Origin of the sequence: Geodermatophilus siccatus, assembly GCF_900103785.1 — a bacterium.
GTDB classification, from domain to species: domain Bacteria; phylum Actinomycetota; class Actinomycetes; order Mycobacteriales; family Geodermatophilaceae; genus Geodermatophilus; species Geodermatophilus siccatus.
In genome coordinates, this window is record NZ_FNHE01000013.1 from 1 (window position 1) to 55,936 (window position 55,936).

Below are 55,936 nucleotides of genomic sequence, written 5' to 3' on the forward strand. Positions count from 1 at the left end.
CTGCCCCGGAGACGGGGTGGGAGAGTAGGACGCCGCCGGACAACTCCTCCATGAAGGGCCCTCACCACCACGGTGAGGGCCCTTCATGCATTCCCGGAACAGGCCGCCCCGCCGGCCCCCCGAGTGGCCGTGCCGCCCACGGCAGCGAGCTCCGGTCCCGTGGTGGCGGAACCGGAGCCCCCTGGGTGTCCGGCCTGCGTCAGGGGACGACGCGACGGATGCCGGCGAAGGCGAGTGCGCCCAGCAGCGCGGTGAGAGCGAGCGGCAGGCCGACGGTGAGGGTCATCAGCGACTGGTCGGCCAGCCAGCGGCCGAGGTCCGGCCAGGCGTCCATCCAGGTGATGAGCACGGCGGCTCCGCCGAGGACGGCGATGCTGCCGATGACGAGGCCCCAGACGCCGTTCGGGCCCCAGCGCTTGGACACCACGCCCATGCCCACGCCCGCCGCGATGAGGGCCAGCAGCGGAGCACCGGAGGCCGCGACCTGGGAGGCGAAGCCGTCGACGTCCAACGGTGGCGGCGTCCAGAACTGCAGACCCACTCCCCAACCCCCGGTCGCCGACTCGACGACGTCCAGGAGGGCCAGGACGACGCCGAACCCGAGGGCCATGCCGACGGCGACCAGGCAGGTGCCCAGGAAGTAGCTCCGCCGGCTGAGGCTGATGCCCATCGCGAACGGCATCAGCTGCGTCACCGCCTGGACGAACACGACGAGCACGGTGATGTAGAGGGCGGAGACGCCGCCGGTCACGCCGTTCTCCCCCTCGAGGGAGCGGATGTCGATGATCCGCCAGACGGCCCAGTTGATGGCGAAGCTGAGGGCCCCGACCGCCCAGGGCACCCCCAGGCTGACCATCGGGTGCACCAGCTGCAGACGGGCCGCGGCCAGGACACGGTTCACCACGAGACCTCCTCGAGGTCGGGACGGGCGGAGGAGCCGGGGCGGGTGCTCCCCAGGCTCATGGCCACGACCAGCTGCTGGAGCGTGACCGGCTCCCAGGACAGTCCGGCGTCGACGGCGCCGTCTCCGTCGGAACCGTCCGTCAGCCGGACGACGGATCGGCTCCGGCCGGCGAGGGACTCGGAGTGCAGCAGCTCGTGCTGCTGCGCGAAGGCGGCCACCCGGTCGCTGGGGCCCGTCACGGTGACCGCGCTGCCGCGCAGCGACTCGGCGTCCGCATCGAGCACGACCCGGCCGCGGTCGATGAGCAGCACCCGCTCGAGCAGGGGTGCGATCTCCTCGATCAGGTGGGTCGAGAGCACGACCGTGCGCGGGTGCTCGGCGTAGTCGGCGAGCAGCCGGTCGTAGAACAGCTGCCGCGCCACGGCGTCCAGACCCAGGTAGGGCTCGTCGAACAGCGTGACCGGTGCCCGGGAGGCCAGGCCGACGACGATGCCGACGGCGGAGGTCATGCCGCGGGAGAGCTTCCTGACCGGCCGCTTGACCGGCAGGTCGAAGTCGCGCAGCAGCTCGGCGGCGAGGTCGGCGTCCCAGTCGGGGTAGACCAGGGCCGCCGCGTCGAGGGCGTCGCGGACCCGGAAGTGGTCGGGGTAGCGCTGTCCCTCCTTGACGAAGCAGATCCGGGAGAGGACGCCGTCGTTCTCGTAGGGGGCGCCGCCGAGGACCTCGACCGAGCCGCTGGTCGGCAGGCGGTGGCCGGTGAGCAGCTGCATCAGCGTGGTCTTGCCGGCGCCGTTGCGGCCGAGCAGCCCGGTGATGCTGTCCCGCTCGATCACCGTGCTGACGCCGTCCAGGGCGGTGTGCCCACGGAAGCGCATGGTGACGTCGCGGACGGTGGCCGCCGCGGTGGTGGGCGGGGTCATCGCTGCTCCTCCCAGCTGCCGATCATGGCGGTGAGCTCGTGGACGGAGATGCCGAGCTTGCGGGCCTCGGCCATCAGCGGGCTGACGTACTGGTCGGCGAACTCGCTGCGCCGGCGCTTGAGCAGCTGTTCGCGGGCGCCGGTGGCGACGAACATCCCGACTCCTCGTCTCTTGTAGAGGACCCCGTCGGCCACCAGCTGGTTGAGCCCCTTCGCGGCGGTGGCGGGGTTGATGCGGTGGAAGGCACTGAGCTCGTTGGACGAGGGCGCCTGGCTCTCCTCGGCGAGTGAGCCGTCGACGATCGCGTTCTCGATCTGCGCCGCGACCTGCCGGAAGATCGGGCCCGCGTCCTCGTTCACGGCGCGGTCCCGGTGTGCCGACCAGGGGCCTCGCGGTCCCTGGGTTCATTACTCATGTAATGAACCGTAGAGGTGGTGCCCGGCCGTGGGCAAGCCCTCCGCGCGCAACGTCGCTGTCACACGGTGCCGCTAGCGTCCGGGCTCCGCCCACGTCCGGAGGTCTCCCGCGTGCACCTCTCCCCGCACGAACAGGAACGGCTGCTGCTCTCCTACGCCGCCGAGCTGGCCCGCCGACGGCGGGCGCGGGGGCTGCGGCTCAACCTCCCGGAGGCGACGGCGATCGTCACCGACCACGTCCTCGAGGGCGCCCGCGACGGCGTGCTGGTGGCCGAGCTGATGCAGTCCGGCCGCACGGTGCTCGCCCGGGACGACGTGATGGACGGCGTCCCGGAGCTGCTGGAGGAGGTGCAGGTGGAGGCGACCTTCCCGGACGGGACCAAGCTCGTGACCGTCCACCACCCCATCCCGTGATCCCCGGTGAGGTCCTCGCGGCCGAGGGGACGATCGAGACGCTGCCGGGCGTGCGGCGGATCGAGGCCGAGGTGACCAACACCGGCGACCGGCCGGTGCAGGTGGGGTCGCACTTCCACTTCGCGCAGGCCAACCGAGCACTGGAGTTCGACCGCGCATCCGCGCACGGTCACCGCCTCGACGTCGCGGCGGGCACCGCCGTCCGCTTCGAGCCGGGGATCACCCGCACCGTGACCCTGGTCCCGTTGGCCGGGGCGCGCGTCGTCCCCGGGCTCACCGCCGAAGGGGGCCTGTCCTAGTGGTCCGGCTGTCCCGCGAGCGCTACGCCCAGCTGTACGGCCCCACGACCGGCGACCGCGTCCGGCTGGCCGACACCGACCTGCTCGTCGAGGTGGAGGAGGACCGCTGCGGCGGCCCCGGCCGGGCCGGCGAGGAGGCGGTGTTCGGCGGCGGCAAGGTGATCCGCGAGTCGATGGGCCAGGGCCGGGCCACCCGTGCCGAGGGCGCGCCGGACCTGGTGGTCACCGGCGCCGTCGTCCTCGACCACTGGGGCGTCGTCAAGGCCGACGTCGGCGTCCGCGACGGCCGGATCGTGGCGCTGGGCAAGGCAGGCAACCCCGACACGATGGACGGCGTCCACCCCGATCTGGTCATCGGGCCGGGCACCGAGGTGCTCGCCGGCAACGGCCGGATCCTCACCGCCGGCGGCATCGACTGCCACGTGCACCTCATCTGCCCGCAGATCGTCCCGACGGCGCTCGGCTCGGGCGTGACGACGCTCATCGGCGGCGGCACCGGGCCCGCCGAGGGCTCGAAGGCCACGACCATCACCCCCGGCGACTGGTACCTGGCCCGGATGCTCGAGGCGATGGACCCGTGGCCGGTCAACGTCGCGCTGCTGGGCAAGGGCAACACCGTCTCGCACGAGTCGATGGAGGAGCAGCTCCGCGGCGGGGCGAGCGGCTTCAAACTGCACGAGGACTGGGGCTCCACGCCCGCGGCGATCGACGCCTGCCTCACCGTGGCCGGGCGCAACGGCGTCCCCGTGGCGCTGCACTCGGACACCCTGAACGAGGCCGGGTTCGTCGAGGACACCCTGGCCGCGATCGCCGGCCGGAGCATCCACGCGTACCACACCGAGGGTGCAGGGGGCGGGCACGCGCCCGACATCATCACCGTCGCCGGCCACCCGAACGTGCTGCCGAGCAGTACCAACCCGACCCGGCCGCACACGGTGAACACCCTCGACGAGCACCTCGACATGCTCATGGTCTGCCACCACCTGGACAGCTCCGTGCCCGAGGACCTGGCCTTCGCCGAGAGCCGCATCCGGCCGACGACGATCGCCGCCGAGGACCTGCTGCACGACCTCGGGGCCATCTCGATGATCGGCTCGGATGCGCAGGCGATGGGCCGCGTCGGAGAGGTGGTGCTGCGCACCTGGCAGACGGCGCACGTGATGAAGCGCAAGCGAGGGGCGTTGGCCGGGGACGGCGCGGCGGACAACCTGCGGGCGCGCCGCTACGTCGCCAAGTGCACGATCTGCCCGGCCGTGGCGCACGGGATCGACGGCGAGGTGGGCTCGGTCGAGCCCGGCAAGCTCGCCGACCTGGTGCTGTGGGACCCGCGGTTCTTCGGCGTCCGGCCGCACGCGGTGCTCAAGGGCGGCGTCATAGCCTGGGCGCAGATGGGCGACGCCAACGCCTCCATCCCGACCCCGCAGCCGCAGCTGCCGCGGCCGATGTTCGGGGCGTACGGCCGGGTGCCGGCGCGGACGTCGCTGCACTTCGTCGCACCGGCCGCCGTGGAGGCGGGGCTCGCGGACCGGCTCGCCGTCGACCGGCGGCTGGTCGCCGTCACCGACACCACGCGGCTGACCAAGGCCGACATGCCGGAGAACACCGCGCTGCCGGAGATCCGGGTGGACCCCGACACCTTCACCGTGCGGGTGGACGGCGAGGTGTGGGAGCCCGAGCCGGTGCGCGAGCTGCCGATGGCCCAGCGGTACTTCCTCTTCTGATGACGGCAGCGCTCCTGACCCTGGCCGACTCCCGGCTGCCGGCCGGCGGGCACACGCACTCCGGCGGCGTGGAACAGGCGATCGCGGCCGGGGTCGTGCACGACCCGGCGACGCTCACGGCGTTCCTGCGGCGTCGCCTGCACACGGCGGGCGCCGTGGCTGCCGGACTGGCGGCCGCGGCGACGGCACTGTCGTCCTCCGGACGACACCGCGGCCAGGTGCCGTTCCCGGTTGCGCTGAGCCCTGCCAGCTGCTCCTCGGGGGAGTCTCCGGCCCCCGCCTCGTCGGAGCTCGTCGCTGCGCTCCTGTCCCTGGATGCGGAGGCCGACGCGCGGACCCCGTCACCGGCACTGCGGGCGGCGTCCCGGCAGCAGGGGCGCGGGCTGGTCCGCGTGGGGCGGCGCGCCTGGCCCTCGCCGGTCTGGGACGCGCTGCCCGAACGGCCGCACTCCCCGCTCGCCCTGGGCGTCGCCGCCGCGGTGGCCGGGCTGACGCCGCGGGACGCCGCCGCGGCCGCCGCGTACCTGTCGGTCAGCGGTCCGGCGACCGCCGCCCAGCGGCTGCTGGCCATGGACCCGCTCGCCGTCGCCGCCCTCACCGCCCGCCTGGCCCCGGAGATCGACGAGGTCGCCACGGCGGACGGCGTCCCGGCGGCGGCGGACCCCCTGCTCGACCTGCTCGCCGAGGTGCACGCCGCACGGAAGGACCGGTTCTTCGCCTCATGAACCCGATCGGGAGTCCCCATGCCGCCTGACCACAACCTGGACGACTACGTCGACGCGCCCGCGCCGCACCGGCACTCCCCGGAGGGCAGGCCTGGACCCCTGCGGATCGGCCTCGGCGGACCCGTGGGATCCGGCAAGACGGCGCTGGCCGCGGCGCTGTGCCGCACGCTGGGGCCGGAGTACGACCTCGCCGTCGTGACCAACGACATCTACACGACCGAGGACGCCGACTTCCTGCGCCGCAACGCCGTCCTCCCCGACGACCGGATTGAGGCGGTGCAGACGGGGTGCTGCCCGCACACCGCGATCCGCGACGACATCACCGCCAACCTCGACGCCGTCGAGCTGCTCGAGGCCCGGCACCCGGGGCTGGAGCTGGTGCTCGTCGAGTCCGGCGGGGACAACCTGACGGCCAGCTTCAGCTACGGCCTGGTCGACGTGCAGGTGTTCGTGATCGACGTGGCCGGCGGCGACAAGGTGCCGCGCAAGGGCGGTCCCGGGGTCACCGCCGCCGACCTGCTGGTGGTCAACAAGACCGACCTCGCCCCGCTGGTCGGCGCCGACCTGGGGGTCATGCGACGGGACGCGGACGCGGTGCGCGGCGGCAGGCCGACGCTGCTCGTCTCGCTGCGCGAGGACCCGAGCGCGGCCGCGGTGGCCGACTGGGTGCGCGAGCAGATCAGGGCCCGCAGCGTGCAACCCGCGTGAGGACGCTCGTCGAGGTCGTCGCCTGCCGCGGCCCCGGCGGGCGCACCGTGCTGCCGGTGGTCCGCGCGGGCGGGCAGTACGCCGTCCGCCGGACCGGCCCGGGGACGGTGCACCTCGTCGCCACCGCCTTCGGCCCGCTCGGCGGGGACGACGTGACGGTCCGGCTGGTCGTGGAGGAGGGCGCCCGGCTGTGCGTGCGCTCGGTCGCCGCGGCGGTCGCGCTGCCCTCCCGCGGCGCCGCCCGGCCGTCGGTGCAGCGCATCCGGGCCACCGTGGCCGGGGAGCTCGACCTGGCGCCGGAGCCGACCGTCGTCGCCGCGCGCGCCCGGCACGTCGCGGAGCTGGAGGCGGAACTCGGGCCCGACGGCGTGCTCACCGCCGCGGAGCAGGTGCTGCTCGGACGGCGGGGCGAGGAGCCCGGCCGCTGGACCGGCACCACGCGGGTGGTCCGCGCCGGCCGGCCGCTGCTGCACACCACGGTCGACCTCGGGCCGGGCGCCCCGGCCTGGCTTCCGCCGGTGGCTCCGCGGGCGTACGCCTCCACCGTGCACACGGGCAGCGACGAGCGGCCGGTCGCCACGGGGGAGGACGCCGTCCGGCTGCCGCTGCCCGGCGGGTGGACGGCGACGGCGTGGGGCACCGAGCTGCACCGGGTCGCCGGTGCGGTGGCCGGCCTCACCGCCCCTGAGCGGGAGACCGCCTGAGGTGAGGTCGCGAGCCTCCCGACGGGCAGAGCCGCGCCCCCCGTCGCCCGCACCTGCGGGGGGCTGCGAGGGCGCGCCCCCTCCCCGGGTGCCTCGCAGGCCCGGGGACGCCGAGGAGCCGGGCTCCCTGCAGGAGGTCCTCTCTCAGCTGCGCTGCTCGCCCTCCTCGCGGGCGGCCTGGTCGAGCACCTGGGGGTCGTCCTGGACGCCGCCCGCGGGGTCGGCGTTGCCGAGGGCCGTCTCGGCGGGCAGCTGCTCGACGTGCTCGCGGGCGCGCTCGCGCAGGTCGTCGGTGGGTTCGGACACGGGTCCTCCTCGAGGGCGACTGGTCGGGCACCGGTGCCCTACCCGCCCCGTGCCACAGTGACCCCCCGCGCGACCCTGCGACCGGCGAGGAGCCCGATGAGCGATCCCACCCGCCTGCCCGACCTGGCCAGCCGCGCGCTGGGCGGAGCGGTCCTCGCGGCCAACGACGAGTCCTTCGCCGCCAAGGAGAACCTGGTGCTGCCGCACCCGGCGCAGGCGCTGCCCGGCTTCGGCCACCGCGGCAAGGAGTACGACGGCTGGGAGACCCGGCGCCGGCGCTCCCCGGGGTCGGACTGGGCGATCGTCCGCCTGGGCGTGCCGGGCATCGTGTCGGCGGTCGTGGTCGACACCGCGCACTTCACGGGCAACTTCCCGCCGCAGGCGTCGGTCGAGTGCGCAGCGGTCGAGGGCCACCCCACCGTCGCCGAGCTCGAGCGCGCCGACTGGCAGCCGCTCCTGCCGCTGTCGGACCTCGCCGGCGACACCGCCAACACCTTCCCGGTCGACTCGGCCCGGCGGGTCACCCACGTGCGGTTGACCATCACGCCCGACGGTGGCGTGGCCCGGCTGCGGGTGCACGGCACCGCCGTCCCCGACCCGCGCCTGCTGGACGCCGGCCCGGTCGACCTGGCCGCGCTGGAGAACGGCGCCCTGGTGACCGGGGTGAGCGACGCCTTCTACGGCCGCCCGGTGCAGCTCGTGTCGCCGGGGCTCGCCCGGTCGATGGGGGAGGGCTGGGAGACCCGCCGGCGGCGCGGGGAGGGCAACGACTGGGTGGAGCTGTCGCTGGCCTGCGAGGGCGTGGTCACCCTCGCCGAGCTGGACACCTCGTACTTCCTGGGCAACGCGCCCGGGTCTGCGTCCCTCACCGGCAGCGGCCCGGACGGCGAGGTCGTCGTCCTGCCGCGGACCCGGCTGCAGCCCGACACCCGGCACCGCTTGGTCCTCGACGGTGGCCCGGCGGTGGACCGGGTGCGGCTGGACGTCTTCCCGGACGGCGGCATGGCGCGGCTGCGGCTGTGGGGCCGGCCGACCGCTGCCGGGCGCGAGGCGCTGGGACGGCGCTGGTTCGACGCGCTGCCCGACGTCCAGGCGCTGGAGGTCCTGCAGGGGGCAGGGGTGGCGCCGGCCGAGGCCGGCCGGCTGGTCGGGGCCCGCCCACTGGGCGCGGACCTGACCCCGCCGGTGGCCCGGCTGGTGCAGGGTCGCGGGCGGTGAGCGAAGCGGTCCGGTGCACCAGGGGGCGCCGCTAGGGTTCGCCCGTGCCGCGCCGCCTCCTGCTGCTCGCCGTCGCGCCCGTGCTGGGGCTCGGCCTGACCGCCTGCGGCTCGTCGATCGGGAAGGACGAGCTGGAGACACAGGTCGCCAGCACCCTCGAGTCCCAGTTCGGCGTCGCCGCCGACGTCTCCTGCCCCGGCGACCTCGACGCCGAGGTGGACGCCACGACCGAGTGCTCGGCCACCGATCCGGACACCGGCGAGAAGATCGGGCTGCGGATCACCGTCACCTCGGTCGAGGGCGACACGGCGGACTTCGCCATCGAGCCGGTCGACTGACCGGCACCCTCGGCTGAGTCGGGGATGGCATACGCGTCCGAGCCGTGGTCGGAGCTCTACGTCGCCATGGCGGGAGCCGCCGCCGCGCTGCTCGGCCTGCTGTTCGTCGCCGTCTCCATCAACCTCGAGCAGGTGCTGCGGATCGCCTGGCTGCCGTTGCGGGCCGGGGAGACCCTCGGGGTGCTGGTGGTCCTGCTGACGACCGCGGTCTTCGTGCTCGTCCCGGGCCAGTCCCCGACGGCGCTCGGGCTGGAGCTGGCCGGCACCGGCCTGGTGCTGATCGGCTGGGACGGGGCGCTGCGGGTCCGACGCGGGCGGCCCGCGGGCGCGCAGGCACGCAGCATCGTCGTCCCCGCGGTGATCGTGGCCTGCACCGGTGCGCCCCTGGTGACGGCGGGCGCGACGCTGGTCGCGGGCGCCGGCGGCGGGCTGTACTGGACGGTGCCCGCGCTGGTGGCCGGTTTCGTGGGCGCCGTGTTCAACGCGTGGGTGCTGCTGGTCGAGATCCTGCGCTGACACGTGACCGGGACACCGGCGGGCAACCCGGTCGAGGGCTGGCTGCGCTGCGGCCCGGTCGCCGCGCGGCACACCGTCGTCGCGGGACGGTTCGTCGTCGAGGACGGCGTCCCCGTGCACCCGGGCCTCGACGATCAGCTCACCGTCCGCCGCCGGGTGTCCGCGCGCACGCAGGCCGCCGTCTGAGGAGGACGGGGTCCCTCCTCAGAGGGCGGTGGCGAGGGCCTCGAGGTCGTCGACCGTGGCGTCCAGGTGCGGCGAGACGCGCAGCACCGGCCCGGTCATCTCCTCCGGCGCCCGCTGCGGGCCGATGGCGGTGGTGACGATGCCGTGCTCGGTGAGCAGCCGGGCCCGCGTGGTGACGACGTCGACGCCGTCCGGTGGGCGCAGCGTCGTCGTGGCGGTCGGTTCGTCGAGGGGCTCGACCACCCGCCAGCCGGCGGCACCCTCGAGCACCTCGCGGGCGGCCCGGCCCAGCGCGGCCAGGCGCTCGTGCACCCGGACCGGCCCCCCGGCCAGGTGCTCGCCCACGGCCAGGACCAGCCCGACCCGGCCGGCGACGTGCGCCTCCCCGGACTCGAAGGCCCGCAGCGGCGGGACGTCGTCCGGCGGGGTCAGCAGCGGGGTGAGCTCGGTGGTGACCGCCGGCCGCACGCACAGCAGGCCCACCCCGCGCGGCCCGGCCAGCCACTTGCGCGAGGTCGAGTAGACGACGTCGGCGCCCAGGTCGGTGACGACGTGCCCCAGCGACTGCGCCGCGTCGAGCACCAGCGGCACCCCGGCCTCGCGGCACAGCGCGGCGACCTCGGCGGCCGGCTGGACGACACCGCGGTGGCTGGCGACGTGGGTCAGGTGCACCACCCGCGGCGGGTCGCCCGCCAGCAGCCGGGCCACGCCGTCCAGGTCGGCCCGCCCGAGGTCGTCGACCGGCAGGTGCTCGACGGACAGCCCCGCCGCCCGCAGTTGCGCCGCGTTGGGCGCGTACTCGCCGGGCAGGCACGCCACCCGCGCCCCGGCCGGCAACCGCCACCCGGCGAGCAGCGTGGCCAGCGCGGCCTGCGCGGACTCGACGAAGACGACGTCCGCGGCGGCCATCCCGACCAGCCCGCCGATCACCGACCGGCCCTGCTGCAGCAGGTCCTCGGCGGTCGCCTCGGCCACGTACCCGCCGAGCTCGGCCTCGTGGCGGGCGTGGTGGGCGGCGGCCTCCAGCACCCGGTGGCTCTGCCGGCTGCACGCCGCGCTGTCCAGGTGCCGGCCCGCCGGGCGGGGCCGGGCCGAGCGCCACGCGGCGCCGAGGTCCTCGTGGACGAGGGCGGGATGGAGCGTCGTCACGCCCCCACGCTAGAAGAAGGACCCTCCTGCTCCCCACTGCTCGCCGGCTCGCGGCGGGCCCCTGCAGGAGGGCCGTCAGGCCAGCACGCCGCGGGCGACCGAGACCCCGGAGTGCCGCGGGTCGCCGTCCAGCTTCTCCACCGAGACGTCGACGACCGGGAACTGGGTGAGGTCGACACCGGGGGGCACCTCGACGGTCACCTCGCCGCCGCCCTGGACCACCCCGAGGGAGTACATCCGCTCGACCTCCTCGTCGATCAGCCACACCTCGTAGAAGCCGTCGTCCGGGTCGGCGGCGGACAGGTCGACCTCGAGCACGCGGGTGCCGTCGTCGCGCTCCAGCACGCGGGCCTCGCCGGTGGCGTCGCCGTCGTCGAGCGGGTCCAGCGCGGCCGCGGCGACGGTCTGCCCGTCGTCGTCCCCCGTGCCGAGGGCGACCGCGCCCGCGCCGATGCCGACGCCGACGACCAGGGACGCCGCGACGGCGAGCAGCAGCCGCGAGCGCCGGGTGCGCAGCGGCACGACCGGCGCCGGGGTGGGGGTCGGCGCCGGCGGGACGACGGCGGGCGGCGGGCCGGCCGGGACCGCGGCCACCGCCTCGGGACGCGGCGCGGTGGTGACCCCGGTGGCGGCGGCGATCCCCGCCCACACACCCGGGGGCGGGGGGACGGCGGCACCGGGCGCGGCCAGCTGGGGGACGGCGAGCGCGTCGACCGCGCGGCGCAGCGAGGCGACCTCCTCCCGGCACTGCGCGCAGGAGTCGAGGTGGGTGGCGTCGTCGGCGGGCAGCGGCTCGTGCAGCGCCGCGAGCGCCAGCTGCTCAGGCGTGCAGTGCCGCACCGTCCACCTCCAACCGTGACCTCAGGCGTTCGAGGGTGCGCCGGATGTGGGACTTCACCGTGCCGAGCGGCAGCCCGGTGCGGTCGGCGATCTGGGTGTGGGTGAGGTCCTCGAAGAAGGCCAGCTCGATGATGCCCCGCTGCGGCTGGCCCAGTTGCTCCAGCTCGCCGAGGAGCAGCACCCGGTCGGCGACGGCGGTGTCGACCTGCGGGCCGGTGCCCTCCGTCGCGGAGCGGGCCTCGGTGACCGCGGCCTCGGCGGCGCGGCGCTGCCGGTCGCGCCGGGCCCACGTGTCGGCGATCTTGTGCCGGCAGATGCCGACCAGCCAGGCCGCCAGCGGGCCCTGCTCGGGGCGGTAGCCGCTGCGGCCGGTCCAGGCGGAGACGAAGACCTGCTGGGTGACGTCCTCGGCGTCCGGACCCGGACCGAAGGCCCGCACCGCCATGCCGTGGACCTGCCCGGCGAAGCGCTCGTAGGCCCAGGCCAGCGCCTGCTCGTCACCGGCGGCGAACCGGCGGCCGACCTCGGCGTCGTCGGGCCCGGGATCGGCGTCCCGCAGCGGTGCGACGTCCGGGGGCACCCGCCCGACCCTAGCCGTCCGGGGTGCCGGCAGCCCGGTCACGGCAGCGGCAGCTGCCCGGCCCGGCCCGGCCCGGCCCGCGGCGATCATGGGGTCCGGGTGGCGACACACCGTGTCCGGACGGCATGTCGCCACCGCAGCTTCACGATCAACGCGGCCTGCGGCCCGTGGGCGCTGGTCCGGTGCGGAGGGGCGAGGACCCCGAGGCCGACGCCGGTCTCAAGCGGGCCCGGAGAGCGAGACGCCGAAGTCGCCGTCGGGGTCGGTCCACCACCGCGTCATCCGCAGGCCCGCCGCCGCCAGCTCGGCCTCGACCCGCTCGCGGCGGAACTTCGCCGAGACCTCGGTGCGCAGCTCCTCACCGGCGGCGAACCGGACGTCGAGGTCGAGTGCCGGGACGTGCACCACCTGGTCGGTCAGGGAGCGCAGCCGCATCTCGATCCACTCGTGCTCGGCGTCCCACACGGCGACGTGCTGGAAGGCAGCGGGGTCGAAGTGGGCGCCCAGCTCGCGGTCCAGCACGCGCAGCACGTTGCGGTTGAACTCCGCGGTGACCCCCGCGGCGTCGTCGTAGGCCCGCACCAGCCGGGCCGGGTCCTTGACCAGGTCGGTGCCGAGCAGGAAGGAGTCCCCGGGCTGCAGCGTGCCGGCCAGGTCGTCGAGGAACGCCGCCCGCGCCTCCGGCTCCAGGTTGCCGATGGTCGAGCCGAGGAAGGCCACCAGCCGGCGTCCCGACCGCGGCAGCTCGCCCAGGTGCCGGGTGAAGTCGCCGACGACCGCCGCCACCTCCACGCCGGGGTACTCGGCGGTGATCGCCGCCCCGGCCGCCTGCAGCACCGACGGGTCGACGTCGCAGGGCACGAACCGGCGCAGCGTGCCGGCGTCGCGCAGCGCGTCCAGCAGCAGCCGGGTCTTCTCCGACGTCCCGCTGCCGAGCTCCACCAGGACGTCCGCGCCCGACGCGGCGGCGATCTCGGGCGCGTGCGCGGCGAGCACGGCCCGCTCGGCGCGGGTCGGGTAGTACTCCGGCAGCCGGGTGATCTCGTCGAACAGCTCGCTGCCCCGCTCGTCGTAGAACCACCGCGGCGGCAGGCTCTTCGGCGTGGCGGTCAGGCCGGCGCGGGCGTCGGCGCGCAGCTCGTCCGCGGCGTCCTCGGGGGCGAGGTGGTTGGTGAGCGGGATCGACACGGTGCTCCAGTGCTCGTCGGGAGGCGGGCAGGATGGGTCAGGACAGCGGCGTGGTGGTCAGGCCGTCGGGGGTGACCTCGACCAGCGACCGGTCGGGGACGTCGGTCCACCGCGGGTCGTCGTCCCACGGCTCGCTGGCCAGCGCGGTGCCGTCGGCGGTGACCAGCGCCGACAGCGTGTCGCCCCAGGTGGTGGCCAGCAGGCGGGTGCCGTCGGCGGCGAGCAGGTTCAGCCGGGCGCGGGGGTCCGCGGCACCCACCTCGCGCACCGTGTCGGCCAGGGCGTCGAGGCCCCGGTCGAACACCAGCGCGGCCAGCAGCGCGCTGTCGACGGTCGACTCGGCGTCCCGCACCGGCGGCAGCACCGCGCGGTCCACCCGGCCGTTGTGCGACAGCAGCCACCGCCCGTCGGTGAACGGCGCCGCCGCGCTCTCCTCCAGCGGCATCCCGACGGTGGCCGAGCGGACGGCGGCCACCACGCACCCGGAGGAGAGCACCGGCGCGACCGAGGCGAACGACGGGTCGCCCCACAGCGGCCGGGCCGAGCGCCAGCGGGCCGGCCGTGCCCGGCCGGGGGAGAAGAAGCCCACGCCCCAGCCGTCGGCGTTGACCGTGCCGTACCGCTGGCGGCGCGGCGCCCAGGCCTGCACGAGCAGCGAGGACGGCGGCTCGAGCACCAGCTCGGCCAGCGTCCGCGGCCGGCCGAGCCAGGCGAGGTGGCGGCACACCCTAGGCGTCCCAGGCCAGCCGGAATCCGCTGAAGACCTGCCGGCGGATCGGGTGGTCCCAGTTGCGGAAGCTGGGCCGCAGGATCGACGCGTCGACCGCCCACGACCCGCCGCGCAGCACCTTGTAGTCGCCACCGAAGAACGGTGCCGAGTAGTCGGCGTAGAGCATCGGCCGGAAGCCGGGCCACGGGGCGAAGTCCGAGGAGGTCCACTCCCAGACGTCGCCCACCATCTGCTCGGCGCCGCAGGCGGAGGCGGAGGCGGGGTAGGCGCCCACCGGGGCCGGGCGCAGCGCGTCGCCGCCGAGGTTGGCCAGGGCGGCCGACGGCTCGGCCGACCCCCACGGGAAGCGGCGGCGCCGCTGCGTGGCCGGGTCCCAGACGGCGGCCTTCTCCCACTCCACCTCGGTGGGCAGCCGCGCGCCCGCCGGGGCCGCTCCGGTCACCCCGGCCCAGGCCGCGTACGCCTCGGCCTCGAAGTACGTGACGTGCTGGACCGGTTCGTCGGGCGGGACGGTCTCGACGACGCCGAAGCGGGTGCGGGTGCCGTCGGCGCTCCAGAACTGCGGGCGCTCCAGCCCGGCCTCGACCCGGTGCGCCCAGCCCCGCTCGGACCACCAGCGCCGGTCGCCGTAGCCGCCGTCGGCGACGAAGGCGGCGTACTCGGCGTTGGTCACCGGGACCCGGCCGATGCGGAACGGCGGGACGTCGACCCGGTGCGCCGGCCGCTCGTTGTCCAGGGAGAACGGCTCGTCGGCGGCATCCACGCCCAGGACGAACTCCCCGCCGGGCACGGGCACCGACGTGCCGGCCACCCCCGGCCGGCCCGGCGGCAGCGACGTCCCGGCGCCCAGCAGCGGCGGGCCGGTGCGCAGGTTGAGCGCCTGCAGCATCGTCTCGTCGTGCTGCTGCTCGTGGCTGACGACCATCGCGAAGTCGAACGGGTCGCCGTCGTCGTCCCGGCCGAGGCGGCCCAGCCGGTCGAGCACCCGGCCGCGCACCTCGCCGCAGAACGACCGCGCCTCCACCGGGGGCAGCAGCGGCAGCCGGGAGCGGACGGCGCGCGGGTGGGTGAACGCGTCGTAGAGCGCCTCGACGTCGGGCGACAGCAGCCCCTGCCGGCGGGCGTCGCCGCGGCGCAGCAGCCAGAGGTCCTCCTGCTGGCCGACGTGCGCGAGGTCCCAGACGAGCGGGCTGAGCAGCGGGGTGTGCTGCCGCAGCAGCTCGGGCTCGTCGTGGTCGGTGAGCCGCAGCGTGCGCTGCCGGGCGGCCTCGAGGTCGCGGGCGAGGGTCTCGGTCAGGTCGGTCACCGGGGAGCTCCCGTGGCGGAGAGGAGGGCGGCGGTGGGGCCACCGGCCCGGGCGGTGCCGAGCAGGGCGTCGCCGGGGCAGCGGCCCCGGTCGACGAGGTCGGCGAGCGCCTCCACCTCCGGCCGCAGGGCGGCGGGGACGGCGGCGCAGGCGGCGGCGAGGCAGGCGCGGGCCGCGGCGTGCAGCGCGGGGTCGGCCAGGCCCGCGCGCGCGGCACGGTCCCAGGCGGTGGCGACCGGCAGGGTGGCCGCCGCGGCGTGCCCGGCCGCGACCGGGTCGTCGAGCAGCACCGTCGTCACCGCGGCCAGCGCCGGCCACCACGGCTCGGGCGCGGCGTCGAGGTAGCGGATCTCCAGGTAGCCGCGGGGGCGCACCGGCGGGAACAGCGTGGTCAGGTGGTAGTCGAGGTCGGCGGCGGAGGGCACCCGCCCGCCGAGGGGGACCTCGCCGGTGACCCACTCGGCGAAGCTGACCCGTTCGCCGACAGGCGCGGCCCCGCCGTCGGGGTCGCGCACCAGCATCACCGGCGCGGCCAGCGCGTACGCGGCCCACTCGCCCGCCGGGTCGGCGCCACCGAGCAACGGCCCGCAGCGGGCCTGGTCGAGGTCGCTCCAGACCCGCTGCCGGTGCGACACCCAGCCGGTCGGCCGGCCGGCGGCGAGCGGGGAACAGGCCGCGACGGCGACCAGGGTGGGCCCCAGCTGGTGGGCCAGGGCCACCCGCTCGCTCCAGCCCGCGCAGGGCCCGGCGTCCAGGTTGACCTGCAGCGCGGCGGTGCCGGCCATCATCGCCGTCCCCGCCTCGGCGCAGCCGACGGCGGCGAAGTGCTCCTCCATCGCGGCGTAGCGGGGGGCCGGGCAGACCCGGGCCGGGGGCCGCAGCGGGTCGGCGCCCACCGGGGCCACGGCCAGCCGCTCGGCGGCCAGGGCCGCGGCGAGCACGTCGCGGTCGGCCCGCAGCGCCGCCACCGCGGCGGCGACGTCCGTGCACGGCGGGCCGGACAGCTCCACCTGGCCGCCGGGCTCGAGGGTGACCCGGCTGCCGCCGGGGAGCGCGGGCAGCGCGTCGACCAGGTCGCGGATCCGCTGCCAGGGCACGCGCGACGCTGGCGCGTCGAGGTCGACCAGGTGCGCCTCGAGCTCCAGGCCGACCGGACCGACCGGGTCCGGGCGCAGCGCCGCGTCGGCGACGTGCGCGACGGCGGCCTCCAGGTCGAGGACGACCGTGCGTTGCTCGGTGACCGGGGCCACGGGCCCCACCCCCTCCAGGTCCGGACCGGTCGGTAACGACCGCGGGTCGGTGCGGGGGCGGCCCGTCGTGCGGCCGTCCTCGAGCTCCATCCTGCACGGGCCCACCGACGGAACGCACGACCCGGCAGCGCACAACCGGTGTCCGCGCCAGGATCGTGGGGTGGACGTCGACCGGGACCGGGATCCCGCTGGCCGCGCGCGCAACGCCCGGCCGCGCGACGCGCTGGGGCGCCCCCTGCCGCGGGGTGCCGTGGGGGAGGAGCGGGCGCCGGAGGGCGTGCTGCGGACGCCGGACCAGGCGCTCGCCGAGGCCCAGCAGCTGCTGGACGCCGGGCGGCCCTTCCACGCCCACGAGGTGCTCGAGGACGCGTGGAAGTCCGCGCCGGACCCGGAGCGGCAGCTGTGGCGCGGGCTGGCCCAGCTCGCCGTCGGGCTGACCCACGTGGCGCGGGGCAACGACCGCGGCGCCGAGCGGCTGCTGGAGCGCGGCGCGGGCAACGTCGCCGCCTACGCCGACGCCCCGCCGCACGGCATCGACGTCGCCGGCCTGGTCGCCTGGGGCCGGGCGCTGGCCGCCGCGCCGCCGTCGTCCCGCGACGCCGCCGCGCTCGCGCCCCGCCTGCGGACGGGGTGACCCTGCCCCCACCGCGTGCCGGGGCTCCCGCGGCCGGGTAGGGACCTGGGGTGACCAACGGACGACGGGCGGATGCCCTGCGGGCGGGAGCGGTGCTGCTGGCGGCGATCGCCCAGATCGTCGGCAGCCCCCTGGGCTCGGCGCTCGCCGGGCGCAGCGTGGGCGAGGTCAGCGACGCGACCCGCGCGCTGATCACCCCGGCCGGCTACGCCTTCTCGATCTGGGGACCGGTCTTCGCCCTGGCGCTGGCCTGGGCGGTCTACCAGGCCCTCCCCGGGCAGCGGGACCGCGCGGTGCACCGGGCGACCGGCTGGCCCCTGGCCGCGGCGTTCGCCGGGAACGCCGTCTGGGAGCTGCTGTTCCCGCAGGTGGGTGACCGCGTGCCGGTCCTCCCCGCGGTGCTCCTCCTCGCGATCGTCGCCGCCGCGGCGACGGCCTGGGCGCGGCTGCAGGCCATGCCGCTCACCGGGCTGGCCCGGCTGCTCCCGGCGGCGGTCACCGGGCTGCTCCTGGGCTGGGTGACGCTCGCCTCGGCGGTGCAGGTCGCCAGCGCCGGCGTCGCGCTCGGGGCGCCGGCCCAGGGTGCGGCGGCGCAGGTGTGGGCGGTCGTCGCGCTCGGGGCGGTCGCGGCCCTCGGGGCGGCGCTCGTGCTGGTCGCCCGGGTGGCGGCCGGGCCGTTCGCCCTCGCGGTCGCCTGGGGCCTGGTCGCGGTCGCCGTCGACGGCGGGCCGGGCGTGGTGACCGTCGCCGCCGTGGGCGCCGCGGTGGTCGTGGCCGCGGCCCTGGCGGTCCGGGTGGCCGGACCGCGGGAGCGCGGCGCGCTGCTCCTCGGCTGACGGAGACCGCCCTCTGCCCCCGCCGCCGGCCGACTCGCGGCAGGACCGCGCCGGTGCACGACGTGGCCCGGCAGCGGCTCGACCCCGCCGGGCGGGCCGCGCTGGAGGCCGACGTCGCCGACCTGTGGGGCAGCTCGACCCGGGGCGGCGGCCCGGGCATCGTGGTACCCAACACCCACCTGCAGACGACGGCCGTGCGGGCCGGGTGAGAGGGCGGGCCGGGATGGGAGGCTGGGCGTGAGGAGCTACGAGGCGGCGGCGCGGATCGACGCGAGCCCGGAGCAGGTGTGGACGCTGCTGGTCGACGTGGGCAGCTGGCGGGACTGGGACTCCGGCGTCGACCGGGTGGACGGCCGGGTCGCGCTCGGCGAGGAGCTGACGCTCTACGCCACGATGATCCGCGACCGCCCCTTCTCGGTGACGGTGACCGAGATCCGCCCGCGCGAGGTCATGCGCTGGCGCGGCGGGCTGCCGCTGGGGCTGGCGGTCATCGAGCGCACCTACCACCTCGACGCGCAGGAGGACGGCAGCACGGTGCTCACCGTCCGCGAGGACCACACCGGCCCGCTGGCCGCGCTGCTCGCCCGCTCGACGCCGGACCTGAACCCCTCCTTCCGCCAGTTCTGCGAGGGGCTCAAGGCCCGCGCCGAGGGGCGCACCTCCCGGCCCACCGGCTGACCGGCATCCGTGACCACTGTGACCGAAAGCACCCCCGCGGGTGGTTCGGTGTCACGATGGGGGACGCCATGAGCACCGAGACCGCTGCCACGCCCAGCACCGACGACACCGCCCTCGGCGAGCCGGCCACGCCGCCTCGCGGGCCGGTCACGTCGGCGTCGTACTCGATCACCGTGCGGCTCACCGCCGACGGCGACCCGGCCTCCATCGGCCGGATCGCGACCGCGGTCGGCTCCGCCGGCGGCGCGGTGACCGCGATCGACGTCGTCGACTCCCGCTCCGACGGGCTCACCGTCGACGTCACCTGCTCGGCCGCGGACGCCGCGCACTCCGAGGAGATGGTCGACGCGCTGCGGGCCGTCCCCGGGGTCACGGTCCGCAAGGTCAGCGACCGCACCTTCCTGCTGCACCTGGGCGGCAAGCTCGAGGTCGCGTCGCGGGTGCCGCTGAAGACCCGCGACGACCTGTCGATGGCCTACACCCCCGGCGTGGCACGGGTCTGCCTGGCGCTGGCCGACAGCCCCGACGACGTCCGCCGGCTGACCATCAAGGGCAACACCGTCGCCGTGGTCACCGACGGCTCCGCGGTCCTGGGGCTCGGTGACATCGGCCCGGGCGCCGCGATGCCGGTCATGGAGGGCAAGGCCGTCCTGTTCAAGCGGTTCGCCGACATCGACGCCTGGCCGATCTGCCTGGACACCCAGGACGTCGACGAGATCGTCCGCACCGTCGAGCTGATCGCCCCCGGCTTCGGCGGCATCAACCTCGAGGACATCGCCGCCCCGCGCTGCTTCGAGATCGAGGCCCGGCTGCGCGAGAAGCTCGACATCCCGGTGTTCCACGACGACCAGCACGGGACGGCGATCGTCGCGCTGGCCGCGCTGCGCAACGCCCTGCGCGTCGTCGACAAGCGGCTCGAGGACGTGAAGATCGTGGTCGCCGGCGGCGGGGCGGCCGGGACGGCGATCGTGCACCTGATGCTCAAGGCCGGCGCCCGGCACGTGCTGGTGTGGGACCGCGAGGGGATCCTCTCGCCGGACGACGAGCGGCTCTCGCCGGCCAAGCGGGACCTGGCCGAGCGCACCAACCCCGGGCGCGTGCGGGGCGAGCTGCCCGACGCGCTCGACGGCGCCGACGTGTTCATCGGCGTCAGCGCCGGCAACGTGCTGCCGGTCGAGGCGCTCGCGCGGATGGCGCCGCAGGCCGTCGTCTTCCCCATGGCCAACCCGACGCCCGAGGTCGACCCGGTGCGGGCCCGGCAGCACGCCGCCGTCGTCGCCTCGGGCCGCTCGGACCTGCCGAACCAGATCAACAACGTGCTGGCGTTCCCCGGCGTCTTCCGCGGGCTGCTCGACGCGCGGGCCCGGGAGATCAGCGACGGGATGCTGCTGGCCGCGGCGGAGGCGATCGCCGGTGTGGTCACCGACGACCAGCTCAACGCCAACTACATCATCCCGAGCGTCTTCGACCCCGCCGTCACGTCGGCCGTCGCCGCCGCGGTGGCCGACCAGGCACGGCACGAGCCCGGCGCCACCGCCCCGGTGAGCGAGGTGGAGACCCTCACCACGCAGTAGCGCCGGCGCTCGGCACCCGGCGCGATCACGGCGCCGTGACCGCCCGCCCGACCGCGGGCGCGGTCACGGCGCCGTGATCGTCGGCCGACCGTCAGTCCTCGTCGGCCGGTCGCGACTCCTCCGGCTCGAAGGTGTCGGCCTCGCCGCGGCCCATCCCCACGCCGGTGTCGGCCGGGACCGACGACCCGGCGTCCTGGTCCGGCGCCGAGGGACGGCTCTCGTCCACCGGTGGGCGGCCCTGCGCGCTCTCGGTCATGTCCGCGCCTCCTCGCGCATCACGCTGTCGTCTTCTGGACTCCGATCGCGGCCGGGTGCCGTACCCCCGCTGCGCGGAGCCGCTGCGTCCCTCCTCGGGGAGGCCTCCGGCCCCCACCGGTCGGTACCCCCCACTCGTCGGTACCACTCGATGGGGGACGGCGGGAGACGTCCTCCCGCGGCATAGTGGCCGGGTGCCCGAGTTGCCCGAGGTGGAGGCGCTGACCGCGTTCCTGCGTGAGCACGCGGTCGGCCGCGTGGTGACCCGCGTCGACCTGGCCGCCGTCCAGGCGATCAAGACCTTCGACCCGCCCCTGTCGGCTCTGGGCGGGCTGGAGCTCACCGGGGTCGCCCGGCACGGCAAGTTCCTCGACCTCGACGTCTCCGGCCTGCACCTCGTCGTCCACCTGGCGCGGGCGGGCTGGCTGCACTGGCGCACCGGGCTGCCCACGGCCCCGCCCAAGCCGGGCAAGGGGCCGCTGGCGCTGCGCGTGCACCTCGACTCGCAGGACGGGACCCCGCCCGACGGCTTCGACCTCACCGAGCAGGGCACCCGCAAGGGCCTGGCGGTCTACGTCGTCCGCTCGCCGGCCGAGGTGCCGGGCGTCGCGCGGCTCGGGCCCGACGCGCTGGAGGTCGACCGGGACGCCTTCGTGGCGCTCCTGGCCGGGCGCAGCGGGCAGCTCAAGGGCGCACTCACCGACCAGACGCTGATCGCCGGCATCGGCAACGCCTACTCCGACGAGATCCTGCACGCCGCGCGGCTCTCGCCGTTCAAGATGGCCGACAAGCTCACCGACGACGAGGCCCTGCGCCTCTACGACGCGATGCGGGCGACCCTCGCCGAGGCGCTCGAGCGCCAGGTCGGGCAGCGGGCGGCCACGATGAAGGGCGAGAAGCGCTCGGGGCTGCAGGTGCACGCCCGCACCGGCCTGCCCTGCCCGGTGTGCGGCGACACCGTCCGCGAGGTGAGCTTCGCCGACACCTCGCTGCAGTACTGCCCGACCTGCCAGACCGGCGGCAAGCCGCTGGCCGACCGGCGGATGTCCAAGCTGCTGCGCTGAAGGAGGCCCCCGCTGCAGGGGCGGAGGATGCACGCCGTGGCACGGTCCCTGCTCGTCACCCTCGACCTGTTCAGCGCGCTCATCGACTCGCGCACCGGTGGCTCGGCCGCGCTGGCGCGGATCACCGGCGGGCCGGGGGAGCGGCTCTACGACGTCTGGGACGCGGCCAACAAGGCCTCCCAGCGCGACCTCGCGACCTGGGTGCCCTTCGCCGAGCACTGCCGCCGCGCCCTGACCGCCGCCTACGCCGAGGTGGGGATCGCCCGGGACCCGGACGCCGACACCGGGCGGCTGCTCGACTCGGTCGGCGGCTGGCCGCTGTGGCCGGACGTCCCGGAGGGGGTGCCGGCACTCGCGGCCCGCGCCCGGGTCGGCGTCCTGTCCAACGTGGACGACGCGGTCTTCGCCCGCACGCGCGTCGCACCGCTGGTGGACGACGCCGACGTCCTCACCTCCGAGCGGCTGCGCGCCTACAAACCGGCGCCGGAGATCTACCTCCGGGCCCGGGAGCGCGCCGGTGGCCGGCTGGTGCACGTGGCGACGTCGGCGCGCGACGTCCGGGGCGCCCTGGCGGCCGGCATCGACGTGGTCCGGCTGCGTCGGCCCGGCCACCGCCTGGACCCCGAGGGTGCGACCCCGCAGGTCGAGGCGGCAGACCTCCCCGAGGTCGCCCGGCTGCTGGGCTAGTCGCCCGCCCGGCGGGCGGTCAGCCAGGACGCCGCTCGCGCCACGACCGAGCTGCCGGCCCCGCCGTCCCCGGTCTCGACCGGCTCGTCGGCGAGCGCGCCGACCTCCGACCACCAGTCGGTCAGCGCCGGCGGCGCCAGGACGTCGACCCGCTGGCCCGGCCGCGGCACGGCCACCCGCACCTCCGAGCGCTCCGCCGCGGCGCACAGCCGCTGCACGGGCTCGGCCCAGCGGTGGAACGCCAGGTTGAACGTCGCCCAGTGCACCGGCACCAGCAGTCCGCCACCGAGGTCGCCGTGCGCCCGGACGGCCTCCTCCGGCGTCATGTGGATGAGGGCCCAGGCGTCGTTGTAGGCGCCGATCGGCAGCAGCGTCAGGTCGAAGGGGCCGAGCAGCGCGCCGATCTGGGCGAACGCCGGGGTGTAGCCGGTGTCGCCGCCGAAGAAGACCCGGTGCCGCGGCCCGGCGACCACCCAGGACGCCCACAGCGTCGTGTCGCGGGTGAGGAACCGGCCGGAGAAGTGCCGCGCCTCGGTGCAGGTGAGCGTCAGGCCGGCGAGCCGCACCGCGCCGTCCCAGTCCAGCTCGACGACCCGATCCTCCGGCACGCCCCAGCCGCGCAGGTGCGCACCCAGCCCCAGCGGGACGACGAACGGCGCGGCCTGGGTGCGCAGCAGCCCGCGCACCGTGGGCAGGTCGAGGTGGTCGTAGTGGTCGTGCGAGACGAGGACGGCGTCGACCTGCGGCAGCTCCTCCAGCGGCAGGGGCGCCGGGTGCAGCCGGGTCGGCCCGACCAGCGGGGACGGCGACACCCGCTCGCCCCACACCGGGTCGACCAGCACCCGCCGGCCGTCGACCTCGAGCAGCGCGCTGGAGTGGCCGAACCAGGTCACCGCGAGCTCACCCGCCTGCGCGGGCAGCTCCGGGCGGGTCACCGGCACCGGGCGCGCCGGCAGGCCGGTGTCCCGCTCCTCGTGCATCTGCCGGAGCAGGCCGCGCTGTGCGCTGGCCGGCGGCCGCGCCGGCGTGCTCAGCCGGTTGTGGAAGCGGCCGTCGGCGAACTGCGGCGAGCCGGCGGCGGAGGCCTGGACCTCGCGCTGGCTGGCGCCCAGGGCGGTGGGCAGCCCCCAGGCGGCGCGGGCGACCCACGCGGCGGGTCCGGCGAGGGTGGCGGCGAGGGCCAGGGTGGTGCGGCGGGCGGCGGAGGACGGCACGACCGCCAGCATCCCAGCCGCGGAGGGGGAGGCGACGTCCGCCGCGAGGGTGACACGCCCCGGCCGACGGCGGTTGCCCGGGAGGGTGCGGCGTCCGAGCATGGCCCCGTGACCGACGACGCACGACCCGCCGAGCCGGACGAGGACGGCGGCGACCCGGCGTGCTGGCTGCGGCGGGTCTGCCCGGCGTGCGGGCGACTCGCCGACGTCGACCCGCCGGTCCGCTGCGCCGCCTGCGGGGAGCTGCTCCCCGCGGACTGAGGGAGCCGGGGCCATCTCTCAGGCGGCCTCGCGGTCCTGTCGCGGAGCCGAGACGACGAAGTCGCACAGCGCCCGGCGCAGCGCCACGCCCAGCCGGTCGGCGCGGACGTGCAGCTCGTCGCGCACCGACAGCGGCAGTCCCTGACCGGCCACGTGCGCGACGAGGGCGAGGTCCTCGTCGAGCACCCGCTGCCGGAAGGCGACCTCGCGCTCGACGTCGGCCGGGGCGGGCAGCGGGTGGCCGGGGCCGGCCGACAGCAGCAGCCGGGTGTACACCCGCGTGGAGTCGGCGTCCTCCGGCTGCAGCAGGAACTGGACCACCGTGACCGCGCCGGAGTCGAGGAACTCCTCGCGCAGCAGCAGCTGGAACGGTGCCCGCAGGACGCGGGTCGCCCGCCGGCGCTGCCGCAGCGGCCGTTCGCCGGTGGCCACGCCGGGGTCGGTCACCGCGTCGAACCACTGCTCGTGCGCGCTGCGGAGACCGCCGGGCTCCGGCTGGACGTCGTACGCGGGCACCTCCGGGTGGTCGGCCGCGCCGGAGGTCGCCGCGTGCAGAAACGGGGCGTGCGAGACGTCGAGGAGGACGTCGGTCAGCACGGCCGCCGTCCCCGCCGAGCGTCGCGGCGGCAGCCAGCCGGTCACGAAGCGCCGGTCGGCGTCCTCGGGGAACTCCAGCGGCACGTCCCGGGGCTCGGCCGGGGCCAGCCACACCACGCCGAGCCGCTCGCGGACGCCGAACGCCGGCGGGTCCACCTCCAGCCGGTCGGTGCGGCGCAGCGTCCAGGTCCGCCCCAGCAGCCGCACCTGCAGCCAGCCGCCGGGACGCAGCTCGCGGGACAGGGCCACGGGGTGCCACGCCGACTCCAGCGCCGGGTCGAGGTTGCCCAGCACCGGCCCGTCCGGCGGCGGGGGCGCCGGGGCCGGCTCGGGTGCCGTGTCGGCGGTGGGGCGCGGCGGCGCGGGGACGGCGGTGCGCTCGGGGGCCAGCCAGACCCAGCCGTGCCGCTCCTCGACCGCCCACGGCACCGGCAGGTCGGCCCGCGGCGGCGCCGTCCCGTCGGGGCCCAGGGAGGGCAGGGAGACGCAGCGGCCCTCACCGTCGTACTGCCACCCGTGGTGGGGGCAGGTGAGCCGCCCGTCGACCACCGTGGCGGCGCTCAGCGGCACCAGCCGGTGCGGGCACCGGGCAGGGAAGGCGCTCACCTCCGCTCCCGGGCGCAGCCTGACCAGCACGTAGGCCCGCCCGCCGGCGCCGACCGGCAGCGGCTTCGTCCCGACCTCGGCGGCGCGCGCCACCGGGTACCAGCCCGTCGTCGTCCCCGCGGAAGTGGTCATGCCCCATTGCAGCGCCGCCGGGTTCCCGCTCGGTTACGCCCGCTCGACGGTCGAGCGACACAGGTTGCGCACAACAAAAGGTCACCGACGACGCATTACGGACAGACTTGTCTCTAGAGTGACCGCGGTCACCGGAAGCAGGTGACCAGGACGACAGGGAGAGGCACCGTGACACCACCCGCTGAACGCAGGCTCCTGACGCCGGAGGAGTACCGCGAGGCCCAGGCCTCCCCGGAGTTCGTCGAGCTGAAGCGACGCTTCCGTCGCTTCGCCTTCCCGATGACCGTGGCCTTCCTGGCCTGGTACCTGCTCTACGTCCTGCTCTCGACCTACGCGCCGGACCTCATGGCCACGCCGGTGTTCGGCAACATCAACCTCGGCATCCTGCTGGGTCTGGGCCAGTTCGTCTCGACGTTCGTGATCACCCACGTCTACGTGGCGCACGCCAACAAGCGCACCGACCCGATCTCCGACGACATGCGCGAGCGGCTGGAGCACCACGAGTACGCGCGCACCGGTGGTGTCGGTGCCACCCGAGGCGCCGACGAGACCCGCGGAGGACGGCACTGATGCTCCCCCTCGCTGCCCCCGCCGCTCCGGCGACGACCACCGTCGGGAACCCGGCGGTCAACATCTCGATCTTCGGGGCCTTCGTCCTCGTCACGCTGGCCATCACCTTCAAGGCCAGCCGCAACAACAAGAGCGCGGCCGACTACTACGCCGCCGGCCGCAACATCAGCGGCACCCAGAACGGGCTGGCCATCGCGGGTGACTACCTGTCGGCCGCGTCCTTCCTCGGCATCGCCGGCGCCATCGCCATCTACGGCTACGACGGCTTCCTGTACTCCATCGGCTTCCTCGTCGCCTGGCTGGTCGCCCTCCTGCTCGTCGCCGAACTCATGCGCAACACGGCGCGGTACACGATGGCCGACGTGCTGGCCTTCAGGATGCGCCAGCGGCCCGTCCGCACCGCGGCGGCGACCTCGACCCTCGTGGTCAGCCTCTTCTACCTGCTCGCCCAGATGGCCGGCGCCGGCGCGCTGGTCACCCTGCTGCTCGGCGTCACCGGGGAGCTGGCGCAGGCGGTCGTCGTGATCCTCGTCGGTGCCCTGATGATGGTCTACGTGCTCGTCGGTGGCATGCGCGGCACGACCTACGTGCAGATCATCAAGGCGACGCTGCTCATCGCCGGCGCCGGCGTGATGACGGTCTGGGTGCTGGGCAAGTACGGGTTCAACCTCTCCGCGCTGCTCGGCGGGGCGGTCGACACCTCGGCGACCCAGGCCACACCGCGCGACGTCCTGTCCCCGGGGGCCCAGTACGGCGCGACCGACATCTCGAAGCTGGACTTCATCTCGCTGGCGCTCGCGCTGGTGTTCGGGACGGCCGGCCTGCCTCACGTGTTGATGCGCTTCTACACCGTCCCCACCGCCAAGGACGCCCGCCGCTCGGTGGTCTGGGCCATCTGGCTGATCGGCGTCTTCTACCTGTTCAGCCTGGTGATCGGCTACGGCGCCGGTGCGCTGGTCGGCGCCGACACCATCCTGGCGGCGCCCGGTGCGGTCAACGCGGCGGCGCCGCTGCTGGCCTTCGAGCTCGGCGGCACGATCCTGCTCGGCGTCATCGCCGGCGTCGCGTTCGCGACGATCCTCGCGGTGGTCGCCGGACTGACGATCACCGCGTCGGCCTCCTTCGCGCACGACATCTACGCCTCGGTGATCAAGAAGGGGCAGGTGAACCCGAACGCCGAGGTCAAGGTGGCCCGGATCGCCGCGATCGTGATCGGCGCCGTCTCCATCGGTCTGGGGATCCTGGCGCTGCAGGCCGGGCTGAACATCGCCTTCCTGGTGGCCCTCGCGTTCGCCATCGCCGCCTCGGCGAACCTGCCGACGATCATCTACACCCTGTTCTGGCAGCGGTTCACCACACAGGGCGCGCTCTGGTCGATCTACGGCGGGCTGATCACCTGCGTCACGCTGATCCTGTTCTCGCCGGTGGTGTCCGGGGCGCCCGTCAACCCGGCGACCGGCAAGAGCCCCTCGCTGCTCCAGGACGTCGACTTCTCCTGGTTCCCGCTGAACAACCCCGGTCTCGTGTCGATCCCGCTGTCGTTCTTCCTCGGCTGGCTCGGTACGAAGCTGTCCAAGGAACAGCCCGACGAGCTCAAGAACGCCGAGCTCGAGGTGCGGGCGCTCACCGGGATCGGTGCGGAGAAGGCCGTCGCCCACTGAAGAAGGACCCCCGTGCCCCCCACCGCTCGCGAGCTCGCGGCGGGGCCCTGCACGGGGGCCGGTTCCAGCACCTCGCCAGGCGCGCGTCCCCGTTCTCGGGGGCGCGCGCCTCGCGCGTTCCGGGGGCTCCGGGTGCCCCTCGATGATCAGGTCACCTGATCGAACCGGTTCCTCCCTCACGACCGGTTGTGAGGGAGGAACCCCAGGGACCAGGTCACCTGGTCATCGGGCGACGAGGCGCCGGGTCAGGCGACGGCCCGGACGGGCGCGGACTCGGGTGCGAGGACGGCGTCCGCGGCGGCGATCGGGGCGGCGGCGTGGGCGCGGCGGTGGCGGACGGCCCAGCGGGTGACCAGGCCGGTGAGGACGACGAGCCCGGCGACCAGGTGCTGGCCGGGCGCGGTGACCGCGACGGCGAGGGCCGCGGCGTAGACCACCGTGAGCAGGACGGCGGGGACGGACAGGTGCACGGGACTCTCCTCGGGTGAGGGCGGCCCGCCGGCCGGCGGCCGGGTCGTGGGCTGACCCGGCCACCGGCGCGGCGACGGCGCAGGTGGAACGGGATCAGGACCTCACTTGAGCATGTCCTTGGCCTTCTGGAGCAGCGACTGCCCCGGCATCTGCGGGGTGGAGAACAGCCGCGGGTCGCCGGGCGGCAGGATCGGGGCGTCGGCGGTCGCCTCGATCGGGCGGGCGCGGAACTCCGACCGACCGTCGACCGACGGGCCCGACGCCCATCGGCCGGCCGAGGCCTCGGGGCCGTCGGAGGCGTCGACGAAGGTGTAGCCGAGGTCGCCGACCTCCTCCTCCAGCGGGAAGGCCTCGGGCACCGGGATGCCCTCGATGCCGTCGGACTTGAGCTCCTCGGTCGCGGCCAGCCACTGCTGCTGGTGGTAGTGGTCGCGGGTGATGAGGAACCGGAGCATGTCCTTGACGCCGGGGTCGTCGGTCATGTTGTAGAGCCGGGCCACCTGCAGCCGGCCCTGCATCTCGGCGGTGGCGTTGTACATGAAGTCGGCCATGAGGTTGCCGCTGGCGGTGACGTACGCGCCGGTCCACGGGTTGCCCATGCTGTCCATGTAGGACGCGCCCTGGCCGTTCTGGATCAGGTGCTGCGGGTTGTGCTGCCCGTAACCGGCGGCGGCCTCCTTGGTGCGGTCGGCCGAGTCGGGCTTGAGCGGCGCGTGGTCCAGCAGCCGGTCGATCATCGTCACGATCATCTCGACGTGCGCCAGCTCCTCCGTGCCGATGGAGAGGAGCAGGTCCTTGTACTTGCCGGGCAGCCGGCAGTTCCAGCCCTGCAGCAGGTACTGCGTGGCGACCGTCATCTCGCCCCACTGGCCGCCGAGGATCTCCTGCATCTTGCGGGCGAAGTCCGGGTCGGGACCGTCGGGCTTGGCCTCGTACTGCAGGGCGTGGGTGTGCGTGAACACGGGGTCTCCCTTGCATCGTCGCGACCACCGCCGATGCGGTGACACCAGGGATCTGCCCGCGCCCGGTGGCCCACCCGTGCCGAGCCCTGGCCCCCGCGTGCCAGGTTGCGTGGCCCGTCGGACGGCACCCGGCCGCGGAGCTCCCGGGGGACGGCGCGAGAAGGGGCCGGAGGCCCTCCCTCACCGATCGGGGAGCTGCACGGTCAGCGTCAGCGACTCGCCGTCCTCGACCCACACGATGCGGCCGCCGAGCTCGCCGGTCTGCCGCCGCACCGACCACAGCCCCAGGCCGGTCAAGTCCGGAGGCGGGGAGTCGGTGCGCAGGTGCCCGAGCAGCCGATCCGGGCGGACGACGGCCTGCGTCAGCGCCAGGTCGACCCAGCCGGGGCGACATCGGACCGCCAGCCGGACCGCGGCGCCGTCCCCGTGCCGGTGCGCGTTCTCCAGCAGGTTGGTGAGGATGCGCTGCACCCGGGCGTCGGCGACGGCGACGTCCTCAGCGCAGGGACCGACCTGCACGGTCAGCTGGGCGTCGGGCAGCCCGGAGGCGGCCACCGACGCGCGGACGACGTCCCCCAGCCGGCGCGTCCCCCGCCCCAGCGGCGCCGCCCCGCCCGTGGCGGCCGCCGTCCGCAGCATGGAGGCCAGGTGGGCGGTCTGCGCGCGGGCCAGCTCCAGCACCTCCGCGGGGTCGGCCGCCGGTCCGGCCGGGCGCTCCAGCGCCCCCAGGAGCGCCTCCAGCGAGGCCAGCGGCGAGCGCATGTCGTGGCACAGCGCCCGCACCAGTGCGTCGCTGGGCTCCTGCGCCTCCCCGCCGCCCGGCCGCGCCGGCGCCCGACGCCGCAGCAGGCGGCGCAGGGCCGGCAGCGCGCCGTGGGACTCGAGGGACGTCGAGGGGTTCGCGGCCAGGGTCATGGGCACCTCCGTGGTGCGTCCGGTCAGCCGCGCCGGCGCAGCTGTCGGTCTGGGGAGAGATGGAGCCGAGCGACGCCGGTGCTGGGCGCCGTCCGCTGGTCGACGTCGTGCTCGTCGACGACCACCCGTTGTTCAGCCGGGGCCTGGCCCTGCTGCTGCCGGGGGTGAGCGAGGGCCGGGTGCGCGTCGTGGCGACGACCGACGACGCCTCCGCGGCCGCGGCGATGGTGCGCCGGCACCACGCCGACGTCGCCGTCGTGGACCTGCACATGCCGCCGCCGGGCGGCACGCGGGCGATCGCGGCGATCCGCCGCGCGGACCCGACGGTGCGGATCGTGGCGCTGTCCGGTCAGGCCGAGGAGGACGCCGTCCTGGAGGCGCTGCGCGCCGGCGCGGCCGGTTACCTGCCCAAGACCGCCGACCCCGAGGCGCTGGTGCGCCCGCTGCTGGCGGTGCTCGACGGCTGGTCGGTGATCCCCGAGGACCTGCTGCGCCGGCTGCTCGAGGACTCCGCGCCCACCGGGGAGCAGGGCCTCGCCGATCGGCTGACCGCGGACGAGCGCCGGCTGTGGCGGCTGGTGGCCGACGGTGCGAGCACCGTGGAGATCGCCACGACCCTGCACGTGTCCGAGCGGACGGCGAAACGGCTGGTGGCCGCGCTGCTGCGCACGCTGGGCGTCGCCACCCGCGTCGAGGCCGCGGCGCTGGCCGGGCGCGTGCACCTGGGCGGCAACGGCAGGCAGGGCTGAGATCCGCACCGGTGCAGGTCCGCATCCCATCGCCCCCCGGCTACCCGCGACGGTGATCGACACGCGCGGTGCGGGCGAGCGGGTGCGGACGGCCTAGGGAGCCAGCGTCCCCGCCCACGTCCCGGACGACGCCGCCGCGGCGAAGCCGGGCACCTCCGCCGCGGCCACGTCCACCGCGGCGTAGCCCCCGCTGCCGGCGCCCACGCAGGCGACGACGGTGGCGAGCCCGGCCCGCCGCTGGAACACGCTCTGCCGCACCTGCCAGCCCACGACGGCACGGCGCTGCAGCACGGCCTGCTCGCGCACCAGCCAGCCGCTGCGGACGGTGAACGACCGCGGCCCGGCGGCGTGGCCGAGGGCGCGGTACCGGCCGATGCCCATCGGCACACCCAGCACCGTGAGGACGACGCCGACGACCGGCACCCACCACCACCCGAGGGCGGCCGCCGCCCAGGCCCCCGCCGCGGTCACCAGCAGCCCGGCGGCCAGGGCCCGCACCAGCCGGCGGCGCAGGGCGGCGGGCGGGTGGCCGGTCAGCGGGCCGGGGTCCTCGACCAGCCGGCCGAGCAGGCGCAGCGCCTCGGCGCGCGGACCGAGCGGCAGCAGCTGGCCGCGCCGGTTGGCCTGGCCGAGGCCGGTGACCAGGGCGTTGACCCGGGCCGCGCGCACCCACCGCATGCCCAGGCCCTCGCTGAGCGTGCCGCCCCGGATCCGGTCGACCTCCAGCTCGGTGTGCCGCCGGGTGAGCAACCCGCGGACGGCGACCAGCGAGCCGCCGCGCCGCACCAGCCGGTAGCCCCAGTTGACGACGGCCGCCCCGACCACCGCGGCCACGGCCAGCAGCGGCACCGCGGCGACCAGCCCGGCCACGACCAGGTGCGGGGAGGGCTCGGGACCCGCGAGGTCCGGGACGACGGCGTCGGGCAGCTCCTGCACCAGCCGGAACAGCGTGCCGACCGCGGCCAGCGGGACGACGAGGTAGCTGCCGACCAGCGGCGCGTAGAGCAGCCAGCGGGGCTGGAAGCGGGAGAGCTCCTCCTCGACCGGCGGCTGCGGGGCCTGCACGCCGTCCGGTGCCGGCACCCCGGCGGGACGGCGGGCCAGCAGCCGCGCGCGCAGCCGGTCGCCCTCGGCGCGGGTCACCCCGTCGACGACGAGCTCCTCCTCGTTCACCCCGACCGAGCCGGCCGCGGCGTCGATGCGGACCCGCACCAGCCCGAGCAGCCGGTGCAGCGGCGGGGTCTCGACCTCCACGCCGCGGATCCGGTCGTTGGGCACGGTGCGCACCGAGCGGGCCAGCAGGCCGCGGGTCACCACCACCGCCGTCGGCCCGTCGGCGTAGCCGAACCGCCACCAGCTCAGCACGGCCGCCACCAGGGACAGCGCGGTGACGACCGCCGCCATGACCACGACGGTGAGCAGCCCGTCGTCCAGGCCGACCAGCGCGGCGACCGGGATCAGCACCGGCACCATCTGGCGGGCCTGCCGGAAGGTGGCGGTGTGCACCAGCACCACGCGGGGCGACGCCCGCAGCGGCCGCTCACCGGGTGCGCGACCGCCGCCGACGCCCACGTCGGGGTCGCTCACCGGTCCGGCTCCGCCCGGCGGGGCCGGGGGGACGGCGGGGCCGCTCGCTGTGCTCACCGGTTCGCTCCCGCCCGGCGGAGCCGGAGGGACGGCAGGGCCGCTCGCTGTGCTCACCGGTTCGCTCCCGCCCGGCGGAGCCGGAGGGACGGCAGGGCCGCTCACGTCGCCTCGTCGCGGACCAGCTCGGCGCGCCGGGCGAGGTCGTCGGCGACCCGCTGGGCCACGTCGGCCTCCAGGTGCAGCACCCGGACCGTGCCCTGCGAGGACGCCGTCAGCACCGCCACCGTGGCCAACCCGAACAGCTGCTGCAGCACGCCGCGGGTGACGTCGACGGTCTGTATGCGCGAGATGGGCACCAGCGTCCAGGTGCGGGTCAGCCAGCCGGTGAGGGTGTAGACCGCCTCGCCGGTGACCTCCCAGCGGTGCACGCGGTAGCGGACCCACGGCCGGATGCCGATCGTCACCGCGGCCTCCAGCACCGCGAACGCCACGAGCGCCCAGCGCAGCGGCGACGGCAGTGCGTCCTCCGGGACGAGGACGAGGACGGCCGTGACCACGACGGCCCAGACGAGCGCGCCGATGACGCCCCCGGTGACCCACAGCCCGATCGCCGAGCGGGACAGCGACCAGGCGGGGTCGCGGACGGGCGTGGGTGCGTCGGCGGTCATCGTCCCCATCCTGTCAGCGACCCCGGCCGTGATCATGGGGGTCGTACCGGTCCCCACGGCGAGTCCGCGCGTGTCGTCTGCGACGACCCAATGATCACCGCGGTGGGGGCGGGGCACGGAGCCACCCGCCGTGCCGGTGGCACGATGGGACGCGTGATGCCGCAGCAGGTCCCGACCGTGCCCGCCAGCGAGGTGCCCGAGGAGGCCGTCGTCCTCGACGTGCGTGAGGACGACGAGTGGGTGGCCGGCCACATCGACGGCGCCACCCACATCCCGATGGGCGAGGTCCCGGCGCGGCTGGAGGAGCTGCCCGAGGCCGACCCGCTCTACGTCACCTGCCGCGGCGGCGGGCGCTCGGCCCGCGTGGCCGCCTGGCTCAACGCCAACGGCTACGACGCGGTCAACGTGGGCGGCGGCATGGGGGAGTGGGAGGCGGCCGGCCGGCCGATGGTGAGCGAGACCGGCCAGCAGCCCTTCGTGCGCTGACAGCCGCGGGAGCACCGCAGCGAGGTGGTCGTGCGCTGAGGGCCGCGCCCGCATCGGCTACAGCGAGCCGCCGCGCACCAGCCCGATCGCGTAGGAGTCCCAGAAGGTCCCGGCCGCCGGGCCGCCGTTGCAGGTGCCGTCGGACTCGCCGGGGCGCTTGACCCACAGGAAGGCGTCGACGCGCGGCTGCCCGGTCTGCGCCGTCGGGCGCTCGCCCAGGGCGCGGCCCGGGGGGTTGCACCAGTCGGTGCCGGGGCCGTTGCCGTTGCGGCTGGTGTCGACGACGAAGTGCGCCCCGTCCAGCAGCGCGGAGACCTGCTCGCCGTAGGTGACGTTGTCCGCGGTGGTCTCGAAGTTGGAGACGTTGAGCGCGAAGCCGTCCGCGGCGGTCGCCCCCGCGGCGCGCAGCCGCTCGGCCATGGTCGGCGGGCTGATCCAGGTCGCGTTCCCGGCGTCGAGGTAGGTGCGGGTGCCGGGGTTGGCCTCGAGCAGGTCCACCGCCGAGCGCAGCATCGCCAGCCGCTGGGCCGGGTCGCCGCACAGCTGGGCGAGCGCGTCGGGCTCCACGACGACGACCGCGTCGGCGCTTCCGATGCCGGCCGCGACCGCCTGCACCCAGCGGACGTACTCGGCCGACGAGCCGACCCCGCCGGCGGAGTACCCGCCGCAGTCGCGGCCGGGGACGTTGTAGGTCACGAGGACCGGCACGGACCCGGCGGCCTGCGCGGCGGCGACCTCCTGGCGGACCGTCGCGGTCACGTCGCCGCTCCACGCGCCCAGCCACAGCGACGTCGGCACGCCTGCCAGCTCGGCGAGCGCCGCGGCGTCCGCGGCGCTGCGGCCCGGCTGCGCCGCGGCCTGGACCGCGCCGGTGTTCGGGCCGTAGAAGGTCATCCCGGCGAGCGGGTTGCCGGTGGCGGCGGGCGGGACGGCGGTCGAGCCGGTCGCCGTGGCCGTCGTGGTGCCGGCCGCGCCGGAGGTGGCGCCGGTCGTCGCCGCGGTGGTGCTCGGGGGAGCAGGGGCGGTGGGAGCGGCGGTCGTCCCGCTCGGCGTCGCCGTGCCCGGGAGGGGAGCGGACGTCGTCGGCGTGGGGACCGGCGCCTTCGGCGGCGCCGTCCGGGTCTTGCGGGCCTGCTCGATGGCCGGCTGCGCCGCGGACGGCGCCTCGGGGGCCAGGAGGGACGGCGTGAGCAGCCCGGCCCCGACCACCGCGGCGGCGAGACCGGAGGCCCACAGCCGTCGCCGGCTGCGTCCCGCCCGGTGCCGGCCTGGGATGCCGGGGGTCGGGTCGGTCAGCCGATCCGGCGAGGGGCGGCCCGGGGCGAACACCATGCGCACAACGTAGTCGGACGCTTCCGTAACGTCATGACCAGGGGTGACTCAGCGTGTTCGCATCCCCGCCAAGGGTGACGCGGCGAGGGGGTCCGCCCGCTCGCGCGGACGGACCCCCTCAGGAGGAGGCTCAATCGCGCGCGGGGAACTCCGCGAAGCGGCTGCGCAGGTCCTTCTTGGAGAACTTGCCGACGCTGGTCTTGGGCACCTCGTCGATGAACTCGACGGCGTCGGGCATCCACCACTTGGCCACCTGCGGCCGGAGGTGGTCGAGCACCTCCTGCTCCGTCATCGTCTCGCCCTCCTTGACGACGACGCAGGCCAGCGGCCGCTCGTCCCACTTCGGGTGCGGGACGCCGACGACGGCGGCCTCCTTGACCTTCGGGTGGCTCATGATCGCGTTCTCGAGGTCGACCGAGCTGATCCACTCGCCGCCGGACTTGATGAGGTCCTTGGTGCGGTCGGCGATCCGGATCGAGCCGTAGGGGTCCATCGCCGCGACGTCACCGGTGCGCATCCAGCCGTCCTCGGTCGAGAGCACGACACCGGCGTCCGGGTTGTAGTAGTCCTGGGCGCACCACGGGCCGCGGACCTGCAGCTCCCCGGTGGCCTCGTCGTCCCACGGCTGCGGCTCGAGCGTCTCGGCGTCGACGATGCGGGCCTCGACCCCGAGGAACGGCGTGCCGGCGCGGGCGCGCTGGGCCGCCTTCGTCTCGTCGTCGGCGTCGGCGTACCGGCGCGGCAGGACCCCGGACGAGGCGACCGGGTGGGTCTCGGTCATGCCCCAGGCCTGCAGGATCGGCAGGCCGACCTGCTCGCGGTAGGCCTCGCTCAGCGCCCTGGGCACCGCCGAGCCGCCGCAGCCGATGTCGCGCAGCTTGTGCGGCCGGCCGGCCAGGTGGGGGAGCACGCCCTGCCAGATCGTCGGGACGCCCGCGGTGAAGGTGACCCCCTCGTCCACGATCAGGTCGGCCAGCGCCTGGGGCTGCATCATCGAGCCGGGCATGACCAGCGAGGCGCCCGCGGCCGGCGCGGCCTGCGCGATGCCCCAGGCGTTGGCGTGGAACATCGGCACGACCGGCATCGCGACGTCCTGGATGCCCAGCCCGAAGGCGTTGGGCGCCATCACGCCCATCGTGTGCAGCCACGTCGAGCGGTGCGAGTAGACGACGCCCTTGGGGTTGCCGGTGGTGCCGCTCGTGTAGCACATCGAGGCGGCGCTGTTCTCGTCCGTGACGTGGAAGTCGACCGGGGAGGCCTCGGCCAGCAGCGTCTCGTAGTCGGAGACGCGGGGGTCGTCGGGGATCTCGTTGTCGCCGCCGTCGTCCATGACCACGACGTGCCGGACGGTCTTCATCGTGTCGACCAGCGGCCACAGCAGCGGCAGCACCGTGCGGTCGACGAAGACGACCTCGTCCTCGGCGTGGTTGGCGATGTAGGTCAGCTGCTCGGGGAACAGCCGGATGTTGAGCGTGTGCAGCACGCGGCCGGTGCTCGGCGCGGCGAAGTACAGCTCCAGGTGGCGCTGGCTGTTCCAGCCGAAGGTGCCGACCCGGCCGTCGGCACTGATGCCGAGGGTGTCGAGCACGCCGCCGAGCCGGCGGGTCCGCTCGGCCCACTCCGCGTAGGTGCTCCGGGTGATCCCGCCGGGGCCCGCGGTGGCGATCGTCCCGTCGCCGTAGTGCTGCTCGACGTGCCGGAAGATCGCGTCGATGGTGAGGGGGTAGTCCTGCATGAGGCCGCGCATGGGCGGAATCGTGCCAGTGACCGCGCTCACGATCCACACCGACTGCCCAGGTGAGCCGCCCTGCGAGGCGGGCCGGGGAGTGGGGCCGGAGGCCCCCGCGACCAGGGCCGGGACGGGCTCACCGCGCCGGGGGACGGCACCCAGCCGCGGTGGGAGGCCGGCAGTCAGCACAGCACCACCGGCAGCTCGGCCAGGCCGCGGATGACGAACTCCGGACGGCGCACCGGCTCCCCGCCGAGCTCCAGCCGGGAGGTGCGTTCCAGCAGGGCGCCGAAGGACGCCTGCAGCTCCACGCGCGCCAGCGGGGCGCCGATGCAGAAGTGCACGCCGGCCCCGAAGGTGATGTGCGGGTTGTCCGTCCGGCCGACGTCGAACCGGTCCGGGTCGGGGAAGACCGCCGGGTCCCGGTTGGCCGCCCCGAGCAGTGCGGCGACCTTCTGCCCCTCGCGCACGGTGGCCCCGCCCACCTGCACGTCGGTGGTGGCCGTCCGCTCGAACAGCTGCAGGGGCGAGTCGAACCGCATGAACTCCTCGACGGCGGTCGGCAGCAGGCCGGGGTCGTCGCGCAGCCGGGCCAGCTGGTCGGGGTGCTCGAGCAGCGCCAGCAGGCCGTTGCCGCTGACGTTGACCGTCGCCTCGTGCCCGGCGTTGAGCAGCAGGACGCAGGTGGTGACCAGCTCGTCCTCGGTGAGCCGGTCGCCGTCGGAGTCCCGCACGCCGACCAGGTGGGAGAGCAGGTCCTCGCCGGGGGCGCGGCGGCGCTCGGCGGCCAGCCCGCGCAGGTAGGTGACGAACTGGTCCGCCGCACGCTCGGCGGCGTCCTCGACGGCCGCCGTCCGGCCGTACTCGTACATCTTCACGATCGCGTTGGACCACGGCCGCAGCAGCGGCCGGTCGGCGTCCGGGACGCCGAGCAGCTCGGCGATGACGGCGACCGGCAGCTCCTCGGCCATCCCGGAGAGGACGTCGACCGGCTCGGTGCCGCCGGAGCGCTCGACCAGGCCGTCGACCAGCTCCCCGGCCAGCCGCTGCACCCAGGGCCGCAGCCGCTCGACGTGCCCGCGGGCGAAGGCGGTGCTGACCAGGCGGCGCAGCCGGGTGTGGTCCGGGGGCTCCATCTCCAGCAGCGCGTTGCGGTGGACCAGGTTGAAGCTGCCGAAGCGCTCGGCCGGCTCCCGGTCACGCCAGATGCGGCCCAGCCGGCGGTCCCGCAGGACGGCGTTGCTCTCGGCGTGGGTGAACGCCAGCCACAGCCCCAGGCCCTCGTGCCACTGCACCGGCGCCTGGGCCCGGGCGCGGGCGAAGGACGGGTAGGGGTCGGCGACGACGGCGGGGTCGGTGAGGTCGATCGGCGGAGCCGCAGGTGTCACGCCGGAGCAGCCTAGGGAGGGGACGGGCTCGCCGCGGGACCCTGCGAGGAGGCCACCTACGCTCGTCCCATGGCCCGCTCCGCGACCCGCAAGCGTCCCGCTGCCCCTGCCGCAGACGGCGGCGCCAACCCCAAGGCGCCCTGTCCGTGCGGCTCGGGCCGCCGGTACAAGCACTGCCACGGCTCGGGCTACGCCCCACCGGTGACCCGGCCGTTCGAGGGGCTGCCCGGCGAGGAGCACTGGGTCGCGCTGCGCGAGCTGGTCCCGGCGGCGACCGCGCCGCTGCGGACGACGGACGGGCGCGACGTCACCCTCGCCAGCGTGCTGCCCGGCGGCGCCCCGGCGCTGGTCCGCGCCAACGGCGAGATCCTGCTCGGCGTCCAGCTCCAGGGCTCCTCCGACGACGTCAGCCGCGACCTCGGGACGGCGCTGGCCGCCGCGCTCGAGGCGCCGGCCGGTGCGCCGGTCGACCCGGGTCCGCTCGGCGGTGCCGGATCGGCCGGCCCCCGGCTGCAGGAGCTGGTCGACACCACGGCGCCGCTCCAGGTCACCGTGCACGAGGACTTCGGCTTCTGGCTCGAGGGCGTCGAGGCCGGCGCCGCGGCCCGTGCCGGGCTGGAGCAGGCGAACGCGGCGATCCTGCCGACCGAGCTGCTCCCCGGCCTCGGTGCCGCCTACTGGGTGCGGCCGGGTGCCGAGCGGGCGCACCTGCGGTGGGTGCGGCCCGAGCCGGAGGAGCAGTTGCTCGACGCGCTGGCCCGGCTGCGCGCCTCGGGCGAGATCCTGCTGGGCGAGGGCACCCGGTACGCCGGGGCCTTCCGCGCGCACGGGCTGCTCGTGCCGGTGTGGGACCTGCCCGCCGACACCCCGGCCGCCGACTGGACCGACGCCGCCACGGCGTTCCAGGCGCGCCTGGAGGAGGCGATGGCCGCGACCGGCCCGCTGTCCGCCGACGAGCGCCGTGCCCGCGCCGGCCTGCTCTCCCGCCAGATCACGCTGCGCTGAGGGAGCGCCCCGTCCTCCCCCCTTCGCAGGCCCGGGACGGGGGCCGGGGGTGTGCCCCTCCGCGTGTGGACCCCGCGTAGCCGTGGTCTCACCGTTCGCCGACGACCTCACCCGAAGGGGCTGACCGCCAGGCCAGCGTTACGAGACCGTGACGCCGAAGTGGCGAACAGGGGTTGACGGCGCGGGGTTGTTAACGCTCACACTTGTGCCGCTCGCCACGGGCGGGCCTGCGCCGGGTCGAGCGCGCAGCAGTCTCGAGGAGGAGATCACGTGAGCAAGAGGCTCGGCTTCGCCGCCCTCAGCGCCGGCATGGCGCTGACCCTGGCGGCCTGTGGCGGCGAGGGCGCCGGCGGCAGCGGTGGTGCCGGCGGTGGGGGTGCCGAGGCGGAGGACCTGACCATCGGCGTCTCGATGCCGACCCAGACCTCCGAGCGGTGGATCGCCGACGGGAACAACGTCAAGGAGCAGCTGGAGGGCGAGGGCTACACCGTCGACCTGCAGTACGCCAACGACGACATCCCCACGCAGTCGCAGCAGATCGACCAGATGATCACCGAGGGTGCCGACATCCTGGTCGTCGCGGCGATCGACGGCACGGCCCTCTCGGGTCAGCTGGAGAACGCGGCGTCCAACAACATCCCGGTCATCTCCTACGACCGCCTCATCCGCGACAGCGAGAACGTCGACTTCTACGTCACGTTCGACAACTTCCAGGTGGGCGTCGCCCAGGGCAACGCCCTGCTGCGGGGCCTCGGCCTGCAGAACGAGGACGGCTCGCCGGGCACCGCGACCGGTCCGTTCAACGTCGAGCTGTTCGCCGGTTCGCTGGACGACAACAACGCGTTCTTCTTCTGGGACGGCGCGATGTCGGTCCTGCAGCCGCTGATCGACCAGGGCACCCTGGTCGTCAAGTCGGGCCAGACCAACATCGAGCAGGCCGCCATCCTGCGCTGGCAGCAGGAGACCGCCCAGCGGCGGATGGAGGACCTGCTGACCTCCGCCTACAACGACGGCTCCCGGGTCGACGGCGTCCTCTCGCCGTACGACGGCCTCTCCCGCGGCATCATCACCGCGCTGCAGAACGCCGGCTACGGCCCGACGCTCGACGCCGCCAACCCGATGGCGGTCGTGACCGGTCAGGACGCCGAGATCGCCTCGGTCAAGCTGATCAACGACGGGGTCCAGAGCTCCACGATCTTCAAGGACACCCGTCTGCTGGCCGAGCAGGCCGTCGCCGCCGCGTCCGCCTTCGCCGAGGGCAACGAGCCGGAGGCCAACGACACCGAGACGTACAACAACGGCGTCAAGGTCGTCCCGTCCTACCTGCTCCCGGTCGAGACGGTCTTCGCGGACGACATCCAGTCCGTGCTGATCGACTCCGGCTACTGGACCCAGGAAGAGGTCGCCAGCGGCCAGGCGGACTGACCGCTCGCCCCTGAGCCCGGCCGGGCCCGGCAGCAGCGCTGTCGGGCCCGGCCGGCACCACGCGGGACCGGCATCCCGTGACCTGGCCCACCCCGACGGGGTGGCGCACACTTCTCCCCACCATCCGCGGCGCGCCCTCTGCCAGCGACGAGGCGCCGACGACAGGACGACGAGGTCCCATGGACTACATCCTGGAGATGCGCGGCATCACCAAGACCTTCCCCGGCGTCAAGGCCCTCGAGGACGTCAACCTGGCGGTCCGCCGAGGCGAGATCCACGCCATCTGCGGCGAGAACGGCGCCGGGAAGTCGACGCTGATGAAGGTCCTCTCCGGCGTCTACCCGACCGGCAGCTACGAGGGCGAGATCGTCTTCGACGGTCAGCCGGTCCGCTTCAACGGCATCCGCGACAGCGAGCACGTGGGCATCGTGATCATCCACCAGGAGCTCGCCCTGGTCCCGTACCTGTCGATCGCGGAGAACATCTTCCTGGGCAACGAGCGGCGCGGCCGGTTCGGGGTCATCGACTGGAACAAGGCCAACGCCGAGGCGGGCGAGCTGCTGCGCTCGGTGGGGCTCGACGAGAACCCGGTGACCCCGGTGGGTCAGCTCGGCGTCGGCAAGCAGCAGCTGGTCGAGATCGCCAAGGCGCTGTCCAAGGACGTGCGGCTGCTCATCCTCGACGAGCCCACCGCCGCGCTGAACGACAACGACTCGGCGCACCTGCTCGACCTGCTGCGCCGCCTCCGCGACCGCGGCATCACCTGCATCATGATCTCGCACAAGCTCAACGAGATCACCGCCATCGCCGACAACGTCACCGTCATCCGCGACGGCAAGACCGTCGAGACGCTGAGCCTGCACGCCGGCGAGGTCACCCAGGACCGGATCATCCGCGGGATGGTCGGCCGCGACCTGGAGAGCTACTACCCCGAGCGCGAGTCGCACCCCGGCGAGGAGGTGCTGCGCGTCGAGGACTGGACGGTGTGGCACCCGACCCAGGAACGCAAGATCGTCGACGGGGCGAGCTTCACCGTCCGCGCCGGGGAGGTCGTCGGGATCGCCGGCCTCATGGGCGCCGGGCGCACCGAGCTGGCGATGAGCATCTTCGGGCGCGCCTACGGCCGGAACATCACCGGTCGCATGTACGTGCACGGCAAGGAGGTCCGGCCCCGCAACGTGGCCGAGGCCATCGACGCCGGCATCGCCTACGCCACCGAGGACCGCAAGCACTACGGCCTCAACCTCATCGAGGACATCCGGCGCAACGTCTCCGCCGCGGCCCTGGAGAAGCTCTCCAGCAACGGCTTCGTCAACGGCAACGAGGAGATCAAGGTCGCCGAGGGCTACCGCCGGGACATGAACATCAAGGCGCCCAGCGTCGCCTCGGTCGTCGGCAAGCTCTCCGGCGGCAACCAGCAGAAGGTCGTGCTGTCCAAGTGGCTGTACACCGACCCCGAGGTGCTCATCCTCGACGAGCCCACCCGCGGCATCGACGTGGGTGCGAAGTACGAGATCTACACGATCATCAACCGGCTGGTCGCGGCCGGTAAGGCGGTGCTGGTCATCTCCTCCGAGCTGCCCGAGCTGCTCGGCATCTGCGACCGCATCTACACCCTGTCCGCGGGTCGGATCACCGGCGAGGTGCCCGTCGGCCAGGCGACCCAGGAGAACCTGATGGAGCTCATGACCAAGGAGAAGGAGCTCGCGGCATGACCAGGACCGTCCCGCCGTCGTCCGAGCCGGAGGCCCAGTCCTCCACCGCGCCCAAGGACGTCGCCCCCGCCGTCGCCCTCCACACCGGCACCAGCAACGTCCGCACCCTGCTGACGAGCAACCTGCGGCAGAGCGGCATCTACATCGCCTTCGTGGCGATCATCGCGCTGTTCGCCGTGCTGACCGGGGGGACGCTGCTCGCCCCGGGCAACATCACCAACATCGTCCTGCAGTACAGCTACATCCTGATCCTGGCCATCGGCATGGTCATCGTGATCATCGCCGGGCACATCGACCTCTCGGTCGGGTCGGTGGTGGCGCTCACCGGCGCGGTCTCGGCGGTGCTGGTCATCCGGCAGGGCATGCCGTGGTGGGTGGGCGTGCTGGCGGCCCTGGCGACGGGTCTCGCGATCGGCGCCTGGCACGGCTTCTGGGTCGCCTACGTCGGCATCCCCGCGTTCATCGTGACCCTCGCCGGCATGCTGCTGTTCCGCGGCCTGACGCTGCAGGTGCTCGACAACATCTCGCTGTCACCGTTCCCCCAGGAGTACGGCCGGATCGCCAGCGGCTTCCTCAACGGCCTCATCGGCGGTCAGGGCTACGACGCGTTCACCCTGCTCGTCTTCGGCATCGCGGTCGCCGGGTACGCGGTCAGCCAGTACCGCAGCCGGATCGCCCGCATCCGCTACCAGCAGCCGGTCGAGTCCTTCCCGCTGTTCGTCGCCAAGATCGTGCTCGTCGGCGCGGTGGTCATGGCCTTCGCCTGGCAGCTGGCGACCGCCCGCGGCCTGCCGATCGTGCTGATCATCCTGGCCGTGCTGATCATCACCTACGGCATCGTCACGACCCGGACGGTCTTCGGCCGCCAGGTCTACGCCATCGGCGGCAACCTGGCGGCGGCCACGCTGTCGGGGGTGAAGGTCCGGGCGGTCAACTTCTGGATCTTCGTGAACATGGGCTTCCTGGCCGCGGTCGCCGGCGTCGTCTTCTCGTCGCGGTCCAACGGCGCGCAGCCCAGCGCGGGCAACATGTTCGAGCTCGACGCGATCGCCGCGGCGTTCATCGGCGGTGCCGCCGTCACCGGTGGCGTCGGCACGGTGGTCGGCGCCATGGTCGGTGGTCTGATCATGGCCGTCATGAGCAACGGCATGCAGCTCATGGGCGTCGACCAGTCCATCCAGTCGGTGGTCAAGGGCCTGGTGCTGCTGCTGGCCGTGGCCTTCGACGTCTACAACAAGCGGCGCGCCGGCGCGTCCCGCTGACGCCCCGGGGGCGGCCCCGCGGAGCTCACGCGGGGCCGCCCGACAGGGCATCGACCGAGGCGGCCGCGGGCCGGCTCCTCGACGGGGAGGGGTGACGGTGGAGCCCGAGGGGCCGAGCCGAGCGCTGGTCATGTCGGACGTCGCGGCCCGGGCCGGCGTCTCCCACCAGACGGTGTCCCGGGTCATCAACGGGCACCCCAACGTCGCACCCCGGACCCGTGAGCGCGTCGAGCGGGCGATCCGCGAGCTGGGCTACCGGCCCAACACCGCCGCGCGGGCGCTGGTCACCGGCTCGACCCGCACGCTCGGGTTCGTCGCCGTGAACATCAACCAGTACGGCCCGGCGCAGACCCTGGTCGGGCTGGAGCGGGCGGCGCGGGCGGCCGGCTACTCGCTCGGCGTCACCGTGCTCGACGAGGCCACCGCCGAGGCGATGCGCGACGCCCTCGACCGCTTCACGGCCCAGTCGGTGGACGCCGTCCTGGCGCTGGCCACCTACGACGACGCCGTGGAGGCGCTGCACCAGGTGCACACCCCGCTGCCGCTGGTCACGGTGCAGAGCGGCGGGGCGCTCGAGGAGCCCGCGGTCGGCGTCGACCAGGTCGCCGGTGCCCGGCTGGCCACCCGGCACCTGCTCGACCTCGGCCACCGCACCGTCCACCACGTCACCGGCCCCGCCGACTCCAAGGAGGCCCGGGACCGGGTCGAGGGCTGGCGCACCGAGCTGGCCGCCGTGGGGGCCCCCGCGCCGGAGTGCCTGCACGGCGACTGGACGCCGTCCTCGGGCTACGAGGCCGGCCGCCGGCTGGCTGCCCGCAAGCGCGCCGGTGAGGACATCACCGCGGTCTTCCTCGCCAACGACCAGATGGCCCTGGGCCTGCTCGCGGCGCTGCACGAGGAGGGCCTCGAGGCGCCGTGCGACGTCAGCGTGGTCGGCTTCGACGACCTGCCCGAGGCCCCCTACCTGACCCCACCGCTGACCACCGTGCGGCAGGACTTCGCCGAGCTCGGCCGCCGGGCCGTGGAGCTCGTGCTCGCCCGGCTGGCCGGACGGGAGCTGCACCTGCAGCCGGTCCCGCCGGTCCTGCTCATCCGGTCCAGCACCGGCCCGGTCCCGGTGGGGAGCACACCCGCCGGGGTGTGACGCCAGTCCCTGTTAGCGCTAACATCCCGGCGGCGACGCGACCGTCGTCGTGGCCGCCGGGCGGAGGAGGAACGCATGCCGGACACCGCGCTGCGGCGGGAGGGTCGCGGGAGATGACGATGGACGTCGGCGAGGCGATCACCGGAGGTCGCACGGCCCTGGGGATCGAGCTGGGATCGACCCGGATCAAGGCGGTCCTCATCGGCCCGGACCACGCTCCGCTCGCGGTCGGCAGCCACGACTGGGAGAACCAGTTCGTCGAGCGGCGGTGGACGTACTCGCTGGAGGCCGTCTGGGCGGGGGTGCAGCAGAGTGTCGCGGCTCTGGCGGACGACGTGCAGCGACGCCACGGGGTCGAGCTGGCAGGAGTCGGCGCGCTCGGCGTGTCGGCGATGATGCACGGCTACCTGGCGTTCGACGTGGACGGTGAGCTGCTCACGCCGTTCCGCACCTGGCGCAACACGAACACGGGTCGATCAGCGGAGCGGCTCAGCGCGGAGTTCGGCGTCAACATCCCGCACCGGTGGAGCGTCGCGCACCTCTACCAGGCGATCCTGGACGGCGAGGACCACGTCGGCCGGATCGACCACCTGACGACCCTGGCCGGCTACGTGCACTGGCAGCTCACCGGCGAGAAGGTCCTCGGCATCGGCGACGCCAGCGGCATGTTCCCGATCGACGCCGGTACCGGCGGTTACTCCGCTCCGATGCTGGACCGGTTCGACCAGCTGGCCGCCGAGGCCGGGGTCGAGCTGACCCTCGCCGACCTGCTGCCCAGGATCGCGTCCGCCGGCGAGCCGGCCGGCGAGCTCACCGAGGCGGGCGCGCAGCTGCTCGACCCGACCGGGCGGCTGCGGCCCGGCATCCCGCTCTGCCCACCCGAGGGTGACGCGGGCACGGGGATGGTCGCCACCAACTCGGTCGCTCCGCGCACCGGCAACGTCTCCGCCGGGACGAGCATCTTCGCCATGGTCGTGCTCGAGCGCGAACTCACCCGGGCGCACCGCGAACTCGACCTCGTGACCACGCCGGCCGGCGACCCGGTGGCCATGGTGCACTGCAACAACGGGGCCAGCGAGGTGAACGCCTGGGTCGGTCTGTTCACCGAGTTCGCCCGGGCGCTGGGTTCCGAGGTGGACCAGTCGGCGGTCTTCGAGGTCCTGTTCTCCGCCGCGCTCGGTGGTGCCGGCGACGGCGGCGGGATGCTGGCCTACAACTACCTCTCCGGGGAGCCGATCACCGACCTCGAGGAGGGGCGGCCGCTGTTCGTGCGGTCCCCGGACAGCAGGTTCGACCTCGCCACCTTCATGCGGACGCACCTGTTCGCGTCGCTGGCCACGCTGCGGATCGGCATGGACGTCCTGCAGAAGACCGAGGGCGTGCGGCTGGACCGGATGTTCGCGCACGGCGGCCTGTTCCGGACCAGGGGCGTGGCGCAACGCTTCCTGGCCGCCGCGATCGACACCCCGGTGTCCGTCGGGGACGTCGCTGCCGAGGGTGGTGCCTGGGGGATCGCCGTCCTGGCTGCCTTCGCCACCCGCCGCTCGCCGGGGCAGGACCTGGCCGACTACCTCGACACGACGGTCTTCGCCGGCGCGGCGCTGGAGACCGCCGAGCCCGAGCCGGACGACGTCGCCGGCTTCGACGCGTTCATGCAGCGGTACGTCGCCGGGCTCCCGGTCGAGCGGGCCGCCGTGACATGCCTGTGAGTCCCTGTCCGTGACCACGTCCGCCGCACTCGCCGAGGAGCAGGCCGCATGACCACCACCGAGCCCCGCACCGAGCGGGGCACCCACCGCGCGCAGCGCGAGCACGTCGCCGCCCTCCACGCCGAGCTGACCCGCAACGGGTTGGTCACCTGGACCTCCGGCAACGTGTCGGAGCGGGTGCCCGGCGAGGACCTGTTCGTCATCAAGGGCAGCGGCGTCCTCTACGACGAGCTGACATGGGAGGGCATCACCGTCTGCGACCTCGACGGCAACGCCGTCGACGGGGTCAAGAAGCCCTCCAGCGACACCGACGCGCACGCCTACGTCTACCGGCACCTGCCCGAGGTCAACGGCCAGGTGCACACGCACAGCCCCTACGCCACGGCCTGGGCGGCGCGGGCCGAGCCGATCCCGTGCGTGCTCACCGCGATGGCCGACGAGTTCGGCGGGCCCATCCCGATCGGCCCGTTCGCGCTCATCGGCGACGACTCGATCGGCCGCGGCATCGTCGAGACGCTGCGCGACTCGCGCTCGCCCGCGGTGCTCATGCAGAACCACGGCGTCTTCACCATCGGCCCGTCGGCCAAGGCGGCGGTCAAGGCCGCGGTCATGACCGAGGACGTCGCCCGCACGGTGCACCTGTCCCGCCAGCTCGGCGAGCCCCTGCCCATCGCGCAGTCGGACATCGACTCGCTGTACGCCCGCTACCAGAACGTCTACGGACAGTGAGGAGAGGTCCCATCGTGGTTGCCGACCCGTTCGAGGGGCACGAGGTCTGGTTCCTGACCGGCAGCCAGGGGCTGTACGGCGAGGAGACCCTGCAGCAGGTCGCCGAGCAGTCGCAGCGGGTCGCCGCGGCGCTCGACGAGGCCGCCGAGGTGCCGGTGCGGGTGGTGTGGAAGCCGGTCCTCACCGACGCCGCCGCGATCCGGCGGGCGATGGGCGCGGCCAACGAGGACCCGACCTGCGTCGGCGTCGTCACCTGGATGCACACCTTCTCCCCGGCGAAGATGTGGATCAGCGGGCTGGACGCGCTGCGCAAGCCGCTGCTGCACCTGCACACCCAGGCCGACGCCGCCCTGCCGTGGGCGACGATCGACATGGACTTCATGAACCTCAACCAGGCCGCGCACGGCGACCGGGAGTACGGGTTCGTGCTGACCCGGCTGCGCATGCCGCGCACGACGGTGGCCGGCCACGTGTCCAACCCGCGGGTGCGCTCCCGGGTCGGCTCGTGGGCGCGTGCGGCGGTCGCTGCCCATGCGGCCCGGTCGCTGCGGCTGGCGCGCTTCGGCGACAACATGCGCAACGTCGCGGTCACCGAGGGCGACAAGGTCGAGGCCGAGATCCGCTTCGGCATGTCGGTGAACACCTGGGGCGTCAACGACCTGGTCGCCGTGGTCGACGCCGTCGAGGACAAGGCCGTCGACGCCCTCGTCGAGGAGTACGGCGACCTGTACGAGTTCGCCGACGACGCCCGCCCGGGCGGGCCGCGGCACGAGGCCGTGCGCTACCAAGCCCGCATCGAGGCGGCGCTGCGCAGCTTCCTGGAGGACGGCGGCTTCACCGCGTTCACCACGAACTTCGAGGACCTCGGCGGGCTGCGCCAGCTCCCCGGCCTCGCCGTCCAGCGGCTGATGGCCGACGGCTACGGCTTCGGCGGCGAGGGCGACTGGAAGACCGCGGCGCTGCTGCGCACCCTCAAGGTCGCCGCGGCCGGGCTGCCCGGCGGCACCTCCTTCATGGAGGACTACACCTACGACCTCACCGGGACGCCGAAGATCCTCGGCGCGCACATGCTCGAGGTCTGCCCGACCATCGCCGGCGACCGGCCTCGGGTCGAGGTGCACCCGCTGTCGATCGGCGGCCGCGAGGACCCGGCCCGCCTGGTCTTCACCGCGGCGCCGGGCGCGGGCGTCGTCGTGGGCTGGTGCGACCTGGGCGACCGGTTCCGCTGGGTGGCCAACGAGGTCGACGTCGTCGAGCCCGACGAGCCGCTGCCGAACCTGCCGGTGGCCCGCGCGGTGTGGCAGCCGCGGCCGGACTTCGAGACGGCGACCGAGGGGTGGCTGACCGCCGGCGGCCCGCACCACACGGTGCTCTCCACCGCGATCGGCGCCGACGAGCTCACCGACCTGGCCGAGGTGTTCGCGACCGAGCTGGTGCTCATCGACGCCGACACCACCCGCCGCTCGCTGGCGAAGGAGCTGCGCTGGGGCGCCGCGTACCACCGCCTCGCCCAGGGCCTCTAGGCCGACGAGTCGCTCTCGAGGAGGGCGGCGACCGCCGCCCGGGCCCGGACCCGGGCGCGGCCGTCGCCCTCCACCAGAGCGGAGATCACGGTCCCGTCCAGGACGGCGACCAGCTGAGCCGTGTCGGCGCCGGCGTGCCCGCAGCGGTCCAGTGCCTCGGTGAGCAGTGCGTCCACCCGACGTCGGGTCTGCCGGAGGACCGGCCGCAGCGCCGGGTGCCGGCCGCCGGCGAGGAAGCGCTCGTAGTGGGCCTGGAGGTCTGCGTCCTCGAGTCGGTCGGGGCCGAGGACGACGTCCAGGACGATGCCGGCGACCCGGTCGGCCGACGTGCGCCGCCGGGGCAGTGCGGCGACCAGTTCGGTGACGGGGCCCAGCTCGTCGTCCGCGGCGCGCTCGACGGCGGCCACGAGCAGGTCGTCGAGCGAGCGGAAGTAGTAGGTGGTGGCGGCGAGCGGGACGCCCGCGGCGGCCGCCACCGCGCGGTGCGACGTCCCGTCGGGGCCCTCCGTCGCGACGAGCCTCGCCGCCGCCGCCACGATCGCCTCCCGGCGGGCCGCGCCCTTGGCCGTCGCCGGCCGGGACGCCCCGCCCGTCGCGGCCACGGTCAGTGGGCCGACGACGAGGAGAGGTTCAGGCCGATCACCCCGCCGATGATGAGTGCGATCGAGACCAGCCGGAGGGTCGTCACCGGGTCGCGCAGGAAGACCATCCCCACGATCGCCGTCCCGGCCGCGCCGATGCCGGTCCACACCGCGTACGCGCTGCCCACCGGCAGGCTCCGCAGCGCCCAGGACAGCAGGCCGAAGCTGATGGCGGCGGAGCTGATGAACGCCAGCGACCACCCCAGCCGGCTGAACCCCTCCGACAGCTTCAGGGAGACCGCGAAGGCCGTCTCGAACAGTCCGGCCACGATGACCATCGCCCACGCCACTGCAGGCCTCCTCACGTCGATTGAGACGACCGTACCAGAAACTGGTACGGCCGTACCAATCGAGGGGAGGGGTGCAGCCCTACAGCGGGTCGCGGGCGACGGGGCAGGACATGCACCTCGGTCCGCCGCGGCCGCTGCCCAGCTCCGAGCCGGCGATCCGCACCACCTCGATGCCGGCCGCCTCGAGCGCGGCGTTGGTGACGGTGTTGCGCTCGTAGGCCACCGCCAGCCGCGGGGCGACCGCGAGGGTGTTGTTGCCGTCGTCCCACTGCTCGCGCTCGGCGGTGACCGGGTCGAGACCGGTGTCGATCACCCGCAGCCGGTCGATGCCCATCGCGGCGGCCGCGGCCTCGAGGAACGGTGCCGGGCCGCGGACGACGAGGTCGGTGGTGTCGTCGTCGGCCATCCGTGCGGCCCCACCCTCCCCGGCGGTGACCGTCCAGGCGGCCAGCGAGCCGGCGACCGCCGGGTACACCAGCATCGCGTCGACGTCGACCATCGTGGCGATGGTGTCCAGGTGCATGGTCGCCCGCTGCTGCGCGATCGGGACGACGAGCACCGTGTGCGCCAGCCGGCGTGCGAAGACGCGGCGGGCCAGCCGCTCCGCGCCGCCGGGCGTCGTCCGCTCACCGACGCCGACCGCGACCACCCCTGGCGCCAGCAGCAGCACGTCGCCGCCCTCGAGGTGCTCCAGGGAGGCGTCGTAGAGCTGCTCGGCGCCGGCGAAGCGCGGGTGGTGGGCGTAGACCGCGGCGGTGATGGTGCTCTCCCGGTGCCGCGCCGGCATCGCCAGCGACGTCACCGCGACCTGGTCGCCCACCCACACCGACGAGTCGCGGGTGAACAGCAGGTTGGGCAGCGGGGGGACGACGAAGTCGCCGCGCGCCATGAGCTCCCAGGACAGGCCGCGGGCGCCGGGCAGCTCGTCGTGGGCCACCCCGGCGACCAGCGCGCGGGCGAGGTCCTCGGGGGAGAGGTCGGCCAGGTGGGCGGCGGTGGTGCGCTTGAGCGTCGCGCCCAGCCGCGGGTCCTCGACGGCGGCCGTGACCAGCTCCGCGCGCGCCGCGGGGTCGGCGAGGACCTCGGCCAGCAGCCGGTCCAGGTACAGCACCTCCACGCCGCGGGCGGTGAGCTCCGCGGCGAACGCGTCGTGCTCCTCCTGCGCCCGGCGCACCCACGGCACGCCGTCGAACAGCAGCTGGTCGTTGTTCCGCGGGGTCAGCCGGCGCAGCTCGGGGCCCGGCCGGTGCAGCAACACCGTCCGCAGCGGCCCGACCTCGCTGGTGGCGCCCCGGGCGGCGGCGGGTGCGGTCATGCGCCGAGGCTGGCACAGGAGGCGCGCCGGTCGCTGGATACGGTGCTCCGGCCGGGGGCCGACGACGTCCCCACGACGCGGAGGAGACCGCCCGTGCACCTGTTCGACCTCACCGGGAAGGTCGCCGTGGTCACCGGCGGCACCCGTGGCATCGGCCTGATGATGGCCCGCGGGCTGCTGCAGGCCGGCGCGTCGGTCTACATCAGTTCCCGCAAGGCCGACGCCGGTGAGGCGGCGGCCGCCGAGCTGTCGCAGTTCGGCAAGGTGGAGTCGATCCCCGCCGACGTCTCGACCGAGGCCGAGTGCGTGCGCCTGGCCCAGGAGGTGGGCCGCCGCGAGGAGCGGCTGCACGTGCTGGTCAACAACGCCGGCGCCACCTGGGGCGAGCCGTTCGCGACGTTCCCCGCCTCGGCCTGGGACAAGGTGCTCGACCTGAACCTCAAGGCGCCGTTCTTCCTCACCCGCGCCTTCCTGCCGCTGCTCGAGGCCGCCGGCACCGACGACGACCCGGCCCGCGTGGTCAACGTCGGCAGCATCGACGGGCTGCACGCGCCGTCCCTGCCGACCTACTCCTACTCGGCGAGCAAGGCCGGGGTGCACCACCTCACCCGGGTGCTGGCCAAGGAGCTGGGCCCCAGGCGGATCACCGTCAACGCCGTCGCCCCCGGCCCGTTCGAGTCGAAGATGATGGCCGCCACGCTCGCCGCCCACGGCGACGAGATCGCCGCGTCGTCCCCGCTGGGCCGCATCGGCCGGCCCGACGACATGGCCGGCGTCGTCGTGTACCTGGCCAGCCGGGCCGGTGCCTACGTCACCGGCGCGGTCATCCCGGTCGACGGCGGGCGCGCGACCACCCTCTGACGCCGGTGGCCCGGCGGCTGCGGTTCGACGGCTGGATCCTCGGAGCCGGCACCGCGTCGGGCACCCGCGTCGTCGTCGGGCACTGGCCGCGCTCGCCGCTGGGGCCGCTGTCCGACGTCATGGTGCAGCGGCCCGACGGCGCCCGGCTGTTGCTCGCGCCCACCCGGGAGGCCGCGGACTTCATCGCCGCCACCTACGCCTTCGACGAGGTGCGGCTGGTCCCGGTGGCGGTGCACCGGCCGGACCCGCGGACCTGGGCGGTCGACGCCGGCCCGCTGCGGCTACGGGTCACGACCGGCCACCGCCCGCCGCTGGGCTGGCTGCTGCGCGTCGTCCCACCGCTCCTGGCCCGCACGCCGGCCTGGGTGGGCCTGCTGGACCGGCCGGCGCGGCTGCTGACCGGCCTGCGCACCACCGGCTCGGCCGGGAACGGCCGCACCGAGTGGTACGGCGTGCAGGACCTGCACGTGGTCACGGCGCTGACGGCCTCGTGGGACGGCGAGCCGCTGGGCGCGCTGGCCGCGGTGCGCCCGCCGGTCACCTTCGGGTTCGGGTCGGTGCCGCCGCGGCCGAGCCTGGCGCGGGTGACGACGACGGTGCAGCTGCCCTGACCCGCTCCCGCGGCGCTGGGACGACGAGGCGGGCCGAGTGCCGCCGCGCGGCATCCCCTCCCGGGGACCTCGGCCCCTGCTTCCCCCTGTGAGCAGGGGCCGAGGTCCCCGGGAGGGAGGTGTCGTCCCCGCAGCCGCACCCCTGCCTCGCACTGTGGGCAGGGGTGGGACCGCGTGGGGTGGGCCTCCTTCAGTCGGGCAGCAGGACGCCGGGGTTGCAGACGTCCTGCGGGTCGAGCCGCTGCTTGACCGCGCGCAGCACCTCCACGCCCAGCGCGCCGATCTCGCGCTCCAGCCAGGGGCGGTGGTCAGCCCCGACGGCGTGGTGGTGGGTGAGCGTGCCGCCGGCGGCCAGCAGCGCGTCGGTCGCGGCCCGCTTGGCCGAGAGCCACTGCTGGATGGGCAGCGCGTCGTCCCGGTCGGCGAGCACGGTGACGTACAGCGAGGCGCCGGTCGGGTAGACGTGCGAGACGTGGGTCAGCACCAGCGGCTGCTTCCCGCGCCGGCCCAGCGACGTGCGCAGCGCCTCCCGCACGGCGGCGTGGACGGTCGGCAGTGCCGTCCAGGTGGCCGCCGTCTCCAGCGTCTCGACCAGCAGCCCGGCGTCCAGCAGGCTGTCGCGGGTGTAGGGCGCGGCGTACCGGTGCCGCCGCCAGGACTCCCCGACGCGCGTGCCCAGCCGCACCGCCCCCGCGCCGCGCAGCACCGAGGACGCCGCCCGCCGTCGCGCGCGAACCGCCGCCGGCAGCCCCTCCCAGCCGACGACGAGCAGGCAGCCCGCGGCCCGCCCGCGCAGCCGCAGCGAGCCGCGCAGCAGCGACGCGCCGGTGCCGGAGGCGTTCAGCAGGTCGGCGCGGGTCTCGTCGGGGTCGGACAGGCGGATGACGTCGGGCAGCAGCTCGTGGCGGGCCAGCCGCTGCAGCCCGGCCAGCCCCGCCTCCCAGCTGCGGAAGGACCAGCCCTCGTGGTGCCGCGCCCGCGGCTCGGGCCGGACCCGCAGCGTCAGCTCGGTGATGACGCCCAGCGCCCCCTCCGAGCCCAGGGCCAGGCCGAGCAGGTCGGGCCCGGCCGCCGACGCCGGCGGCGAGCCGAGCTCCAGCACCCCGGACGGCGTGGCCAGCGTCAGCCCGGCCACCAGGTCGTCGAAGCGGCCGATGCCGGTGGACGCCTGCCCCGCTGAGCGGGTGGCCGCGTAGCCGCCCATGGTGGCGAACTCCCAGCTCTGCGGCGTGTGGCCGAGGGACAGCCCGTGCCGGCCCAGGTGCTCCTCCAGCGCCGGCCCCCGCACGCCCGGCCCGACCGTGACCAGGGAGGACGCGACGTCGAGGGCGTGCACCGAGGCCATCCGGCCCAGGTCGACCGAGACCGACGGGCGGTCGTCGGCGTCGACGCCCGACAGCCCGCCGACGACGCTGGTGCCACCGCCGAAGGGCACCGCGACCACGCCGATCTCGCTGCACAGCGCCAGCAGCGCGGCGGTCTCCTCGGTGCTGCCGGGCTGGACGACGGCGTCCGGGGCGTCGGAGGCGTCGCCCTCCCGCCGGCGCAGCAGGTCCAGGTAGCTCTTGCCGCCGGCGTGCCGCAGCCGGGCCTCGCGGTCGGTGCTGACGTGCTCATCGCCGAGCAGCTCGACCAGCCGCAGCCGGCAGTCCTCGGCCAGCCGGGAGGGCGCCAGCCGGATGTCGGCGACCGGCACCGGTGGGGTGCGCCGCGGGGTCCAGCCCAGCTCCCGGGCCAGGTGCCGGCGGGCGGCCTTGGGCAGCACCTCGGCGAGGTCCGGGAAGGCGGTGAGCTCCAGGGAGCCGGGGCCGCCGTCCGCCCCGCGGGCCACCGTCGCGTCGCGGGGACCGGCGGCGGGGCCCCAGCCCTGGATGGTCAGTTGCGGCTGCTCGGGCACGACTCCAGTCTGCCGGTGCCCGGCCCCGGCCCGGTGGTCGCCGCGGAGCTGTGGACCCGGCCGGACCGCCGATCCCCCTGCGGGGGACAGGGAGGGCCTCCGTCACTAGGCTGCCCGCTGCGGTCGAGCGCGGGGCCCACCCGCCCGCCGCGAGGGAGGTGCGACGTGGCACTGGATCCCGGGGTCCTGGCCGAGCTGGAGTCGATCGTCGGACGGGAGCACGTCCGGCACCGCGAGGGCGAGGTCGCTCCGTACGCCCGGGACGCCACCCCGCTGTTCTCCTCCCCGCCGGACGCGGTGGTCTTCCCGGCGCGCACCGAGGAGGTCGCCGCGGTCCTGCGGCTGGCCACCGCCCACCGCGTCCCGGTCGTGCCCCGCGGCGCGGGCTCGAACCTGTGCGCGGCGACCGTGCCGCTGCAGGGCGGCATCCTCCTGGTGCTCACCCGCATGGACCGGGTGCTCGAGATCAGCACCGAAGAACTGCTGGTCCGCGCCGAGCCCGGCGCCACCACGGCCACCGTCGCCGAGGCCGCCGCCGCCCAGGGGCTGCTGTTCGCGCCCGACCCGGGCAGCCGCACCGTCTCGACCGTGGGGGGCAACGTCGCCACCTGCGCCGGCGGCCTGCGCGGCCTCAAGTACGGCGTCACCCGCAACTACGTGCTCGGTCTCGAGGTCGTGCTGCCCACCGGCGAGGTCATCCGCACCGGCGGCCGGCTGTGGAAGGACGTCGCCGGCTACGACCTGACCCGTCTGCTCACCGGCTCGGAGGGCACCCTCGGCGTCATCACCGAGGTGACCCTCGCGCTGCTGCCCATGCCGGCCACGGCGAGCACCGGGGTGGCCTACTTCTCCTCGCTGGCCGACGCCGGCCGGGCGGTGACGCAGGTCCTCGCCCACGGCGTGGTGCCGGCGACGCTGGAGTTCCTCGACCACACCTGCATCGGGGCGGTGGAGGACTACGCCCGGCTGGGGCTGCGCACCGACGCCGGCGCCCTGCTGCTCTTCGGGGACGACGGCGAGCCGGACGCCGTCGAGCGCAACCTGACCCGCATGGGGGAGCTGTGCGCCGACGAGGGGGCGCTCGAGGTCACCGTGGCCAAGGAGGTCGCCCAGTCCGAGGCGCTGCTGGCCGCCCGCCGCTGCTCCCTGCCGGCGCTGTCCCGGCTGGACACGCTCACCGTGCTGGAGGACGTCACCGTGCCCCGCCCGCGGCTGGCCGAGATGGTCGACCGGATCGAGGCCGTCGCCGCCCGGCACGACCTGGTGATCGGCACCTTCGGCCACGCCGGCGACGGCAACCTGCACCCCACCGCGGTCATCGACGCCCGCGACCCGGCGGCCGCCGACCGCACCCACGCCGCCTTCGCCGAGATCTTCGCCGCGGCGCTCGAGCTCGACGGCACCATCACCGGGGAGCACGGCGTCGGCGCGGCGAAGCTGCCCTACCTGCGCGACCGGCTGGGAGACGACCAGATGGCCCTGCTCGCACGGATCAAGACGGCCTTCGACCCGGCCGGCATCCTCAACCCCGGGAAGACGGGCTCGTGACGGCCGAGGCGTCCGGCGCCACCGACGCCCCGGGTGCCGCCGGCGCGGCCTCGCGCGGGATCTTCCCGCCCGAGCTGCTCGACCGGTGCATCTCCTGCGGGTTCTGCCTGCCGGCCTGCCCGACGTACGCGCTGAGCAAGGACGAGAAGTCCTCGCCGCGCGGGCGGATCACGCTGATGCGCGCGCTGGAGACCGGCGTCCTGGAGGACGACGACCCGACCCTGCGGGAGGAGTCCTCGTTCTGCCTGGGCTGCCGGGCGTGCGAGCCGGTCTGCCCGGCCGGCGTGCAGTACGGCGAGCTGCTCGAGCACTGGCGCTCGCACCAGTGGCAGGGCCGGCGCCGGCCGCCGCTGGCGCGGGTGCTCACCAACGTCGTCGTCCGCAACTGGCTGGTGCGCCGTCTCGGCACCTTCCGCGGGCACGCGCGCACGGCCGCCACCTCCCCGCAGGGTCCGCACCTGATGCTGGGCTGCTTCGAGCGCGCGCTCTTCCCCGCGGTGAGCCGGGCCGCGCGGCGGCTGCGCCCGGAGCTGGACGCCCCGGGCGACCAGGGCTGCTGCGGCGCCCTGCACGCGCACAACGGCGACCTGGAGCTGGGCCGCACGATGGCCCGGCGGCTCGGTGACCAGCTGCCCGGCACGATCGTCACCACGGCGGGCGGCTGTGCGGCGCACCTGGCCGGCGTGCTGGGCCGCGACCGGGTCAAGGAGTTCTCCGAGTACGTGGCGGGCGACGGCTCGGCGTCCTTCGGCGAGCTGCGGGTCGACGGACGGCGGGCGCGGGTCGC

The 55,936-nt window shown here is 75.2% G+C and carries 60 protein-coding genes (1 of these 60 cut by a window edge); 34 read left to right on the top strand and 26 right to left on the bottom strand.

Annotation, left to right across the window (positions count from 1 at the left end):
• Positions 1–199: 199 nt before the first annotated feature.
• From BLS21_RS20515 to BLS21_RS20525, 3 genes are read right to left on the bottom strand one after another with little or no spacing between them, the layout of a single operon-like run.
• Positions 200–904, bottom strand: coding sequence for a hypothetical protein (locus BLS21_RS20515; protein ID WP_091222962.1), 705 nt, complete (start codon positions 902–904; stop codon positions 200–202).
• Positions 898–1,824 (bottom strand): ABC transporter ATP-binding protein, encoded by a 927-nt coding sequence (locus tag BLS21_RS20520; protein WP_091222964.1) that lies wholly within the window; start codon positions 1,822–1,824, stop codon positions 898–900. The genes BLS21_RS20515 and BLS21_RS20520 overlap by 7 nt, the downstream gene beginning before the upstream one ends.
• Positions 1,821–2,183, bottom strand: a complete 363-nt coding sequence (locus BLS21_RS20525) for a GntR family transcriptional regulator (protein WP_091222966.1) — start codon at positions 2,181–2,183, stop codon at positions 1,821–1,823. Before BLS21_RS20525 ends, BLS21_RS20520 begins: the two co-directional genes overlap by 4 nt.
• Positions 2,184–2,351: 168 nt before the next feature.
• Between BLS21_RS20525 and BLS21_RS20530 the strand changes: the two genes are divergently transcribed.
• From BLS21_RS20530 to BLS21_RS20555, 6 genes are read left to right on the top strand one after another with little or no spacing between them, the layout of a single operon-like run.
• Complete coding sequence (locus BLS21_RS20530) at positions 2,352–2,654, top strand: urease subunit gamma (protein WP_091222968.1); 303 nt, start codon at positions 2,352–2,354, stop codon at positions 2,652–2,654.
• The gene (locus tag BLS21_RS20535; RefSeq protein ID WP_091222970.1) at positions 2,651–2,953 is read left to right on the top strand and encodes an urease subunit beta; all 303 of its coding nucleotides are present in this window, start codon (positions 2,651–2,653) and stop codon (positions 2,951–2,953) included. The genes BLS21_RS20530 and BLS21_RS20535 overlap by 4 nt, the downstream gene beginning before the upstream one ends.
• On the top strand, positions 2,953–4,674 hold the full coding sequence (locus BLS21_RS20540; RefSeq protein ID WP_091222972.1) for an urease subunit alpha: 1,722 nt from the start codon (positions 2,953–2,955) through the stop codon (positions 4,672–4,674). Before BLS21_RS20535 ends, BLS21_RS20540 begins: the two co-directional genes overlap by 1 nt.
• The gene (locus BLS21_RS20545) at positions 4,674–5,399 is read left to right on the top strand and encodes an urease accessory protein UreF (protein WP_175479677.1); all 726 of its coding nucleotides are present in this window, start codon (positions 4,674–4,676) and stop codon (positions 5,397–5,399) included. Before BLS21_RS20540 ends, BLS21_RS20545 begins: the two co-directional genes overlap by 1 nt.
• Before the next feature lie 18 nt (positions 5,400–5,417).
• Positions 5,418–6,107 carry an urease accessory protein UreG gene (gene ureG / locus BLS21_RS20550; RefSeq protein WP_091222974.1) on the top strand — a complete coding sequence of 230 codons (690 nt, stop codon included), beginning with the start codon at positions 5,418–5,420 and terminating at the stop codon, positions 6,105–6,107.
• A complete protein-coding gene (locus tag BLS21_RS20555) occupies positions 6,104–6,811 on the top strand; it encodes an urease accessory protein UreD (protein ID WP_091222976.1) in 708 nt (235 codons plus the stop codon). The genes ureG and BLS21_RS20555 overlap by 4 nt, the downstream gene beginning before the upstream one ends.
• 144 nt (positions 6,812–6,955) lie before the next feature.
• Here the strand turns inward: BLS21_RS20555 and BLS21_RS25335 are convergent, their stop codons facing one another.
• Positions 6,956–7,117 carry a hypothetical protein gene (locus tag BLS21_RS25335; protein WP_175479678.1) on the bottom strand — a complete coding sequence of 54 codons (162 nt, stop codon included), beginning with the start codon at positions 7,115–7,117 and terminating at the stop codon, positions 6,956–6,958.
• A gap of 96 nt (positions 7,118–7,213) precedes the next feature.
• Between BLS21_RS25335 and alc the strand changes: the two genes are divergently transcribed.
• Genes alc through BLS21_RS20575 form a run of 4 tightly spaced genes read left to right on the top strand, consistent with a single transcriptional unit; the run spans position 7,214 to position 9,375 of the window.
• Positions 7,214–8,335: an allantoicase gene (gene alc, locus BLS21_RS20560; protein ID WP_091222978.1), complete on the top strand. Its 1,122-nt coding sequence runs from the start codon at positions 7,214–7,216 to the stop codon at positions 8,333–8,335.
• Positions 8,336–8,379: 44 nt separating this feature from the next.
• Complete coding sequence (locus tag BLS21_RS20565; protein WP_091222980.1) at positions 8,380–8,673, top strand: DUF4333 domain-containing protein; 294 nt, start codon at positions 8,380–8,382, stop codon at positions 8,671–8,673.
• A gap of 24 nt (positions 8,674–8,697) precedes the next feature.
• Entirely contained in the window at positions 8,698–9,189 is a 492-nt protein-coding gene (locus BLS21_RS20570) for a hypothetical protein (protein ID WP_091222982.1), read from the top strand.
• A 3-nt stretch (positions 9,190–9,192) separates the two neighbouring features.
• Complete coding sequence (locus BLS21_RS20575; protein ID WP_091222984.1) at positions 9,193–9,375, top strand: hypothetical protein; 183 nt, start codon at positions 9,193–9,195, stop codon at positions 9,373–9,375.
• Between the two features lie 18 nt (positions 9,376–9,393).
• On the opposite strand, the gene egtE is transcribed toward BLS21_RS20575, so the two are convergent.
• The 7 genes from egtE to egtA form a co-directional block, all read right to left on the bottom strand.
• Positions 9,394–10,524 carry an ergothioneine biosynthesis PLP-dependent enzyme EgtE gene (gene egtE / locus BLS21_RS20580; RefSeq protein WP_091222986.1) on the bottom strand — a complete coding sequence of 377 codons (1,131 nt, stop codon included), beginning with the start codon at positions 10,522–10,524 and terminating at the stop codon, positions 9,394–9,396.
• Between the two features lie 75 nt (positions 10,525–10,599).
• Entirely contained in the window at positions 10,600–11,364 is a 765-nt protein-coding gene (locus BLS21_RS20585) for an anti-sigma factor (RefSeq protein WP_091222988.1), read from the bottom strand.
• Positions 11,345–11,944, bottom strand: coding sequence for an RNA polymerase sigma factor (locus BLS21_RS20590; protein ID WP_245700624.1), 600 nt, complete (start codon positions 11,942–11,944; stop codon positions 11,345–11,347). Before BLS21_RS20590 ends, BLS21_RS20585 begins: the two co-directional genes overlap by 20 nt.
• A gap of 219 nt (positions 11,945–12,163) precedes the next feature.
• Positions 12,164–13,132, bottom strand: a complete 969-nt coding sequence (gene egtD, locus BLS21_RS20595) for an L-histidine N(alpha)-methyltransferase (protein ID WP_091222990.1) — start codon at positions 13,130–13,132, stop codon at positions 12,164–12,166.
• A gap of 37 nt (positions 13,133–13,169) precedes the next feature.
• Positions 13,170–13,859 (bottom strand): ergothioneine biosynthesis protein EgtC, encoded by a 690-nt coding sequence (egtC, locus tag BLS21_RS20600; RefSeq protein WP_091222992.1) that lies wholly within the window; start codon positions 13,857–13,859, stop codon positions 13,170–13,172.
• A 1-nt stretch (position 13,860) separates the two neighbouring features.
• Positions 13,861–15,168, bottom strand: coding sequence for an ergothioneine biosynthesis protein EgtB (gene egtB / locus BLS21_RS20605; RefSeq protein ID WP_091222994.1), 1,308 nt, complete (start codon positions 15,166–15,168; stop codon positions 13,861–13,863).
• A complete protein-coding gene (gene egtA, locus BLS21_RS20610) occupies positions 15,165–16,418 on the bottom strand; it encodes an ergothioneine biosynthesis glutamate--cysteine ligase EgtA (RefSeq protein ID WP_091223213.1) in 1,254 nt (417 codons plus the stop codon). Before egtA ends, egtB begins: the two co-directional genes overlap by 4 nt.
• A 160-nt stretch (positions 16,419–16,578) precedes the next feature.
• Here egtA and BLS21_RS20615 point away from each other — a divergent pair, with 160 nt between their 5' ends.
• From BLS21_RS20615 to BLS21_RS20630, 5 genes are all read left to right on the top strand, one after another.
• On the top strand, positions 16,579–17,052 hold the full coding sequence (locus tag BLS21_RS20615) for a DUF309 domain-containing protein (protein WP_091222996.1): 474 nt from the start codon (positions 16,579–16,581) through the stop codon (positions 17,050–17,052).
• Between the two features lie 50 nt (positions 17,053–17,102).
• On the top strand, positions 17,103–17,888 hold the full coding sequence (locus tag BLS21_RS20620; RefSeq protein WP_139177240.1) for a tryptophan-rich sensory protein: 786 nt from the start codon (positions 17,103–17,105) through the stop codon (positions 17,886–17,888).
• A gap of 53 nt (positions 17,889–17,941) precedes the next feature.
• The gene (locus BLS21_RS25340; protein WP_175479679.1) at positions 17,942–18,097 is read left to right on the top strand and encodes a hypothetical protein; all 156 of its coding nucleotides are present in this window, start codon (positions 17,942–17,944) and stop codon (positions 18,095–18,097) included.
• 28 nt (positions 18,098–18,125) lie between these two features.
• Positions 18,126–18,566 (top strand): SRPBCC domain-containing protein, encoded by a 441-nt coding sequence (locus BLS21_RS20625; protein WP_175479680.1) that lies wholly within the window; start codon positions 18,126–18,128, stop codon positions 18,564–18,566.
• A 68-nt stretch (positions 18,567–18,634) separates the two neighbouring features.
• Positions 18,635–20,140 carry an NAD-dependent malic enzyme gene (locus BLS21_RS20630; protein WP_091223002.1) on the top strand — a complete coding sequence of 502 codons (1,506 nt, stop codon included), beginning with the start codon at positions 18,635–18,637 and terminating at the stop codon, positions 20,138–20,140.
• A 91-nt stretch (positions 20,141–20,231) separates the two neighbouring features.
• Here the strand turns inward: BLS21_RS20630 and BLS21_RS25345 are convergent, their stop codons facing one another.
• Positions 20,232–20,396 (bottom strand): hypothetical protein, encoded by a 165-nt coding sequence (locus BLS21_RS25345; protein WP_175479681.1) that lies wholly within the window; start codon positions 20,394–20,396, stop codon positions 20,232–20,234.
• 193 nt (positions 20,397–20,589) lie between these two features.
• Between BLS21_RS25345 and BLS21_RS20635 the strand changes: the two genes are divergently transcribed.
• Positions 20,590–21,459, top strand: coding sequence for an Fpg/Nei family DNA glycosylase (locus tag BLS21_RS20635; protein ID WP_091223004.1), 870 nt, complete (start codon positions 20,590–20,592; stop codon positions 21,457–21,459).
• Between the two features lie 36 nt (positions 21,460–21,495).
• Positions 21,496–22,146 carry an HAD family hydrolase gene (locus tag BLS21_RS20640; protein ID WP_245700625.1) on the top strand — a complete coding sequence of 217 codons (651 nt, stop codon included), beginning with the start codon at positions 21,496–21,498 and terminating at the stop codon, positions 22,144–22,146.
• Here the strand turns inward: BLS21_RS20640 and BLS21_RS20645 are convergent.
• A complete protein-coding gene (locus BLS21_RS20645) occupies positions 22,143–23,360 on the bottom strand; it encodes an MBL fold metallo-hydrolase (RefSeq protein WP_245700626.1) in 1,218 nt (405 codons plus the stop codon). The genes BLS21_RS20640 and BLS21_RS20645 overlap by 4 nt on opposite strands.
• A gap of 108 nt (positions 23,361–23,468) precedes the next feature.
• Here BLS21_RS20645 and BLS21_RS25350 point away from each other — a divergent pair, with 108 nt between their 5' ends.
• Positions 23,469–23,621: a hypothetical protein gene (locus BLS21_RS25350; RefSeq protein WP_175479676.1), complete on the top strand. Its 153-nt coding sequence runs from the start codon at positions 23,469–23,471 to the stop codon at positions 23,619–23,621.
• Between the two features lie 18 nt (positions 23,622–23,639).
• Here BLS21_RS25350 and BLS21_RS20650 read toward each other — a convergent pair whose 3' ends face one another.
• Complete coding sequence (locus BLS21_RS20650) at positions 23,640–24,956, bottom strand: Rieske 2Fe-2S domain-containing protein (protein WP_091223011.1); 1,317 nt, start codon at positions 24,954–24,956, stop codon at positions 23,640–23,642.
• Between the two features lie 168 nt (positions 24,957–25,124).
• Between BLS21_RS20650 and BLS21_RS20655 the strand changes: the two genes are divergently transcribed.
• A complete protein-coding gene (locus tag BLS21_RS20655) occupies positions 25,125–25,526 on the top strand; it encodes a DUF485 domain-containing protein (RefSeq protein ID WP_091223012.1) in 402 nt (133 codons plus the stop codon).
• Positions 25,526–27,187 (top strand): solute symporter family protein, encoded by a 1,662-nt coding sequence (locus tag BLS21_RS20660; protein ID WP_091223013.1) that lies wholly within the window; start codon positions 25,526–25,528, stop codon positions 27,185–27,187. The genes BLS21_RS20655 and BLS21_RS20660 overlap by 1 nt, the downstream gene beginning before the upstream one ends.
• A 245-nt stretch (positions 27,188–27,432) precedes the next feature.
• Here the strand turns inward: BLS21_RS20660 and BLS21_RS20665 are convergent, their stop codons facing one another.
• From BLS21_RS20665 to BLS21_RS20675, 3 genes are all read right to left on the bottom strand, one after another.
• A complete protein-coding gene (locus tag BLS21_RS20665) occupies positions 27,433–27,657 on the bottom strand; it encodes a hypothetical protein (protein WP_091223014.1) in 225 nt (74 codons plus the stop codon).
• Between the two features lie 102 nt (positions 27,658–27,759).
• Positions 27,760–28,620 carry a manganese catalase gene (locus tag BLS21_RS20670; protein WP_091223015.1) on the bottom strand — a complete coding sequence of 287 codons (861 nt, stop codon included), beginning with the start codon at positions 28,618–28,620 and terminating at the stop codon, positions 27,760–27,762.
• Between the two features lie 180 nt (positions 28,621–28,800).
• Complete coding sequence (locus BLS21_RS20675; protein ID WP_091223016.1) at positions 28,801–29,535, bottom strand: sensor histidine kinase; 735 nt, start codon at positions 29,533–29,535, stop codon at positions 28,801–28,803.
• A gap of 59 nt (positions 29,536–29,594) precedes the next feature.
• On the opposite strand from BLS21_RS20675, the gene BLS21_RS20680 reads away from it, so the two are divergent.
• Positions 29,595–30,284 carry a response regulator gene (locus BLS21_RS20680; RefSeq protein ID WP_091223018.1) on the top strand — a complete coding sequence of 230 codons (690 nt, stop codon included), beginning with the start codon at positions 29,595–29,597 and terminating at the stop codon, positions 30,282–30,284.
• A 93-nt stretch (positions 30,285–30,377) separates the two neighbouring features.
• Here the strand turns inward: BLS21_RS20680 and BLS21_RS20685 are convergent, their stop codons facing one another.
• Complete coding sequence (locus tag BLS21_RS20685; RefSeq protein ID WP_245700627.1) at positions 30,378–31,871, bottom strand: PH domain-containing protein; 1,494 nt, start codon at positions 31,869–31,871, stop codon at positions 30,378–30,380.
• A gap of 158 nt (positions 31,872–32,029) precedes the next feature.
• Positions 32,030–32,539: a PH domain-containing protein gene (locus tag BLS21_RS20690; RefSeq protein ID WP_245700628.1), complete on the bottom strand. Its 510-nt coding sequence runs from the start codon at positions 32,537–32,539 to the stop codon at positions 32,030–32,032.
• A 156-nt stretch (positions 32,540–32,695) separates the two neighbouring features.
• Between BLS21_RS20690 and BLS21_RS20695 the strand changes: the two genes are divergently transcribed.
• A complete protein-coding gene (locus tag BLS21_RS20695; protein ID WP_245700640.1) occupies positions 32,696–33,025 on the top strand; it encodes a rhodanese-like domain-containing protein in 330 nt (109 codons plus the stop codon).
• A 57-nt stretch (positions 33,026–33,082) separates the two neighbouring features.
• On the opposite strand, the gene BLS21_RS20700 is transcribed toward BLS21_RS20695, so the two are convergent.
• The 3 genes from BLS21_RS20700 to BLS21_RS20710 form a co-directional block, all read right to left on the bottom strand.
• Complete coding sequence (locus BLS21_RS20700) at positions 33,083–34,357, bottom strand: glycoside hydrolase family 6 protein (RefSeq protein WP_217636224.1); 1,275 nt, start codon at positions 34,355–34,357, stop codon at positions 33,083–33,085.
• Positions 34,358–34,487: 130 nt separating this feature from the next.
• Positions 34,488–36,104 carry a long-chain fatty acid--CoA ligase gene (locus BLS21_RS20705; protein WP_091223022.1) on the bottom strand — a complete coding sequence of 539 codons (1,617 nt, stop codon included), beginning with the start codon at positions 36,102–36,104 and terminating at the stop codon, positions 34,488–34,490.
• Positions 36,105–36,268: 164 nt separating this feature from the next.
• The gene (locus tag BLS21_RS20710; protein ID WP_091223024.1) at positions 36,269–37,474 is read right to left on the bottom strand and encodes a cytochrome P450; all 1,206 of its coding nucleotides are present in this window, start codon (positions 37,472–37,474) and stop codon (positions 36,269–36,271) included.
• A gap of 69 nt (positions 37,475–37,543) precedes the next feature.
• Between BLS21_RS20710 and BLS21_RS20715 the strand changes: the two genes are divergently transcribed.
• The 8 genes from BLS21_RS20715 (at position 37,544) to araA (ending at position 47,986) form a co-directional block, all read left to right on the top strand.
• Complete coding sequence (locus tag BLS21_RS20715) at positions 37,544–38,479, top strand: DUF5926 family protein (RefSeq protein ID WP_091223026.1); 936 nt, start codon at positions 37,544–37,546, stop codon at positions 38,477–38,479.
• A gap of 270 nt (positions 38,480–38,749) precedes the next feature.
• Complete coding sequence (gene chvE / locus BLS21_RS20720; protein WP_217636225.1) at positions 38,750–39,904, top strand: multiple monosaccharide ABC transporter substrate-binding protein; 1,155 nt, start codon at positions 38,750–38,752, stop codon at positions 39,902–39,904.
• Between the two features lie 179 nt (positions 39,905–40,083).
• Positions 40,084–41,619 carry a multiple monosaccharide ABC transporter ATP-binding protein gene (gene mmsA / locus BLS21_RS20725; protein ID WP_091223028.1) on the top strand — a complete coding sequence of 512 codons (1,536 nt, stop codon included), beginning with the start codon at positions 40,084–40,086 and terminating at the stop codon, positions 41,617–41,619.
• Positions 41,616–42,881: a multiple monosaccharide ABC transporter permease gene (mmsB, locus tag BLS21_RS20730; RefSeq protein WP_091223029.1), complete on the top strand. Its 1,266-nt coding sequence runs from the start codon at positions 41,616–41,618 to the stop codon at positions 42,879–42,881. Before mmsA ends, mmsB begins: the two co-directional genes overlap by 4 nt.
• A gap of 91 nt (positions 42,882–42,972) precedes the next feature.
• Positions 42,973–44,025 (top strand): LacI family DNA-binding transcriptional regulator, encoded by a 1,053-nt coding sequence (locus BLS21_RS20735; protein WP_245700629.1) that lies wholly within the window; start codon positions 42,973–42,975, stop codon positions 44,023–44,025.
• A gap of 113 nt (positions 44,026–44,138) precedes the next feature.
• Entirely contained in the window at positions 44,139–45,734 is a 1,596-nt protein-coding gene (locus tag BLS21_RS20740) for a xylulokinase (RefSeq protein ID WP_091223030.1), read from the top strand.
• Between the two features lie 48 nt (positions 45,735–45,782).
• Positions 45,783–46,463, top strand: a complete 681-nt coding sequence (locus BLS21_RS20745) for an L-ribulose-5-phosphate 4-epimerase (RefSeq protein ID WP_091223032.1) — start codon at positions 45,783–45,785, stop codon at positions 46,461–46,463.
• Between the two features lie 14 nt (positions 46,464–46,477).
• Positions 46,478–47,986: an L-arabinose isomerase gene (gene araA / locus BLS21_RS20750; protein WP_091223034.1), complete on the top strand. Its 1,509-nt coding sequence runs from the start codon at positions 46,478–46,480 to the stop codon at positions 47,984–47,986.
• Here the strand turns inward: araA and BLS21_RS20755 are convergent.
• From BLS21_RS20755 to BLS21_RS20765, 3 genes are all read right to left on the bottom strand, one after another.
• Positions 47,983–48,588, bottom strand: coding sequence for a TetR/AcrR family transcriptional regulator (locus tag BLS21_RS20755; RefSeq protein WP_175479682.1), 606 nt, complete (start codon positions 48,586–48,588; stop codon positions 47,983–47,985). The two genes, araA and BLS21_RS20755, sit on opposite strands and share 4 nt — an antisense overlap.
• A gap of 2 nt (positions 48,589–48,590) precedes the next feature.
• Positions 48,591–48,917 (bottom strand): DMT family transporter, encoded by a 327-nt coding sequence (locus BLS21_RS20760; RefSeq protein WP_091223038.1) that lies wholly within the window; start codon positions 48,915–48,917, stop codon positions 48,591–48,593.
• A 79-nt stretch (positions 48,918–48,996) separates the two neighbouring features.
• On the bottom strand, positions 48,997–50,232 hold the full coding sequence (locus tag BLS21_RS20765) for an arginine deiminase (RefSeq protein WP_091223041.1): 1,236 nt from the start codon (positions 50,230–50,232) through the stop codon (positions 48,997–48,999).
• A gap of 93 nt (positions 50,233–50,325) precedes the next feature.
• Between BLS21_RS20765 and BLS21_RS20770 the strand changes: the two genes are divergently transcribed.
• Both BLS21_RS20770 and BLS21_RS20775 read left to right on the top strand, forming a co-directional pair.
• Positions 50,326–51,093 (top strand): SDR family oxidoreductase, encoded by a 768-nt coding sequence (locus BLS21_RS20770; RefSeq protein ID WP_091223042.1) that lies wholly within the window; start codon positions 50,326–50,328, stop codon positions 51,091–51,093.
• A gap of 5 nt (positions 51,094–51,098) precedes the next feature.
• Positions 51,099–51,704 (top strand): hypothetical protein, encoded by a 606-nt coding sequence (locus tag BLS21_RS20775; protein WP_091223044.1) that lies wholly within the window; start codon positions 51,099–51,101, stop codon positions 51,702–51,704.
• 190 nt (positions 51,705–51,894) lie between these two features.
• Here BLS21_RS20775 and BLS21_RS20780 read toward each other — a convergent pair whose 3' ends face one another.
• Positions 51,895–53,601 (bottom strand): FAD-binding oxidoreductase, encoded by a 1,707-nt coding sequence (locus tag BLS21_RS20780; protein WP_091223046.1) that lies wholly within the window; start codon positions 53,599–53,601, stop codon positions 51,895–51,897.
• Positions 53,602–53,766: 165 nt separating this feature from the next.
• Here BLS21_RS20780 and BLS21_RS20785 point away from each other — a divergent pair, with 165 nt between their 5' ends.
• Positions 53,767–55,149, top strand: a complete 1,383-nt coding sequence (locus BLS21_RS20785; RefSeq protein ID WP_091223048.1) for an FAD-binding oxidoreductase — start codon at positions 53,767–53,769, stop codon at positions 55,147–55,149.
• Positions 55,146–55,936, top strand: partial view of a (Fe-S)-binding protein gene (locus BLS21_RS20790; protein WP_091223050.1) — the 5' portion only. Its footprint extends 514 nt past the window's final position; the window shows 791 of its 1,305 coding nt (coding positions 1–791); the start codon lies at positions 55,146–55,148; its stop codon lies beyond the right edge, outside the window. Before BLS21_RS20785 ends, BLS21_RS20790 begins: the two co-directional genes overlap by 4 nt.

Bases quoted from the DNA above. Each gene is read 5' to 3' on its own strand.
- BLS21_RS20745 (WP_091223032.1), top strand. From the start codon at position 45,783: ATGACCACCACCGAGCCCCGCACCGAGCGGGGCACCCACCGCGCGCAG.
- BLS21_RS20695 (WP_245700640.1), top strand. From the start codon at position 32,696: ATGCCGCAGCAGGTCCCGACCGTGCCCGCCAGCGAGGTGCCCGAGGAG.
- BLS21_RS20690 (WP_245700628.1), bottom strand. From the start codon at position 32,539: ATGACCGCCGACGCACCCACGCCCGTCCGCGACCCCGCCTGGTCGCTG.
- BLS21_RS20545 (WP_175479677.1), top strand. From the start codon at position 4,674: ATGACGGCAGCGCTCCTGACCCTGGCCGACTCCCGGCTGCCGGCCGGC.
- BLS21_RS20700 (WP_217636224.1), bottom strand. From the start codon at position 34,357: ATGGTGTTCGCCCCGGGCCGCCCCTCGCCGGATCGGCTGACCGACCCG.
- alc (WP_091222978.1), top strand. From the start codon at position 7,214: ATGAGCGATCCCACCCGCCTGCCCGACCTGGCCAGCCGCGCGCTGGGC.
- BLS21_RS20705 (WP_091223022.1), bottom strand. From the start codon at position 36,104: ATGCGCGGCCTCATGCAGGACTACCCCCTCACCATCGACGCGATCTTC.
- BLS21_RS20680 (WP_091223018.1), top strand. From the start codon at position 29,595: ATGGAGCCGAGCGACGCCGGTGCTGGGCGCCGTCCGCTGGTCGACGTC.
- mmsB (WP_091223029.1), top strand. From the start codon at position 41,616: ATGACCAGGACCGTCCCGCCGTCGTCCGAGCCGGAGGCCCAGTCCTCC.
- BLS21_RS20675 (WP_091223016.1), bottom strand. From the start codon at position 29,535: ATGACCCTGGCCGCGAACCCCTCGACGTCCCTCGAGTCCCACGGCGCG.
- BLS21_RS25345 (WP_175479681.1), bottom strand. From the start codon at position 20,396: ATGACCGAGAGCGCGCAGGGCCGCCCACCGGTGGACGAGAGCCGTCCC.
- BLS21_RS20570 (WP_091222982.1), top strand. From the start codon at position 8,698: ATGGCATACGCGTCCGAGCCGTGGTCGGAGCTCTACGTCGCCATGGCG.
- ureG (WP_091222974.1), top strand. From the start codon at position 5,418: ATGCCGCCTGACCACAACCTGGACGACTACGTCGACGCGCCCGCGCCG.
- mmsA (WP_091223028.1), top strand. From the start codon at position 40,084: ATGGACTACATCCTGGAGATGCGCGGCATCACCAAGACCTTCCCCGGC.
- BLS21_RS20630 (WP_091223002.1), top strand. From the start codon at position 18,635: ATGAGCACCGAGACCGCTGCCACGCCCAGCACCGACGACACCGCCCTC.
- BLS21_RS20520 (WP_091222964.1), bottom strand. From the start codon at position 1,824: ATGACCCCGCCCACCACCGCGGCGGCCACCGTCCGCGACGTCACCATG.
- BLS21_RS20765 (WP_091223041.1), bottom strand. From the start codon at position 50,232: ATGACCGCACCCGCCGCCGCCCGGGGCGCCACCAGCGAGGTCGGGCCG.
- BLS21_RS20650 (WP_091223011.1), bottom strand. From the start codon at position 24,956: ATGACCACTTCCGCGGGGACGACGACGGGCTGGTACCCGGTGGCGCGC.
- BLS21_RS20715 (WP_091223026.1), top strand. From the start codon at position 37,544: ATGGCCCGCTCCGCGACCCGCAAGCGTCCCGCTGCCCCTGCCGCAGAC.
- BLS21_RS20660 (WP_091223013.1), top strand. From the start codon at position 25,526: ATGCTCCCCCTCGCTGCCCCCGCCGCTCCGGCGACGACCACCGTCGGG.
- BLS21_RS20740 (WP_091223030.1), top strand. From the start codon at position 44,139: ATGACGATGGACGTCGGCGAGGCGATCACCGGAGGTCGCACGGCCCTG.